This is a genomic window from Candidatus Hydrothermales bacterium, assembly GCA_039630235.1.
GTDB lineage: Bacteria > Hydrothermota > Hydrothermia > Hydrothermales > JAJRUZ01 > JBCNVI01.
The window spans coordinates 60,693-118,363 of sequence record JBCNVI010000006.1; the positions used below are offsets into that span (position 1 = coordinate 60,693).

General features: G+C 33.3%; 50 protein-coding genes and 1 tRNA gene (2 of these 51 cut by a window edge). 10 read left to right on the plus strand and 41 right to left on the minus strand.

What is annotated here, in order from left to right; translation table 11 throughout:
* From ABDH49_06650 to dapF, 7 genes are all read right to left on the minus strand, one after another.
* A protein-coding gene (locus tag ABDH49_06650) for a UvrD-helicase domain-containing protein (GenBank protein MEN3046642.1) crosses the window boundary here: on the minus strand, window positions 1–2,183 show its 5' portion. Its footprint begins 391 nt before the window's first position; the window shows 2,183 of its 2,574 coding nt (coding positions 1–2,183); the start codon lies at window positions 2,181–2,183; the stop codon falls past the left edge of the window.
* 1 nt (window position 2,184) lies between these two features.
* Window positions 2,185–3,462 carry a Mur ligase family protein gene (locus ABDH49_06655; protein MEN3046643.1) on the minus strand — a complete coding sequence of 426 codons (1,278 nt, stop codon included), beginning with the start codon at window positions 3,460–3,462 and terminating at the stop codon, window positions 2,185–2,187.
* A 2-nt stretch (window positions 3,463–3,464) separates the two neighbouring features.
* Window positions 3,465–4,187, minus strand: a complete 723-nt coding sequence (locus ABDH49_06660) for an undecaprenyl-diphosphate phosphatase (GenBank protein ID MEN3046644.1) — start codon at window positions 4,185–4,187, stop codon at window positions 3,465–3,467.
* A 3-nt stretch (window positions 4,188–4,190) separates the two neighbouring features.
* On the minus strand, window positions 4,191–4,829 hold the full coding sequence (locus tag ABDH49_06665) for a chemotaxis protein CheW (GenBank protein ID MEN3046645.1): 639 nt from the start codon (window positions 4,827–4,829) through the stop codon (window positions 4,191–4,193).
* Window positions 4,826–5,353 (minus strand): ATP-dependent protease subunit HslV, encoded by a 528-nt coding sequence (hslV, locus tag ABDH49_06670; GenBank protein MEN3046646.1) that lies wholly within the window; start codon window positions 5,351–5,353, stop codon window positions 4,826–4,828. Before hslV ends, ABDH49_06665 begins: the two co-directional genes overlap by 4 nt.
* An 83-nt stretch (window positions 5,354–5,436) precedes the next feature.
* Complete coding sequence (locus ABDH49_06675; GenBank protein MEN3046647.1) at window positions 5,437–6,594, minus strand: Glu/Leu/Phe/Val dehydrogenase dimerization domain-containing protein; 1,158 nt, start codon at window positions 6,592–6,594, stop codon at window positions 5,437–5,439.
* Window positions 6,578–7,366, minus strand: a complete 789-nt coding sequence (gene dapF, locus ABDH49_06680; protein ID MEN3046648.1) for a diaminopimelate epimerase — start codon at window positions 7,364–7,366, stop codon at window positions 6,578–6,580. Before dapF ends, ABDH49_06675 begins: the two co-directional genes overlap by 17 nt.
* Before the next feature lie 62 nt (window positions 7,367–7,428).
* On the opposite strand from dapF, the gene ABDH49_06685 reads away from it, so the two are divergent.
* Both ABDH49_06685 and ABDH49_06690 read left to right on the plus strand, forming a co-directional pair.
* Window positions 7,429–8,724: a citrate (Si)-synthase, eukaryotic gene (locus tag ABDH49_06685; GenBank protein ID MEN3046649.1), complete on the plus strand. Its 1,296-nt coding sequence runs from the start codon at window positions 7,429–7,431 to the stop codon at window positions 8,722–8,724.
* An 11-nt stretch (window positions 8,725–8,735) separates the two neighbouring features.
* A tRNA-Arg gene (locus tag ABDH49_06690) sits at window positions 8,736–8,810 on the plus strand.
* A 4-nt stretch (window positions 8,811–8,814) separates the two neighbouring features.
* On the opposite strand, the gene rpe is transcribed toward ABDH49_06690, so the two are convergent.
* The 7 genes from rpe to ABDH49_06725 form a co-directional block, all read right to left on the minus strand.
* The gene (gene rpe / locus ABDH49_06695; GenBank protein ID MEN3046650.1) at window positions 8,815–9,474 is read right to left on the minus strand and encodes a ribulose-phosphate 3-epimerase; all 660 of its coding nucleotides are present in this window, start codon (window positions 9,472–9,474) and stop codon (window positions 8,815–8,817) included.
* Window positions 9,467–10,435: a D-alanine--D-alanine ligase gene (locus tag ABDH49_06700; GenBank protein ID MEN3046651.1), complete on the minus strand. Its 969-nt coding sequence runs from the start codon at window positions 10,433–10,435 to the stop codon at window positions 9,467–9,469. Before ABDH49_06700 ends, rpe begins: the two co-directional genes overlap by 8 nt.
* Window positions 10,436–10,486: 51 nt before the next feature.
* Window positions 10,487–13,039: a S8 family serine peptidase gene (locus ABDH49_06705; GenBank protein MEN3046652.1), complete on the minus strand. Its 2,553-nt coding sequence runs from the start codon at window positions 13,037–13,039 to the stop codon at window positions 10,487–10,489.
* Between the two features lie 100 nt (window positions 13,040–13,139).
* Window positions 13,140–18,158 (minus strand): S8 family serine peptidase, encoded by a 5,019-nt coding sequence (locus ABDH49_06710; protein MEN3046653.1) that lies wholly within the window; start codon window positions 18,156–18,158, stop codon window positions 13,140–13,142.
* Window positions 18,155–18,730, minus strand: coding sequence for a hypothetical protein (locus ABDH49_06715; protein MEN3046654.1), 576 nt, complete (start codon window positions 18,728–18,730; stop codon window positions 18,155–18,157). Before ABDH49_06715 ends, ABDH49_06710 begins: the two co-directional genes overlap by 4 nt.
* A gap of 77 nt (window positions 18,731–18,807) precedes the next feature.
* A complete protein-coding gene (locus tag ABDH49_06720) occupies window positions 18,808–21,426 on the minus strand; it encodes a hypothetical protein (protein ID MEN3046655.1) in 2,619 nt (872 codons plus the stop codon).
* Window positions 21,427–21,436: 10 nt separating this feature from the next.
* Complete coding sequence (locus tag ABDH49_06725) at window positions 21,437–23,968, minus strand: S8 family peptidase (protein ID MEN3046656.1); 2,532 nt, start codon at window positions 23,966–23,968, stop codon at window positions 21,437–21,439.
* A 145-nt stretch (window positions 23,969–24,113) separates the two neighbouring features.
* Here ABDH49_06725 and ABDH49_06730 point away from each other — a divergent pair, with 145 nt between their 5' ends.
* The gene (locus ABDH49_06730; protein ID MEN3046657.1) at window positions 24,114–25,385 is read left to right on the plus strand and encodes a pitrilysin family protein; all 1,272 of its coding nucleotides are present in this window, start codon (window positions 24,114–24,116) and stop codon (window positions 25,383–25,385) included.
* Between the two features lies 1 nt (window position 25,386).
* Complete coding sequence (locus tag ABDH49_06735) at window positions 25,387–26,628, plus strand: pitrilysin family protein (protein MEN3046658.1); 1,242 nt, start codon at window positions 25,387–25,389, stop codon at window positions 26,626–26,628.
* A 110-nt stretch (window positions 26,629–26,738) separates the two neighbouring features.
* On the opposite strand, the gene ABDH49_06740 is transcribed toward ABDH49_06735, so the two are convergent.
* Together ABDH49_06740 and ABDH49_06745 are read right to left on the minus strand one after the other, a co-directional pair.
* Window positions 26,739–27,131 carry a VOC family protein gene (locus tag ABDH49_06740; protein MEN3046659.1) on the minus strand — a complete coding sequence of 131 codons (393 nt, stop codon included), beginning with the start codon at window positions 27,129–27,131 and terminating at the stop codon, window positions 26,739–26,741.
* Window positions 27,132–27,133: 2 nt separating this feature from the next.
* Window positions 27,134–27,604, minus strand: coding sequence for a hypothetical protein (locus tag ABDH49_06745; protein MEN3046660.1), 471 nt, complete (start codon window positions 27,602–27,604; stop codon window positions 27,134–27,136).
* A gap of 59 nt (window positions 27,605–27,663) precedes the next feature.
* On the opposite strand from ABDH49_06745, the gene ABDH49_06750 reads away from it, so the two are divergent.
* The 3 genes from ABDH49_06750 to ABDH49_06760 all read left to right on the plus strand — a co-directional run bounded on the left by ABDH49_06750 (window position 27,664) and on the right by ABDH49_06760 (window position 31,019).
* Window positions 27,664–28,908, plus strand: a complete 1,245-nt coding sequence (locus ABDH49_06750) for a cysteine desulfurase (GenBank protein MEN3046661.1) — start codon at window positions 27,664–27,666, stop codon at window positions 28,906–28,908.
* Window positions 28,905–29,435, plus strand: coding sequence for a hypothetical protein (locus ABDH49_06755; GenBank protein MEN3046662.1), 531 nt, complete (start codon window positions 28,905–28,907; stop codon window positions 29,433–29,435). Before ABDH49_06750 ends, ABDH49_06755 begins: the two co-directional genes overlap by 4 nt.
* 81 nt (window positions 29,436–29,516) lie before the next feature.
* On the plus strand, window positions 29,517–31,019 hold the full coding sequence (locus ABDH49_06760) for an FAD-binding oxidoreductase (protein MEN3046663.1): 1,503 nt from the start codon (window positions 29,517–29,519) through the stop codon (window positions 31,017–31,019).
* 68 nt (window positions 31,020–31,087) lie between these two features.
* Here ABDH49_06760 and ABDH49_06765 read toward each other — a convergent pair whose 3' ends face one another.
* The 8 genes from ABDH49_06765 to ABDH49_06800 all read right to left on the minus strand — a co-directional run bounded on the left by ABDH49_06765 (window position 31,088) and on the right by ABDH49_06800 (window position 39,437).
* Entirely contained in the window at window positions 31,088–31,417 is a 330-nt protein-coding gene (locus ABDH49_06765) for a T9SS type A sorting domain-containing protein (protein MEN3046664.1), read from the minus strand.
* A gap of 351 nt (window positions 31,418–31,768) precedes the next feature.
* Window positions 31,769–34,747 carry a hypothetical protein gene (locus tag ABDH49_06770; protein ID MEN3046665.1) on the minus strand — a complete coding sequence of 993 codons (2,979 nt, stop codon included), beginning with the start codon at window positions 34,745–34,747 and terminating at the stop codon, window positions 31,769–31,771.
* Window positions 34,744–35,379 carry a hypothetical protein gene (locus ABDH49_06775; GenBank protein ID MEN3046666.1) on the minus strand — a complete coding sequence of 212 codons (636 nt, stop codon included), beginning with the start codon at window positions 35,377–35,379 and terminating at the stop codon, window positions 34,744–34,746. Before ABDH49_06775 ends, ABDH49_06770 begins: the two co-directional genes overlap by 4 nt.
* Window positions 35,379–36,557, minus strand: coding sequence for an NFACT RNA binding domain-containing protein (locus ABDH49_06780; protein ID MEN3046667.1), 1,179 nt, complete (start codon window positions 36,555–36,557; stop codon window positions 35,379–35,381). Before ABDH49_06780 ends, ABDH49_06775 begins: the two co-directional genes overlap by 1 nt.
* 83 nt (window positions 36,558–36,640) lie before the next feature.
* Window positions 36,641–37,036, minus strand: coding sequence for a nucleoside-diphosphate kinase (ndk, locus tag ABDH49_06785; GenBank protein ID MEN3046668.1), 396 nt, complete (start codon window positions 37,034–37,036; stop codon window positions 36,641–36,643).
* A 26-nt stretch (window positions 37,037–37,062) separates the two neighbouring features.
* A complete protein-coding gene (locus ABDH49_06790) occupies window positions 37,063–37,755 on the minus strand; it encodes an endonuclease V (protein MEN3046669.1) in 693 nt (230 codons plus the stop codon).
* On the minus strand, window positions 37,712–38,557 hold the full coding sequence (locus ABDH49_06795) for a 3-hydroxybutyryl-CoA dehydrogenase (protein ID MEN3046670.1): 846 nt from the start codon (window positions 38,555–38,557) through the stop codon (window positions 37,712–37,714). Before ABDH49_06795 ends, ABDH49_06790 begins: the two co-directional genes overlap by 44 nt.
* A 43-nt stretch (window positions 38,558–38,600) precedes the next feature.
* On the minus strand, window positions 38,601–39,437 hold the full coding sequence (locus ABDH49_06800; GenBank protein ID MEN3046671.1) for a peptidylprolyl isomerase: 837 nt from the start codon (window positions 39,435–39,437) through the stop codon (window positions 38,601–38,603).
* A gap of 59 nt (window positions 39,438–39,496) precedes the next feature.
* On the opposite strand from ABDH49_06800, the gene hisS reads away from it, so the two are divergent.
* The gene (hisS, locus tag ABDH49_06805; GenBank protein ID MEN3046672.1) at window positions 39,497–40,723 is read left to right on the plus strand and encodes a histidine--tRNA ligase; all 1,227 of its coding nucleotides are present in this window, start codon (window positions 39,497–39,499) and stop codon (window positions 40,721–40,723) included.
* 8 nt (window positions 40,724–40,731) lie between these two features.
* Here the strand turns inward: hisS and ABDH49_06810 are convergent, their stop codons facing one another.
* From ABDH49_06810 to ABDH49_06830, 5 genes are read right to left on the minus strand one after another with little or no spacing between them, the layout of a single operon-like run.
* Window positions 40,732–41,688: an OmpH family outer membrane protein gene (locus tag ABDH49_06810; protein ID MEN3046673.1), complete on the minus strand. Its 957-nt coding sequence runs from the start codon at window positions 41,686–41,688 to the stop codon at window positions 40,732–40,734.
* Window positions 41,682–43,982, minus strand: a complete 2,301-nt coding sequence (bamA, locus tag ABDH49_06815; protein ID MEN3046674.1) for an outer membrane protein assembly factor BamA — start codon at window positions 43,980–43,982, stop codon at window positions 41,682–41,684. The genes ABDH49_06810 and bamA overlap by 7 nt, the downstream gene beginning before the upstream one ends.
* A gap of 11 nt (window positions 43,983–43,993) precedes the next feature.
* On the minus strand, window positions 43,994–46,462 hold the full coding sequence (locus ABDH49_06820) for an ATP-dependent Clp protease ATP-binding subunit (GenBank protein MEN3046675.1): 2,469 nt from the start codon (window positions 46,460–46,462) through the stop codon (window positions 43,994–43,996).
* 13 nt (window positions 46,463–46,475) lie between these two features.
* Complete coding sequence (locus tag ABDH49_06825; protein MEN3046676.1) at window positions 46,476–46,856, minus strand: hypothetical protein; 381 nt, start codon at window positions 46,854–46,856, stop codon at window positions 46,476–46,478.
* 1 nt (window position 46,857) lies between these two features.
* Complete coding sequence (locus ABDH49_06830) at window positions 46,858–47,580, minus strand: tetratricopeptide repeat protein (GenBank protein ID MEN3046677.1); 723 nt, start codon at window positions 47,578–47,580, stop codon at window positions 46,858–46,860.
* A gap of 22 nt (window positions 47,581–47,602) precedes the next feature.
* Between ABDH49_06830 and acnA the strand changes: the two genes are divergently transcribed.
* Both acnA and ndhC read left to right on the plus strand, forming a co-directional pair.
* Complete coding sequence (gene acnA / locus ABDH49_06835; GenBank protein ID MEN3046678.1) at window positions 47,603–50,278, plus strand: aconitate hydratase AcnA; 2,676 nt, start codon at window positions 47,603–47,605, stop codon at window positions 50,276–50,278.
* A gap of 1 nt (window position 50,279) precedes the next feature.
* Window positions 50,280–50,642: an NADH-quinone oxidoreductase subunit A gene (ndhC, locus tag ABDH49_06840; GenBank protein MEN3046679.1), complete on the plus strand. Its 363-nt coding sequence runs from the start codon at window positions 50,280–50,282 to the stop codon at window positions 50,640–50,642.
* On the opposite strand, the gene ABDH49_06845 is transcribed toward ndhC, so the two are convergent.
* The 12 genes from ABDH49_06845 to ABDH49_06900 form a co-directional block, all read right to left on the minus strand.
* Window positions 50,617–51,681, minus strand: a complete 1,065-nt coding sequence (locus ABDH49_06845; protein ID MEN3046680.1) for an Mrp/NBP35 family ATP-binding protein — start codon at window positions 51,679–51,681, stop codon at window positions 50,617–50,619. The two genes, ndhC and ABDH49_06845, sit on opposite strands and share 26 nt — an antisense overlap.
* 103 nt (window positions 51,682–51,784) lie before the next feature.
* On the minus strand, window positions 51,785–52,108 hold the full coding sequence (locus ABDH49_06850; protein MEN3046681.1) for a hypothetical protein: 324 nt from the start codon (window positions 52,106–52,108) through the stop codon (window positions 51,785–51,787).
* A gap of 39 nt (window positions 52,109–52,147) precedes the next feature.
* Window positions 52,148–52,567 carry a hypothetical protein gene (locus ABDH49_06855; protein MEN3046682.1) on the minus strand — a complete coding sequence of 140 codons (420 nt, stop codon included), beginning with the start codon at window positions 52,565–52,567 and terminating at the stop codon, window positions 52,148–52,150.
* A 143-nt stretch (window positions 52,568–52,710) separates the two neighbouring features.
* Window positions 52,711–53,727: a DUF499 domain-containing protein gene (locus ABDH49_06860; GenBank protein ID MEN3046683.1), complete on the minus strand. Its 1,017-nt coding sequence runs from the start codon at window positions 53,725–53,727 to the stop codon at window positions 52,711–52,713.
* Window positions 53,709–54,527 (minus strand): hypothetical protein, encoded by an 819-nt coding sequence (locus tag ABDH49_06865; protein MEN3046684.1) that lies wholly within the window; start codon window positions 54,525–54,527, stop codon window positions 53,709–53,711. Before ABDH49_06865 ends, ABDH49_06860 begins: the two co-directional genes overlap by 19 nt.
* Window positions 54,528–54,530: 3 nt before the next feature.
* Window positions 54,531–54,836 (minus strand): hypothetical protein, encoded by a 306-nt coding sequence (locus tag ABDH49_06870; GenBank protein MEN3046685.1) that lies wholly within the window; start codon window positions 54,834–54,836, stop codon window positions 54,531–54,533.
* Window positions 54,802–55,290 (minus strand): hypothetical protein, encoded by a 489-nt coding sequence (locus ABDH49_06875; GenBank protein ID MEN3046686.1) that lies wholly within the window; start codon window positions 55,288–55,290, stop codon window positions 54,802–54,804. The genes ABDH49_06870 and ABDH49_06875 overlap by 35 nt, the downstream gene beginning before the upstream one ends.
* A 116-nt stretch (window positions 55,291–55,406) precedes the next feature.
* Complete coding sequence (locus ABDH49_06880; GenBank protein MEN3046687.1) at window positions 55,407–55,781, minus strand: hypothetical protein; 375 nt, start codon at window positions 55,779–55,781, stop codon at window positions 55,407–55,409.
* 130 nt (window positions 55,782–55,911) lie between these two features.
* Window positions 55,912–56,043, minus strand: coding sequence for a hypothetical protein (locus ABDH49_06885; GenBank protein MEN3046688.1), 132 nt, complete (start codon window positions 56,041–56,043; stop codon window positions 55,912–55,914).
* A 44-nt stretch (window positions 56,044–56,087) separates the two neighbouring features.
* Window positions 56,088–56,417, minus strand: a complete 330-nt coding sequence (locus tag ABDH49_06890; protein ID MEN3046689.1) for a DUF1156 domain-containing protein — start codon at window positions 56,415–56,417, stop codon at window positions 56,088–56,090.
* Between the two features lies 1 nt (window position 56,418).
* On the minus strand, window positions 56,419–57,594 hold the full coding sequence (locus ABDH49_06895) for a DUF3883 domain-containing protein (GenBank protein ID MEN3046690.1): 1,176 nt from the start codon (window positions 57,592–57,594) through the stop codon (window positions 56,419–56,421).
* A gap of 9 nt (window positions 57,595–57,603) precedes the next feature.
* Window positions 57,604–57,671, minus strand: partial view of a hypothetical protein gene (locus ABDH49_06900; protein MEN3046691.1) — the end only. Its footprint extends 241 nt past the window's final position; only the last 68 of its 309 coding nucleotides appear in the window; its start codon lies off the right edge, out of view; the stop codon is at window positions 57,604–57,606.

Here is a 57,671-nt window from a genome sequence, read left to right on the forward strand (position 1 = left end):
GGTAAATTTTTAAGAAACTCATAAAAGTTAATTTTTTCAAGAAATTCATCAACTATTTCAAAGGGGGTTTTTGAAAATTTCTCTTTCTGATGAGTTTTCCACAATTTTAAAATATCTTCACTTATTTTCTTATTTCCCAGGAAATATTTTAAAGTCTTTTTAAGAACTTCTCTTTTGCTAAACTGAACAGATTCGAGATAACCTATAAGTGCCCTAACAAGACTCTTAGTATAAAATCTTGATTTACCCTCAACGTTAAAAGGTATATTTTCCTTTTTTAACGTCTCTTGTATATTTTTTAGATAGTAAGAAAATCTTGATAAAACAGCTATCTTTTCCTCTTTAGTACCCTGTGAGAGTAAAATTTTTATTTCTTTAGAAATAAACTTAGCCTCTTCTTTTTCGTCTTCGGCATGAAAAACAAAGATCCTTTCTCCCTTTTTTTCAGCAGGTGTAAAGAAAAACTCTTTCCTATCTTTTATTTTAGATAAAATCTTTAAACCTGCTTCATAAATATGTTCTGGTATTCTAAAGGATTTTGTAAGATAGTATATTTTTGAGTTTTCAAAGTATTTCTCGAAATTGTTTATAAATTCTGTAGAAGCTCCTTTAAAACCGTAAATAGCTTGGTCCGGATCACCTGTAGCAAATAAAGATCCACCTTTTTCTCTTAATTTTCTTAAAAGTGACACCTCACCATAACTTAAATCTTGAAACTCATCAACAAGCAAATACTTAATATTTTCCGAAAATCTTTCCTTTATATCTTCATAGTTATCAAGTATAAGATTTGAATAAAATATCAAGTCATCGTAATCTAACAAGTTATTTTCTCTTAAAATTTCTGAATATCTTTTGTAAACAAGACCACATTTTCTAAGCCAAGCATAATCTGATCTTAAAAGATCCTCAGGTGTAAGTAAATTAATTTTAGAAACTGAAATAGTTTTAATTACTTCTTCAAGTTCAACCTGAGAAAACTCAGTAAAGTTATTTCTAATTATCTGAAAACTTTCACTTCTTGAAATAACTTTAGCTTCTTCCATGTTAAAACCTATTCTTTCTCCCCCAGTATAAATAACCTGTAAACCTAAACTATGTAATGTGGAAACATTTAATGAAATAAAATTTTTCTTTGAAAGAAGAAGCATCAGACGTGATTTTATTTCATTTATCCCCTTGCCCGTGAAAGTCGTAATAATGATTTCTTCTGGCTCAAAATTTTTAACTTCAATAAGATAAGATGCTCTTCTTATTAGACAAGTTGTCTTACCAGTCCCCGCACCACCAACTACAAGTACAAACCTTTCTTCTGTGGTTACAGCATCCCTTTGTTCATCTGTTAAATCTTCTAATATATTTTTTTTCTTATCACCTATCTTTACATCTATCAGTGCCATATAAGAAACTTTCAATCCTTCTTCAAGTGATTCATACATTTCCTTTGCTGTTTTAAATCTCTTTTCAGGATCGGGATCTATTGCCTTTTCTATAACCCTTCTTGTATTTTCACTTACATTTTCTGTGAGTCTTTTAAAATTCCCCTTTTTTATTTTTTCCCTAATTTCTTCAAAGGTTCTACCTTGAAATGGTGGGAATCCTGTAAAGCACTCATACATCATGCAACCCACTGCAAAGATGTCGGTTTTTTCAGAGTAATTTCCCCTCCAACCCTCAGGTGCAAGATAAAGTGGTGTTCCAACAATGTTTCCACTTACTTTTTCTTGGAAGATAAGGGCAAGTCCAAAATCTGAGATTTTAGGTTCATAATCAGATGTTAAGAGAATGTTTTCAGGTTTTAAATCTCTATGCAAAAAGCCCCTTGAATGAGCATAGGAAAGGGCAAGGAGAACTTTTTTAAAAATTTTTAAAACAAGATCCTCATCAACAGGTGCAGATTTTATCAGATTTCTAAGTGAGAATCCCTCTACATACTCCATTGTCATTATGAGATTATTCTCTATTATGTCAACAGAGTAGAATCTAACGATATTTTCATGTAAAAGCTCGGATAAAACTTTAGCCTCTCTTTTTAAAATTTCCCATTCTTCTTTTCTTATTCTTGGAACCTTTATTGCAAAAAGTTTATCAATTAAGGTATCTCTTACAAGGTAAACATCACCGAAAGTTCCACCTCCCAGCCACCTTAAAATTTCATATTTTCCCAGCTTTTTCTGTAACATTTTATTTTATAATAAAGTTAACGAATTTCTTTGCGAGTTCAACAAGATAGAAAGATCCTACTAAAAGTATAAGAGAACTTGAGTTTGAGTTTTCAAGACAAAAGTTAAAAGCTTCATAGGCATCTTCAAAGGTAGCTATTTTACTAAAATTTAGTCCTTTTGCTATTTCGTAGATAACTTTAGGGTTTTCTCTTCTTGGTATATGTGATTGAGTTAAAACTAAATTTTTAGGTTCAAGTCTTTCTAAAATTTTTAACATTTTTGCTATATTTTTATCTTTATTTGATCCAAAAATAAGAAAATCAGGTGTTTTTTTGATAATATTTTTAACATTTCTAACAACAGCAGAGATTGATAGGGGATTATGGGCGCCATCAACGATAAAAAATGGGTTATCGAGAATTTTTTCAAATCTACCAAAGATTTTGAATTCGGTAAACTCGTAATTTTTAATTCCCATAAGGTAAAGGTATAAAAAAGCACAAGCTGCGTTTATAGCCTGGAAATCTCCAATTAACTTAGTAAAAACTTCATGCCACCTGTTGTCAAAATATATTTTAAAAGAGGTTCCATTTAAAGAAGCCTCCTTAATTTTAAATGGTATTTTCAGTGAGAGAAGGTACACTTCACTTTTTACTTTTTTCGCTCTATCAATTAAAACTTCAAGAACCTCTTTTGGTTGGGGAGAAATTATAGTATTTTTACCTTTTATGACAAAACTTTTCTCGTAGGCAATTTTTGAAAGGGTATTTCCCAGAATATGTTCATGATCATAGCTGATTGGTGTAATTATTGAAAAGTCAGTTTGGCAAGAATTTACAGCATCAAGTCTTCCCCCAAGTCCTATCTCTAAAACGTTGAAGTCTGTATTTTTATCTTTAAAATATAAAAAAGCAATAATTGTTAAAGCCTCAAAATAAGTCAAAAAAATTCCCTTTTCAACTTTTTCCTTTATTTTTGAAACATAAAATATAAAATCTTTTTCAGAAATAAGATCATTTCCTATTCTGATTCTTTCTCTTACGTCCATAACATGGGGAGATGTATAAAGGCCAACGTTCTTAAAGCCCTTTTGAATAAAACCAGAGACAATATGATGTGCTGTGCTTCCCTTTCCCTTTGTGCCAGCAATTATACAAGGATTTTTAAGATGAAGCTGAGGATTACCAAATTCATTAAGGTCTTTTAAAAATCTTTCAAAATCAAATTCACCCTTTATGTTTTTTTTCTCATAATTTATGAGAGATTCAAGAAATGAATTTGCTTCTAAAAAGTTCATAATTATTTATTTAGGTTAAAAAAGCAAAATATGGAAAGAAGTATAGTGTAAATACCAAAAAAGGGAAAGTATTTCTTCTTTAGTGAACCTTCAAGGATATAAAGGGCAAGAAGTCCTGATAAAAAGGCAAAAATAAAAGAGAAAATAGAGGGTAAAACTTCTAAGTTTTTTAAGTCATCAATTTCAATTAGGAAAGCGCCGAGTACAAGTGGAAGATACATATAGAAAGAAAACTCAAAGCTTTCCCTTGAACTTACTTTTAACAAAAGACCAGTCGTAATTGTTATTCCTGATCTTGAAATACCAGGTAAAAGTGCAAATATTTGAAAAAAGCCAATTATAAGTGCCTTTTTTATATCCAAAACTTTGTTTCCCTCTTTTAAAAAAGAAAGTAAAAGATAAAAGCCGTTTAGAAAAAAGAAGATAAAAAGAAAATCGGCATCTTCAAAAAAATACTCAATTTTTTCTCTAAAAAAAAGGGCAAAGATACCTGCTGGCAATATCCCAACTATTATTTTAAAAAAATTTTTGTAATAATAGGCTATTAACCTATTTCTAAAGTAAAAAATAACCGAGAAAAAAGTAGCAAGATGTAATAAAGTTTCAATTCCTATTCCTTTTATGTTAAAGCCTAAGATTTCTTGCAGTAAAACCAAATGGCCTGAAGATGAAATGGGTAAAAACTCTGTTAAACCTTGAAATAAACCAAGTATTATCTCTTTCAAACTCTATTTCCTCTTTTCAACTAGTTTAATAATGTCAATTAAAGGTATAAGCTCTTTATCGATCAGAATAATTTTTTTTACAATTTCTTTATCGAGGTTAAAGGGAACTTCAAGAAGTTTTACATCTTTTTTCTTAAAAATACCTCTTACTTGACTTACTCTTATGAAAAAATGCTCTCTTTTTTCTTTTTCAATAAAAAGATAAGAGTAAGGCTCTACTTCCTTATCAATTCCGAGTAATTTTGAAAAAGATAAAACAGGAATCATTAAATTTCTAAAATTAGTCATACCTAAGGCATATTCAGGAAGATCAGCTGATTCAATTATCTCTAAGTCTGTTACAACCTCTGTTGCCTGATAGGTATAAACAGCGTAACTTTCATCACTTACTTTAAAAATTAAGTATTCCTCTGGTTCTTCTAATTCACCCTCAACTTCAACTATATCCGTTGGTTTTAACTCCTCTTTAATCATAGTGATCTCCCTTTCTTCTCTTTTATCAATTTCTCTCTTATCGATCCCCTTAAAATCCAATATTTTTTCCTCTTCTTTAAGTAGTTGTTTTTCTTCTGCTTTCTCTATCTCTTTTTCTTTTATAAAATCGAGAAACTTTTGAAAACTTATTTCATCTTTTTCTTTCATAGTTCAAGTATTGTAAAGTTTTGGTTTGTGTATATACAAATTTCAGCAGCAATTTTAAGGGATTCTTCAACTATTTCCCTTGGGCTTAAGTTTGTGTTTTTTAAAAGGGCTAAGGCAGCAGCCCTAGCATAAGCAGCGCCTGACCCAATGGCAACTATACCATATTCAGGTTCAACTACTTCTCCTCCCCCTGTTATTATAAGTGCTCTTTCTCTATTTAACACAGCAAGAAGGGCTTCAAGTCTTCTTAAGAATTTATCTGTTCTCCATTTTCTTGCCAATTCCACTGAGGCTCTAAGGAGATCACCCTTGTATTCTTTAAGATTTTTTTCAAGATTTTCAAATAGGGTGTAAGCATCTGCAACAGAACCTGCAAAACCAACTAGAACTTCATCGTTATAAATTTTTGTTACTTTTTTTGCACTATGTTTTAATACAGTCTCTCCGAGAGTTACCTGTCCATCAGCCCCTATAACCGCCTTTCCATCCTTTAAAATCCCCAGAACTGTGGTTGACCTTATCATTTATTTATTTTAATCTAGTTGAGAAGGAAAGGCAACTTCAAAACTCCTTTTTTCTATTCATTAAGAATTTAGAGGAAAAGTCTCTATGGACCTCTATAAAAAAGTAGACGTCCAAATTTAAGAAGAGAAACCATATGGGCTGAAAGTTTTAAAGATTTATTTTTCGCCACACTAAAGGCGTAAATATCTGAGAAAATGTTTTTTAAATTGTTTTCATAATATCTAATTTCTTCTTCGAGAAAAAGGAGCGAACTTCTCTTTAAGGCTTCAAGGGAGTTTATATAAATTATGGGTAATCCTACAATTATATCGGGTAGTACTTTTTTATTTTTCGAGAGTATTTCATAGATTTCGTGATTTATCGCTGATGGAGCTACCTCAATAATTACCTTTGCTCTTATCTTTTCAAAATTACTCTGTTTTATAACATCTGAGGGACCACAGAGTATAAGTATATCTGTTTCACCCATTAAAAGCTCTGCGTTTGTAATTTTTTCTCCATCTAATTCTTTGACGGATCCTTTTTCTTTTTTCAATAATAAAAGTTTTTCATATTCAATGTTATTAGAAATTATTGCTCCCTTTGAATCTGATATTCCTATAACTTTTGCATTAATTTCGTTCATTATTTCAAAAAAGAGAAGAGAAATTTTACCTGCACCCTGAATAAAAACTCTTTTATTTTTAAAACTTATATTTTCCATTTCTGAGAATTTGTCAAAAAAAATTTTTAACCCCCTTTTTAAAATTTCTCTTCTTTGAGGAACACCACCCATTTCTGGTATTTTACCAGTAAAATTGTAAAGAAATGCGTCTTCCTCTTCATAACCCTCTTCAGGAAAGAAAAATGTATTATCATCATTTATTAAAGAAACGAACTTTTCCGTAAGAAGTCTTCTTGTTTTATTATTTTTAATGAAGAATTCGTTAGCCTCAATTCCTGCAGAAACTCCAGAAAAAGGAATATTTAAAAGATAACCCTGTAGTGTTGTAAAAAGAGAAAATAATTTTAGTTCATCAAGATTAATATTTTCTTTTATTCTTATAGGTCCAAGAAAAGAGGGCTTTTTGGTTGAGTGAACTACCCTTATACACTTAAATGTATGAACTTTTCCCTCATGATCGTATGGGATATTTCTTATTTCAATAAGTTCAGGCTCTAAAATTAAAGAAATAATTCCCTCTGGAAACCCAATTTCTTTACAAGCCTTAGTTATGAAATTTTTAAATTCTTCTAACATCGAGGGATTTTAGGTTAATTTCCCCTTTAAAGGTTAAATTTACTTTTCCTATTAAAAAGGCTTCATCATTTATAAAAGTGACTTTTAAAGTATCACCGCCTCTTGTAAAGATTTCAAAATTATCTTTTTTATTTTTAAGTCTTAAGTAAAAGGCAGCAGCAACAGCACCTGTGCCACAGGATAGGACTTCATCCTCTACTCCCCTTTCATACGTCCTTATTTTTACCTTATTCTCATCAATTATAGAAATAAAATCCACATTGGTCCCTTCAGGCTCAAAAAGTTTGTGATACCTTAAAAAGGCTCCCCTTTCAATAACGTTAATTTCATCGATATCCTCTTCTTCGCATATAAGATGAGGGACACCCGTATCTATTAACGTGTATTCTTTGTCTGAGATACAAATATTCTTTACCGAGGGAGACACCAAGACTTTAAGTTTAACAAGATTATTTCCCAAATATTCGCCGTAATGTTTTCCATCATCAGCAATAAAATTAAATTTTCTCTTTTTAGTTTTAAGATAATTAAGGTAGATCAGGCACCTTGCTCCATTTGCACAAAATTTTGCCCTTTTTCCATCTGAGTTGAAATAAATCATTTTAAAGTCAAATTCTTTATCTTCTAAAGAAAACAAAACACCATCAGCTCCTATTCCTCTTTTTCTATCACATAAGGCAGAAATAAACTTTGATACTTTTTTTGGATTTACATTGAAAAAAACAATAAAATCGTTACCCGTTCCTTCCATCTTAAAAAAATTCAACTTCATTTGGAAATTATAAGAAAGTTAGATTTATAATTTCATATAATAAACTAAAAGGAGGTGTAAAAATGTTAAAGGAAAGATTAAGAGAAAAAATTGAAAAAAGAGTAAAAGAAGTAAAAGAATTTAGGGAAAAATATGGTAATAGAGTAATTTCTGAGGTAACAGTGGACCAAGCCTATGGTGGAATGAGGGATGTAAAATGCATGGTATGGGAAGGTTCACTTCTTGATCCTAATGAGGGAATAAGATTTAGGGGTTACACAATTCCAGAAGTTAGAGAGAAACTTCCAAAGGCAAAAGGTTTTAATGAACCTTTACCTGAAGGGATATTTTATCTCTTACTGATCGGTGAATTTCCAACTGAAGAGGATATAAAGGAAATACAGGATGAATTTAAAAAGAGGATGGATCTTCCATCTTATGTAGTTGAAATGATGAAAAAAATGCCTTCAGATACACATCCTATGACTTTATTCTCAATGGGAATTCTTGCAATGCAGAGAGAATCCAAGTTCACTAAAGCCTACTGGGAGGGAATTCCTAAGGCTAAATATTGGGAGTATTTTTATGAAGATACTTTAGATCTTTTAGCAAAAGTACCTGTTGTCGCCGCTTATGTTTATAGATATCTTTACAGAGGGGGGAATTTTATAGATCCTAAGCCAGAGCTCGATTGGGCAGCAAATTTGGCTTACATGATGGGTTATGAAAATCCTGAAGTTTATGAGTTAATGAGGCTTTATATGGTTCTTCACTGTGATCATGAGGGAGGAAACGTTTCAGCTCATACAGGGCACCTTGTTTCATCGGCTCTTTCTGATGTTTATTATTCGATTTCAGCAGCCTTAAATGGTCTTGCAGGTCCTTTGCATGGTCTTGCCAACCAAGAAGTTTTGAGATGGATTTTGAATTTAAAGGAAAAGTTTAAGGATCAGCCAATTACAAAGGAAGTTCTTGAAAAGTACTGTTGGGATACTATAAATTCAGGCCAGGTAATTCCAGGATATGGGCATGCGGTTTTAAGAAAGACAGATCCAAGGTATATTGCTTTTAGAGAGTTTGCTTTAAAGTATATGCCTGATGATGAGATCTTTAAGATTGTTTCTATGCTTTATGAGGTTGTTCCTCCTATTTTGCAGCAGCTTCAGAAAGTAAAGGATCCATGGCCAAATGTGGACGCTCATTCAGGTTGTGTTCTTTATCATTATGGAATAACTGAGTTTCCATTTTATACGGTTTTGTTTGGTGTTTCAAGGGCTATCGGTATAACAGTTCAGTTAATATGGGATAGAGCCTTAGGTTTACCTATTGAAAGACCAAAGAGTGTGACTCTTGAGTGGTTGAAGGAGAATGTTAAGTAGTTTAAGTATTTACGCCCGTAGTTCAAGTGGATTAGAACGTCTCCCTCCGGAGGAGAAGGTTGCGGGTTCAAGTCCCGCCGGGCGTAGAATTTACTCTAAATTTTTTAGCTTTTTTATATAACTTTTTATATTTCTATACTTAAAGAAAAAGGAACCGATACAGAGAGTAGTTGCACCTGCCTCTAATACTAAAGGAATAGTTTCTTTATTTAGGCCTCCATCTACTGCTATTTCAAATTTATATTTATTTTTTTCTTTAACTTCTCTGATCATTTTTATTTTATCTAAAACTCCTTCAATAAATTTTTGACCGGAAAATCCGGGATTTACGCTCATAACCAAAACCTCTTCAATATCGTTTAAATAGCTTTCTATTTCTTCGATTTTTGTTTCTGGATTTAGAGCAAGCCCTGCTCTTGTGAAATGATGAATTTCTTCAATTGTTTCTCTTACTTTTTTTGTAGATTCTATATGAAAAGAAATAAGAGCAGGTACAGAATTTTTAAATCTTTTTATATATCTTATTGGTTCAATAATCATAAGGTGAATACTAATCGGCATGTTTGTTAATTTCCTTATCGCTTCCACAATCATAGGACCAAAGGTTATATTATTAACGAAATTTCCATCCATTACATCGACATGGATAAAATCTGAATTTGATTTTTCAATTTTTCTTATTGTCTTTTTGAGATTACTAAAATCACCGGCAATTATTGAAGGACCAATCCTTATTCTATTTTTAATCATATACGGTATTTAAAATAAAGAGAACGAGCTCTTCATAGGTTAAACCATAGGCCTTTGCTTCTGCTGGTAAATCAGAGAGATCAGTCATGCCGGGTAAAGTGTTTACCTCAAGTATATAGGGTTCACCACTTTCAGATACTACACCATCAACTCTTGAAAAACCTCTACATTCAAGAGCAAGGTGTGCTTTTAAAGAAAGATTTTGAACTAACTCTGTAAGCTCAGGCGAAAGCTCTGCTGGTAAAATAAACTCTGTTTCTCCCTTTGTATACTTTGCTGTATAATCGTAAAACTCCCTTCTAAGTGGCCTTAACTCAAGAATCGGTAAAGCAAAGGCCTTTTTCCCCGTCCCGAGTATACCTGTTGTTATTATTTTACCTTTTATGTATTTTTCAAGGAAAAAGTCTTTAAACCTATGTTTATTTTCATAATAATTTCTAATGACCTCGTCCTTGTTTTTGCATATTGATACGCCTAAGCTTGAGCCCTCATCTTTTGGTTTTAGCATCATAGGGTATCCAAATTTTTCTTCTGCTTCTTTTAGTTTTTCTTCAAAGTTTTCGTAGTGATAGATTGTGACAAAGGGTGGTGTTGGAATACCTTCAGATATAAAAATCTTTTTTGCAACTATCTTATTCATCCCTATTGCAGAGCCGAGTACTGAGCTTCCCGTATATGGGATAGAGAGAAGTTCAAGAAATCCTTGAACTGTCCCATCTTCACCCGGTTTCCCATGAAGTATATTAAAAACTACATCAAAGGGTCTTGCTTCTAAGATCTCTTTTACAAAATCTTTTTGTATCTCTAAAAGTTTAACGTTTAAATTAAAGTGCTTAAGGGCATTATACACGTTTCTACCAGATCTTAGGGAAACTTCCCTTTCACCCGATGTTCCACCACAAATAACCAAAATTATCTTATCTTTAAATTTTTCAATTATTTCCTTTTTGTCAAAATTCATTATTTAAGTATAAAAAAAGGGGCAATAAAGTTAAAAATAAATAAAAACGAATTATTTACTCAAAACAACAACTTTTTTCTTAATTTCCTCCTTATCTTTTCTAACCAAAAGAATGTAATTGCCCTGTTTTATTTCATATTTATCTAAAGGAATGAAAAATGAATAGACGCCTCTTTCAATTTCTTTATTTTCAATAATTTTGTGTTCCCTACCAGATAGATCAAAAAGAGAAATATTTATCTTCCCCTTTTCTGGATTAAGTAAAATTAAATTAAGCTCATTACTAATTACATTTCTTTTAACTTTTATATCAAAGTTGAAGCCCCTAAATTTTACTTTAATAGGACCAAAGTATCTTTTTTCTCCTGCTAAGGAAGTTGAGATAAGTTCGTAGCTATATTCTCTATTACTTTTAACATCATTATCTACATATTCAAAGTTTCCATCAACAGATTTGCCAGAATATATAACATTTCCGTCTCTTTTAAGGACAACATTTCCATTTTTATAAATTCCTTTAGCTCTCAAAATGATTCTATCAGTTAGTGGTATTCCAACAAAGTAGCTCTCTTCTTCGCCCATCAAAGCTCCAAGGTCACCTGTTATCACTAAAGCAAAGGGAACGCCCTGTGCGCTTGGGACAGGAATATTTCTACCTATAACGGAAATATAGTAAACTCCAGGAGTAGGGGCTGTTCTATAAAAAAGTTCTACTGTGTTTCTATTGTCATGGGAACCCCCTGTAGTGCTTTGGCCACCAGAGAAAACATTTCCCCTATACAAAACTGAGTTAGGATCCCTTACCTTTAAGTCAATATTATTAACTAATGCAGGGTTAGCATTAACAGCAGCAGGTGCATCAAGCCATACAAGAACTATTTTTAGTGGTATAGAGCTTGATAAAACATTTAAAGCATAAACAAGAGAATCTCCAGTTGCATAAATTGCCTTCTCTGCTATCCTTAAATCCTTTGCATCACCTGAAAAATATAAAACATTTCTCAAATTAACTCTACCCCAACCAAAATCTTGATCATATACATTGGTTGCAAGGAAATTAGTTGAAGAGATTGTCATAGCCTTTAAAAGTGTTGCTGAGGGAGTAAAGGAATTAGCAGGATTTTTTGTTCCAGAAGGATACCAGCCCTCTGTAAAGTACTGTCTTATAAGAGCAATAGCACCAGCAACAGATGGAGTTGCCATAGAAGTTCCTACCATCCCTAAAATATCGCAGTAACTATGCGGAGTAGGATCATTCCAAGCAGAGTGCACATAATCTGTTCCTGTGCCAGCTCCGCCTATTCCGCAAACATCCGGTTTAATTCTGTTATCAAATGCCCATCCCCTACTTGAATATCCAGCAATTTGGCTAATGTTATTGTGCCTTAAAGCCCCAACACTTATACAGTTTTTTGCCACTGATGGTGCTGTAACTGTGTTTGCCTGTGGACCCTCATTTCCAGCTGCAAAAACAATTAAAAAATCTCTATTATTCCACATAAATTGGTCTACCTCTCTTGCAGCAGTTGAATAAGAGTTATTAGGGGTGTTACAGTTAGGGTCCCCACATTCACCCCAAGAATTTGAGTGAATTCTTACCCCAAGATTTCTTGCGGATTGAAAAGGTGTGGTAAGATTTGCACCGTAGTTAAAACTTGTACCGTTAAAAACATCTTGAATAACAAGTCTTGCATCCTTTGCAATTCCATTATAATCTTTGTCAGTTGGGTCCTGAGTATTATCACTTTGATCTACTTTACCTGCAATTGTTCCTCCCACATGGGTTCCATGGTCATATGATCCATTAGGTCTTCCATCGCCAGAACCAAAGTTCTGATAGGCTTGAACTTTTCTATGGTTATTTCCTGGTGGATCACCCTGGGGATCCCAGAAAAAGCAATCGTAATAATCAAGTCCTGTATCCATAAAACCTATTAATTGGTTCTCTCCACGAATCCCCTTTCCCCAGATAAAAGTATCATTTGTAACTCCTGTCTGGAGTGCCCATCTTATTACTTCATTAAGTGGTTTATTCTTTGGTCTTTCCTCAATAAATTGAATCTCAGGAATAAATATTACTTTTTGAACCTCAGAGGGAGTAGCACTTACTATGAGTTTCTTTACAAATTCGTAGGATTTGTCAACAACTTTTATATTAATTTCCCTTACTTTCTTTTCCACCTCATCCACATCAGCGTCTTCAAAAATCAAAAGGTTAAACTCTCTCTCAAAATCGCCCTCAGTAAATTTTAAAATTTTGTATCCGGGGTGAAAAGGTCCTACATACCTTACATCTTCATTTTTTCTTAAATTTTCTAAAAGTTTTTCCCTTCTTTTTTTCTCTAACTTTACTATATAGGAAAAATGGGGAATGTAATCGTATATCAAAATGCCCTCACTGTTTAAAAACTCTATGTTTTCCCTTTTAATAGGTCCTTTGAATTGAATAATGAAGTATTCTGTTTCTGTTTCCTTAATCTTTAAATAACTTGGTAGCGGATCCTCTATCAACGGATCAAAACTATATCTTGAAATGTTTATATGATTTAAATTTTCTTCTCCACTTAAAATTCCTAAAATAAAAAAATATAAAAACTTTTTCATATCATATTTATAAAAAAGAAAAAGGGGATTTGAACCCCCCTCTAGATTTTTAATTTATCTTTCTACCCCTCTAGAGGATCAGCATGCAGGCTCAAAAACTTTATAGGTTAATAAACTTTTTCTTTATGGTTTTCCCCTTATTCTTTGCAACAAGGAAGTATACTCCCTTTTCAACTTTTTTACCATGATCAGTTTCGCCTTTCCATTCAAACTCGTAGACACCCTTATCTAATTTACCTGAGAAGATCTTCTTTACCTTTCTTCCAGCAGAGTTATAAATCACTAACTCCACATCAGATTGCTCAGGAACAGCTATCACAAAGGATAACTTATCTTTAAACAGAGTAGGACTAAACTTTAGTATAGAAAATTCACCTATAGCATAATCCCACCTTGCCCTCACAGGTCCAAAGGTTAAAACTTTATCTCCTACACTGAATTTAACAAGATATTCATATTCAACGTAGGGTTTCACATCTTTATCAATAAAGCTACCCCTGTTTTTATTAAACCTATGGATTACAGAATATTCTTTTACAGATTCAGAACCTCCAGTTATTACTCTCTTTAAGAGCTCACCTTCAGTTATATTATCATCGTAGTTCCAGACAAGTTTTATTCCTTCCTTTACGCTTTCAGCTGTTAGGTTACCTTCAAGTTCAGCAAGGACGGTAAAGCCTGCATAATAAGTACCGTTATAGGCATTTAAGGTGTAAGATTGATTCACTACGTTTTTGTTTATTATGACAAGTGCGTAGGTATCACTGGCAGGGGGGTTATAGTTGAGAACTTCAGCCGCTCCAGGGCCTCCTGCGTCAACGCTTGCAAGTGCCTCAGTCCTTCTTAGATAGTAATCAACTGCGTATGGACCAACTGAACCATAAATGGCAACAGCTACGTCAAGTCCTGTTCCAGGAGTAACGGTGATCTGGTGGTTAACACCTGAAGCAAGCACTATATCATAAATGTGGAAGAGTTCTCTTGCATTCTTATCTATCTTTGAATTGGCAAAGATTTCAGTTCGAGGATTGGGAGTTGAGGTGGTAAAAGTTAAAAGTGCCCTTGATCCTTGGAAGTCAACAATTGCTGAATCAGGGGTATCACCAAAGTTATATATACCTGCATAATAGAAGGTTGAAACCCTTCTTCCATTTATTATTATAAAATCAGTTCTTGATCCATCAACCTCAGAAGCTTCTAAAACGTTTATGTAACCGTCGTAATAAGTAGTTGGACTATCAGCATAAAGTCTTAAATCTACATCTATTGAATCTCCTGCAACGCTGAATCTACTTGCTATGGTTGCTATTCCTTGCCATCTCTTAGGATTTGGAGGGTTCTGTTGCCAGCCACCTGTAACACCTATAGTTTTGAATCTAAAGACGGTCGCATTGTAATAATATTCTGAAAAGTCAGTAACTGACCATGGAACATGTTCAGCTAAGACTGGCTTCTTTGGAGAAATCCTCGGTGCCTTAAAGGAAAACTGCATTCCCCAAAATCTATACCAGACGTTAAATACGTTACCCATTAACTCATACCCATCTTCATCATCCATATCAATGTATAATGTGAGTGTATGTCTACCTCCAGGTACTGGAAACACATTCCTCTTATATTTTACATAGGAAAAAGGAGGTAGTCTTGAAGCGAATTCAAACCTATATCCGTAGAGATTATTACAAAGTAGATAAATATCCATTGAACCCCTTAAGTACTTATTAGGAGGTGGAGGAATATCAACAGAAGATCTATTTAGAAAGCTAAAGGAAATAGAGGTTTGAACATTTGGGTTTATTGCATCGTCTGTGCCTCTAAGTGAGTCAATTACAGTGTCTCTACCCGCTGCCACATGGTTTGGAGTAATGGGCCATGTCCAACCAGGAGGAGCATAATAGGTTACTGTAGGATGCCAATGCCTAATTACACCATACATAAGATAGGGAGTGCCTACTCCAAAATCAATTAAACTAGTGTTACAGTTAACATTACCAATAACTGTTGTGTTATACCTATAAAGAACTGTCCCAAGCAAGGGAGAACCAAAGAAAACTGGCCATATAGCATCAGCTGCACTTCCAGCTGTAAAAATTCCAGCCCAAACCCACCCTGGAACTCTTCTTGCAAATCCATAAGATTTAAAGCCCTCTGCTTGGTTCGCGGGAGAAGTCCACTCTACTATATTCGCACCAGGTAAATTAGGATTAGTGAGACAACGGTGATTTAGATCAAGACGGACATAATCATCACGATCAGGAGAAGTATCTGTGTTATAATAATAAGCATAAAGGGTGTCAAAGACAAAAGTGTCCTCTGGTGTTAATCCAAAATAAAAGTCTGAAAAATGATACTTATTTCTTGATGTTCCATATTGATCGGTATAATAACCACCTCCTGTTCCAAAGGGAATATCCCAGTCTGTAGTTTGAGTTTCATAAACATTAAAGGGAGAAGATACAGTAATATTAAAGTTGTTCGTATAAGTAAAGGGACCACCTGAAGAAGTATAATACTGTCCAACAAGTTTAACAATAAATGAAAAATCTCTTGTCCCTCTAAGAGAATCTTCATCCCAGATCTGGATTACCCAAGGATCAGTGTAGTTATTCCTTGCAGGATTTCCATAAGGAACATAACCAAAAGTAGAAATATTTTTAAGTATCTGAACCCTTGAGCTTGTAAATGCGTCTGCTGCCTTTAAAGTGCAAACAACGTTATAGGCAGAAAGACCAAGATTTTTAAGCGCAATAATAAGTCCAATTCTCTCACCTGGATCTGCCCATCCATCACCATTTCCATAATAGGAATCATCAAGCATTTGAGAACCTTCATAAGTTACAAAAGGAGCATTTAAGGGATCAAAATTAAATCTTGGTCTTATCAAAAAGTCATACCAATAACTATCCCTCCAAGAAGCTGGATTACTTCTTGTATTAGTAGCTTTATTTGATGTAGAAGCACCATCACTATCCTGATAGGGAACACCATTATTAGTTGTTCCATCTTTTCTCACTCCAACCCATATATAACCTGCCTGAATTCCTGGAATATCTGCTATATCAAAATTATACCATTGTTCAGCTGTCCCTACACTTATTATTCTTGTTGCAATTGGAGGATGACCTGGTGCATCATTTTCACTATTATGAGGCCAAACGAATAAGGTGCAGTTGACTGCTACATTAGATCCATTATAAGTATATATAGAACAGGAAATCATTGTTCCTGACCTTGGAAGCTCAAACTTTGATGCAAAATACCTATAATTGGAATAAGCTGGATCATTACCCGGATAATAGGAAGCAGTCCCATTATCATTTCTTACACTTCTTGTAGCTGCTGGCTCATCCCTCTTTGCTGTAGTTAAACTGAAAAAGTCATAGGTTCTATAACCACCATCAGCCATTATTCTACATGTAAAGTAATAAGTTGTATTTTCTACAAGAGCTGCTCCTGTAGATATCCTGAAATTTGTAAAATCGGCAGTTTGACCCCTTTCAAGAGTTCCATAGTTGTTGGAAAAGGCAACTAAAGTTATTTCAGTAGCATCAGCTGAACCATCCCTTGTTTTAAACCTTATTCTCAATGTCACATTTGTTGCTCTTGCTCCCGTATTTCTAACTCTTATACCCAAAATAACTGTCTCATTAGGCTCTATCTCTCTATCATTATCAGGAGTTGTGTTTACTACCCATACAGAATCAATAAAGATATTTGGAGTTGAAGGAACAGGTAAGTTGGAAATATACTTTTCAGCATCAACTCTTCCCCATCCAAAGGTATCTCTTAAAGCTTCATTAGACCTTGGCCCCCAACTTGAACTCCAATAGGAGTTATTAGACATAAATCTATAGATAGCTCTTATCTCAGAGGTATCAACACCTGTCATTCCCCTTATTAATCCAAAGTTATTTGCCTGGAGTAAAAGAGCTATAACACCAGCCACATGTGGACATGCTGCTGATGTACCACTGAATCCCTGATATTCACCGCCTGGTGCTGCTGCTACTGTTGGCTCAGAGGGTGCAATAAAATCGGGCTTGTGCCTATTCCAATCTGGTCTTGGCCACCATCCAGTCCTATTCCAGGGTGGTGAATTAGGCTCAGGTCCTCTTGAAGAATAAGAGATTACATCATCATACGGCCAATAAGTTCCCCCTACCCCAAAAACAAGAGGAAAATCACCCGGAGCTCTAGTAGATGAAGCAGTTGGACCTTCATTACCAACTGAGAAAACAGGTATTATACCAACTAAAAGCCAAGCCCTTATTTCATCCCATAATGTCGTATCATTAGCAGTTGTTGAACCCCAAGAATTTGTTACAAGGTGTGGTCTTAATGAATCAGGAAGACTTACAAACCACTGCATAGCCGATGATAATTGAGCAGCAGTACCACCAAGGCCACGAGCAGCAATCCATTTTGCACCTGGTGCAACTCCTATACCATGAGAACCTAAAGCAAGAGAAAGCGCTCCTGTTCCATGACCATCCGGATCATTAGGAGTTGTAGTGCCACCAACTGGATCATTCCAAGCTGATATACCTCTATAAGACTTTTTCAAAACAGGATGATTTGGGTCAACTCCTGTATCAAGAATTCCTATAACAACACCTTTTCCAGTGTAACCCCTTCTCCATGCTTCATCAGCTCTTACATTATCTATACTTCCTGAAACATACTCCTCTCCTGGGAAAAAATCAGAAAGGGGTTCTGTATCTACTGGTATAGGCTTAAACCTCTCAAAATTCAAATAAACATACCTTATTTGTGGAAAATTCCTTAAAACCTCATAAATTCCATACTTTGGGAGTTTAACAGCAATCTTATTAGCAATCCAAAGCTGAATTAATGAATCTGTATATCCCTTTGATATGAGAAATTCTACTATAGGTCTTTGTGTCTCAGAGGCAATATTTTTCATATAGTCAACTTTTGCATCAGGATCAGGAATAGTTGAAATAAAGTCATAATCGTAGGGACCAAGATAGAAGATACAGTTTATCTTCTCATCATCCTTCATTTTAGACATCTTCTCAAGCAATAGAGGCTCTATCTTTTTGTCAAGTTCGTTTGAAATTAATAAAATAGGGAAAATAAGAAAAATTATCTTCCTCATTCTTTAACTTCCTCCCTTTTAAAGTAGCCTGTTTGCATAATTTCTGCATGCTCTATCTTATCAACTACATCCATTTGATTTAATTCCTTAGCAACTTCCTTATGAATCTCGTAAAATCTTTTATGTAAGTTCCTTTTGAGAAGTTCAACTCTTTTTTCTTTCAAGGGGTTAAAACTATTTGGAGTGTTAGCCACATAGTTTTTAAGCTCTCTTTTTATCTCACTTTTTGCAGCTCTAAATCTTTCCGCAACAGTAATTGAATATCTTGAATCAGTATAAATAGGCACATCTTTTCTTTCAGCAAAACTTTCATAGTATTTCTCTTTTGAAATAGTAAAAAATCTTGGTTCAAGTTCCTTTGATATTAAATTCAAATATCTGTATTTAAAGTTATTTCTGAAATTTAAAAGGTAGCTGTAGTGATATCTTATTTTAGCATATTGAAAGAAACTTATTCTTCCCTTAAAGAGACCCTTTATCTCAAGTCTTCGCAGAGACTCAAGATCAATACCACTTTCTCCCCCTATCGGAGGAGAAAGTATCATAAAGATTAATAGAACAAACTCACTCATCTACCTCTACTCAGAATTTTTTAGGGATTGAACCCAATCCGTTTATAATAGCTTATTTTTAATCAAATTTCAAATTTTTATTCCAAATCTATGAACTTGTATGTTTTTTTATCTATAATAAGGAAGTAGGTTCCCCTATTTCTTTGATTAAGATTAACAAAAATATTCTTGGCAGGTAAAACTCTTATTTCCTTTATCTTTCGGCCGGAAGAATCTAATATAAAAACTATTTTTTCTTTTTCTGCTTCAGATATAAAAAGATAGGGTAAGGGACCTACGAACTTTACACCTTCCCTTTTTTCTCCTTCATAAATTTTTTCTCTTTCTGATAAAGCACCATATGTTTTTGCTATAACCATTATAAGTGGATCTGCTTTGTGCCCAGATATTATATCTATAAGAGGATAGATTGTATCTTCTGAAGCTTTATATATAAAACTCATATTTGATGAGGGAACTATATCCTCAATAAGGAAATAGGGATATCCATATATGTTTCTATAATTTTTTAGACCGATAAAGAAAGTATCATGTAATCTAAATTTTACACTTTGAGGGAAAGTAAATAAATTCCAAGAAAATCTCCTTTGTGGGTTATTTTCAGGATAATCCTTAAATTTTAAAAGGGGAGTAGTATCAGGAAAGTTATTTAAAAGATAGACGTAAATAGTATCGATTGGATTTGCATCGTCAGAATAGGTCATATACATAACTGACCCCATTTCTATAGAATCATAGTTACAAACAAATCCTGTCATTAAAATATCCCCAATTTTTACAGCAGGATCACCATAGAAATCAAAGTAAAGAGTTGGATTTTGAGTTTCTTGAAAGTTATAAAACTTTTTACCCTGAACAATCTCAAAAACCTTTGAAAAAGATTTATTTCCTCTTGCATCAGAAGCTTCAAAAAAGTAATAAACTCTTTCACCTGTTCCAACAAGGGGTAAAGTAAAGTAATATTTATTTAATCTAAAACTATCGTAAGGAATAGAGGATGTATCACTTGGGTTATTTTCAGTGTAATATTTTAGATAAGCACTCTGAATACCATCTTTATCATATATTTCTGCAATTAAACTTATGGGTCTGTTAAAACTAAAAGTATCCGGTTTCTTTCTATGAATTATTAAAGGTTTACCTAAATCCTGCGTATCACATGTAAGTATTAAATTATCTATAAAGATTCCTTCAAAATTTGCGCCAGGATCTGACTTAAATCTAAATCTAATATAAACAGAATCATAGAGGGTATAACCAGAAAGATCAACTTCCACTTTTTCCCAATAGGGATGAAAACCTGTAAAATCTTTTAATGTGTAATAGTGGATTTTATCTTTTGAAATATCAAGAAAACAGTAATCAAAGCCTGATTCTATGTTATAGTAAACATAAAAAGACAATATAGCTGTTTTAAATTGCTTCAAAGAAATTGGATGAATATTTTGAGTTCTAATATCAGCCATATTTGGATAGTTCATATTTGCCATTTCACAAAAAGAACGCAAACCCCTATAGGATCTTTCTGAAGTTACCTCAAAACCCCTTTCCCACTTCGAAAAAGTCCTATTTTGATCTTCAAAATCATCATAAAACAGAACAAAAAGAGTTTTAAAAGTATCTCTAAAGAAATTGTTTAAATTATTTAAATCTGAATAATTTATGTTTAATTCAAAGACATACTTTTTTGGAACAACATAGGTAAAGGAATCAAATACAATTAAGGTCGAATCAAAAGATAAAAGAGGTTGAATCTGTTTTGTATCAGAAAAGAATACACTTTGATTTTGAAAATCTTTTATAGTCAAAGTAATACTTGCTAAAGAAGAACTTATAGTACCCAAATTTTTAATCTTCACCTCATATTTAAAATACTGATTAACACTTTTTATAGGTAAGATTGAATCAAAAATAATCTCATGACCTTCAATAGATGAAATTGCAAGATCTGGAAACTGTGGCCTTTGGTATTTTAAAAGTCCTTCTAAAACTTTCCTTACTATAGAATCTCTTTTTACCTCAGGAACAATATTTTCAAAAGAAACAGAAAGATGAACGAGTCTACCTGTATCTTGACCTAATGGAAACTTTCTAAAAAGCATTATACAGCTATCACTTATCATATAGGGATGGTAATTAACCCTCATTAAAGGTTGAGAAGTTGAAAGAACCATTATATTTTGCCAATAATTTAAACCAGGATTGTTAGAGAAATTATCAAACTGAAAGGTGAAAGAACTAAAATAGGGAGCACCAGAAACACCAAAAGCTAACCTGTTAGCTAAAGCAGCATTTTCATAATTTGAAATACCAAGGAAACCAGGTATAGCGTAAAAGTAAAACATCCAATCTATAAATTCGGGACTTATAAGAAAAAGTTTACCACCAGAGCGAAGGTATTGACACATAACAGCAGAATCTATATCCTTTGGTCGAAAATCAAACTCTACACAGGGAATGTTCCAAATAACAACCTTATAGTTTAAAAGTGTATCAAGAGGGGGACATGTCAAAGTGTCAGGATGATTCCAAACTTTATAAATATAACCAAGCCTTGAAAGAGAGGCCCTTATTATAGCATCATAGGGTGTTCCATCTTGAAGAGTTTTATTTCCATCATGATCAACAAGTAAAATCTCTCCAGACCATAAAGAGATAATAGAAAATAAGAAAATTAAAGTTTTAAAAACCTTCATAGTCTTTCTCCTAATTTAAATTTACTATTTTTATAGTTCTATCTTTTTCTTTTATAAAGTAAAGGCCCTTAATTAGATTTTCTGGTTTTTTCATTCTTCTTCCACTTAAGGTAAAAAGTTCTGCTCTTAAATTGTTTTGATTTTTTAATATAATTGAAATTTTCTCTTTTTCTTTAAACCTTACAAGGGGTTCTTTTTCTTCTACGGAGACATTAAAGTATCTGAAAAGGCCATGGATAACTTGGTAAAGTTTTGTTAGTGTTGCTGCACCCTCATATGGTACTGATTCAAGAGGAAAGGCAAAGAAAACAGTGTTAAGGGTTCTTACAGCTGCACCCTTTAATGCACCGGTTGGTCCGTACCTTATACATATTGTTCCACCTAATGTATCATTAAGAATTTCATCAGGGGAGATTGTATTTCGAGCACTTGCCGAACTTGAGAGGAAGAAAAACCAACCATGGGCCAAGGGATCACCTGTAACACCCCTTGCCTTATCCTGACCACCACCAAAGGGAACATTAAACCTATCAATGCCTAAATAATTTCTAAAGAAAAACGTATCAAGAGGAGAATCTAAATTTTCAGCCGCAAATTGAGATGTTAAAGCAAGTTTTCCCCCTAAAGTTAAATAGTTCATAAATGAATTAATTTCACTCTCTTGCAAACAGCTAGTCATGTTACCAGTTGCCCATATAACAAGTTGGGGCATACTAGGAGTAAATGTGGGAACACCCCTGAGATGATGTTTCCAAATGTCATACTTTACATTTAGGTAATCAAGGGCAATTTCATAGTAATAGTAAAAATTATTTAGAGAATCTGTGTAATAAACGAGAACATCAGGAACACCTATGAAAAATTTTAGCTTCGAATCACGGTAAAGCGAAGTGGGATAGCCATCTATTTTAAACCTTAAAGTATCTTTATCATTTACGTTGTTCAAAAGAATTTTAAAAGTATCTGATTTTACAAGTATAGTATTTCCAACGTTTAGAGTGTTTCTATAAAAAACGGTACTATCAATAACTGTAAAGTTGGTTGAACCCTTTAGGGTTATTTTAAAAGAGTCTGCCTTTTGGGGCCCCACGTTTTTAACAAAAGGAAAAATACCCACTATTTCTCCACCTTCAAAGAAGTTATCTCCGTCACCCTGTACCTCAATCATTTTAAAATCAATAACCTTTAAACCTGAATAAAAGGGATAAATTAAAGACATATGAGCATTAACCCTACCAGAACCAAGTAAACCAGCATAACCAGGATTTAAACTGTCAATTTTATCTGCTCCTCCTTCAAGATACCTCTCCACTTCTATAGGTGAAATAGAAGGGAAATAGGATTTTATGAGGGCACAAACACCTGCTGCATTCGGTGAAGCCATACTTGTGCCATCCCAAGAGTCATAATCATTATTTAAAACTGTACTCCATATTGAAACACCAGGTGCAGTAACATCCACAGAATCACCATAATTTGAAAAAGTGGCCCTTACATCGTTTGGCATTGAAGCTGCAACTGCTATAACACCCTTTAAAGTAGCAGGATACATTGGAAAACTATTTAAGTTAACATTTTCATTACCGGCTGCAGCAAGAACCACAGCTCCCCTTGACCTTGCATAATCAATTGCTGCTTGCATCATCCTTATTCTTCCTGATTCCCAGAAATAACCACCCCAAGAGTTATTTAAAACAGAAAAACCCATATTGGCTCCGTAATAGTGGGCTTCAACAGTAGCATAAAAATTAATGTATGAAGTATCTTGCCAAACAAGCTGACAGTTTAAACCAGCAGCCCTTATGTTAAAACCTATTCCAGATATACCTATTCCATTGTTTGTAACAGCAGCCATAGTACCTGTAACATGGGTTCCATGATCTGAACCAAAAGAGGGCTCAGGTGAAGGATTCCATATACCATAAGAAAAATTAAAACCAATTATATCATCAACATAACCGTTACCATCATCATCAATACCATTTAAATCAAAGGGATAATCAAAAAGACCATTAGAATTTATATCTTCACCAGGATTAACCCACAGATTACCTCTTAAATCTACATGCTCCCACCATAAACCTGTATCAATAGCTCCAACAACAACACTTGGACTACCTTGAGTAATATCCCATGCCTGTGGAACCTTCATCTTGGTTAAATTCCACATCTGTGGAAAATAGGGGTCATTTGGTATAAACATTAGGGGATAGGCCTCATTGTTAAAAACATACCTTACGTAAGGCAAAAGGGAAAGCTGCTCCTTTAACATTTCTGCTTTATTTTCATCTTTAACTCTCAAAAGAAATATTAGATCAAGATCAAACTTTTTAGCCTCATCAGAAATCTTTCCTTTTGTAAGTCTATCAATTTCATAGACATCATATTTTTCAAATAGAAAATCAAGCTCAGGTATAGATAAGGTATTTTTCCCTTTTTCAAAATGAATTAATTCCCTTAAATCATCTTTAAGCCAAAGAATTATCTCATTTTTTATAACCTTACCTTGACTTAAAGCTAAGATTATGATTAATTGTAACATAATCTAGAACCTATTAATATTTGAGGACTTGAACCTTTTTATAATCTTAAAACAAAAAAAAATCTTGGTCAATTAGAACAAGGCAATTAATTTTTTTTAAAATTTATTTTGCCAGGTTCAAACCCATAAAAAATTATAAAATAAAATGCCTTTTATAATTTACCTGTTTGGATTTTTAAATATTGAGCATGTTGAACTAAAGAACAAGTTAAACCTTTACATGATAGAAAATAAGTTATCCCCTATAGTCACAATTGTTCTTTCTTTCAAAGCTGGAGGTGAATACCAAACTCCTGAAGATGCTGGGCTTTTTCATCTTGTAGAACACATGTTTTTTAAAGGGAATAAAAAATATAAAACTCAAGAAGAATTCATGAAAAAAGTAAGAGAACTCGGAATTTCCTATAATGGTGCAACTTCTCATAATTACGTTGTTTACTTTTATACCTTACCTAAAGAAAAACTAAAAGAGGGACTTGAATTTGCATACCATGCAATAACAGGAATCCTCTTTGAGGAGAAAGAACTAGAAAAGGAAAAAACAGTAGTTCTTGACGAGTATAACAGAGACTACTCAGATCCCTTAATGAATTTTTATACAGATCTTTCAAGATTATTTTTTGAAGAAGAGTTTTATAGGGATGACCTCTTAGGACCTAGACACAACATTTTAAAAGCTAAAAGAGAAACTATGATTAGGCAATATGAAAAATTCTATGGACCTGAAAATTGTAACTTGATCATATCTGGAGATATTGACTTTAAAGAAACTGAAAAACTTGCGAGAAAAATATTTGAAAAGTGGAAAAAGAGAACTACTTATCAAAAGCCATCAAAATTACCTGAACTTAAATCAAAAAAAATTTTAAGAATAAAATCAAAAGATGTAAAAAGTGCAAAGATAACACTTCTTTTTAGGGGACCCTCAACCCTTTATGAAAGAAAAGATACTTACATTGCTGATCTTGTAGGAAAAATGTTTTCACTTTCCTATTCTCCATTTCAGCTGGAATTTGTAAATTCAGGAATAGCAGGAGGTGCAACTTTTGCGTACTATACAAAAAAGGCTTCAGGAGAAATCTTTATTAACCTTGATTTAGAAAAATCTAAAATTGAGGAAGCTTTAAAAAAACTAAACTATTTTTTGGAATCTATAGATGATGAAAAATGGTTTCCTAATGAAATAATTGAGGACGCAAAAATTTCTATTGAAAATGATTTTTACATGCAGACTGAAAATTCTCAGAGGTTTGCCCTTGAGTTTTCCTTTTGGATAACTGCGGCTGACTTTGAATACTTTAAAAACTACGTCGATGAAATAAAAAAATTAACTAAAGAAGATATAAAAGAATTTTTAAGAAATTATATAAAAAACAAAAACTATGTAATGGGAATACTTGAACCAGAGGAGGAATAAAATGAAAAAAATAGTTCTTATTACGATACTTTTATCTACAAGAGTTTTTTCTGAAATTTTGCTTCTTGAAAACAATATACCTTTAATCTATAAAAAAATTGAGGGAATAGAAGTTATAAGTTGTGGTGTGCTCTTTAGAGGAGGTGTGGCAAAGTATACTGAGGGAATGGACGGAATTGAAAATTTCTCTCTTAATGCTTTACTTGAGGGAACTAAATCTAATCCATATCCACAGCTTCACAAAGTTATGACAAAATACGGAATACAAAGTAAAGTAATAACTGAGCATGATTTTTCCGTATTAATTTTAAAGTCCCCATCTAAAAACTATAAGAAAGTTATAGAAATTTTATTTGAAATTTTTTCTGAACCAGAGCTTAAGCCAGATAGAGTAAACTCAGTAAAAACTAACATACTTTTGAAATTAAAAAGAAAAGAAGAAGATCCTGATCAGAAACTCTTTAGACTCCTAAATAACGTCTTTTATAAAAACCATCCCTATATAATAGAACACGATGGGAAAGTAGAAACAGTAAGCAAATTTAAAATAGAAGACATAAAAGAATTTCTTAAAAAGAATTTCAAGTCGGGAAATATTATTTTAGGTTTCATAGGTCCAATTGAAAAAGATGAGGTTTATAAACTGCTTAATGAAAAATTTGGTAAAATTGAAAAATCTGAGGATTTAAAGATTGAAATAAAAGAATTTTTACCAAAAGATACTTTCTTTCACATTGTAGAAAAAGATTTTAAGACAACCTATATAGCAAGTAAGTTTCCTCTTCCTGAGGTCACACACAGCGACTATCCTATTTTACTTGCTCTCTCAGAAATCCTTTCTACTAGATTAGAAGAGAAAATCAGAACAAAAGAGGGATTATCTTACTCTGTTTTTGCCGGACTTTCCTTAAAGAAGAAAAACTATGGATACTTCTATGTTTCATCATCCTTACCAGACTCTGCATTTAAATTCATCTTAAAAGAAATTGAAAACCTGAAAAAAATAAGTGTAAAAAGAGAGGAAATTATAGAAACTTTTAATATCTATAAAACTTTGAAATACTTACAGAATTCATCCACAGATCTAGCCCTTTTAAATATGCTAAAGTCTTACATACTTACGGAGAAAGAGAACTTTTTGGATGATATTTTGCACGAATTGACCAGGGTAAAACCAGAGGAAATTAAAAGATGCGCAAATACTTACCTTAAAAACTTTACTATAATAAGACTGGGACCTTAGGCTATTTGGCTTCCCTGCGGAATAGCTCTTTATTCCTCCTTTGGACTTGGCTTAAGTAATCACAGCACCAACCCATGAGAACCTGCGGAGTAAACTCTTTATCTCTCCCTTTAACCCTCTTTTTCTACTATTTCTATTAAGACTCTTCCTGTATCTCGAGGGTCAAGGAAAAAGACTTTTTTGCTTTTGATTCCCCTTCTTATATCACCTACTATATTAAAGCCCTTTTCTTTAAAATAATTCATTTTTTCCTCTGCATCTTCAACTTCAAGTGCTATGTGATGTATCCCATCCCCCCTTTTTTCAAGAAATTTTGAAACAGTCTCTTCTCCCTCCAAGGGGGAAATAACTTCAAACATTAAATTATCTAAATGAAAAATTGCTATCTTTAATTTTCTTTCTTCAAAATGATGAATCTCAGGTTCAACTTCAAATATCTTTTTAAAAACTTTAATAGCACTATCAAAATCCTTTACAGCTACAGATATGTGGTTAACCCTCATTTTTAAAATTCAAGTTCGAAATCTTTATCAATTTTTCCTGTAAAGTACCATCTTCCCTTTCCTTTAAATAAATCAGGAACATCATAAGAAGACTCAAAATACATAGAGGCACCCCTTTTATCCAGAAACTTTACTCCCCCTTTAAACCTATACCCAAGTGAACTACTTGAAAATGCAGAACTTCTATAGTGATTATAGCAGAGTCCAGAACCGATATAGGGGGTAAAATATTTCTTAGGATACACAAGATTTAATGTTAAGGGAAAGGCAAAGTCACTTTGATTTTCCTTTATTACATACTCACCGTTTCCCTCAATGGTTAAAAAGCGATAAGGAGTATAGGAGGTTGTTATACCTATAACAGGATAGGCCTTACCATTTTCATAAAGTAGTGATGTATTAACTCCAAACTTAAATTTTGATTTTGAAAAAAGTAATCCATAAATTAAAAGAAAACAAAAAAATTTTTTCATAAGACTGGATTATAATATAATATAACTTCTTGGTTCAAATCCCTTTTCTATTTTTTATTATGAGAACTGTAGAACTTACCTTTAATGTCGAGAAGATAAGAGAGGATTTCCCCTGTTTAAAAAGAAAAATAAGGGGTAAAAATCTTATATATTTTGACAATGCTGCCACTACCCAAAAGCCAAAAAGGGTAATAGATGCAATTGTTGAGTTTTATAGTAGTTACAATGCAAATGTTCATAGGGGAGTCCATACTTTAAGTTATGAGGCATCAACAAAATACGAAGAAGCTCATAAAAAGGCTGCCTCTTTTATTGGTGCAAGTTCTATGGAGGAGATAATATTTACAAGAAACGCAACTGAAGCATTAAACCTTGTCGCTTACTCCTATGGACTTAGAGAACTTAAAGAGGGGGACGAAGTTATAACGACCATTATGGAACATCACTCAAACATAGTTCCCTGGCAAATGTTAAGAAGATTCAATAAAGTAAAGCTTCACTATGTAAACGTTTTAGATGATGGCACCTTAGATTTGGATCATCTTAGAAAACTTGTAAACAAAAAAACAAAAATAGTTACTTTTACGCTTGCATCAAATTTTCTTGGAACCTGTAATCCTGCCTCAGAGATTGTGAAGATTGCGAGGGAAAGAAGTGATGCAATAATAGTTTGCGATGGAGCTCAGGCAGTTCCGCATATGAAAGTTAATGTAAAGGAAATAGATTGTGATTTTTTAGCAGTAAGTGGACACAAGATGTTAGGACCAACAGGAATAGGATTTTTGTATGGAAAGAAAAAGTTACTATCTAAAATGGAACCTTTTCTCTATGGGGGTGATATGATATTTGAGGTAACTACTGAGGGAGCAACGTGGAACAATCTTCCATGGAAGTATGAGGCAGGAACTCCAAATATTGCAGGTGGGATAGGCCTTTTGGCTGCTATTTCATATCTTGAGGAAATAGGTATGGAAAATATTGAAAGTCATGAAAGAAATCTAAAGGAGTATGCTTTGAAAAAAATGAGGGAGACTGAGGACATTGAAATTTATGGACACAAAACAGAGGACGCTTTAGGTATTATCTCCTTTAACTTAAAGGGGATTCATCCTCATGATGTTGCTGGAATTTGTGATGAAGAGGGAATTGCTATAAGAAGTGGACATCATTGCACACAACCTTTAATGAGATTTTTTAAAATTGAAAATTCAGCAAGAGTAAGTTTTTACCTTTACAATACAAAGGAGGAAATTGATAAATTTATTGATGTTCTTAGGGAAATCAAAAAATACTTTAAAAAATGAAATGTCCTGTATGTAAGATAGAGCTCACTAAAAAAAAATTTAAAAATTTAAATGGAAACTATAAAAGAGTTTATCAATGTTTTCAATGTGGGGGGCTTCTATTTGAAAACTTATTAGGTTTAGAGACTGATAAAGAAGATTGTGAGAACCTAGAAGAGGTGTATAGGCCGCTTTTAAACGCAACATTTCCGATACAGTTAAGAAGAATTTATAAATGTCCCCGGTGTAATAAAAGGTTTAGTAAGTATCTAAATTCAAAGTATAGGGATTTATTTATACTTTTGTGTAAAAATTGTAACACTATGTTTTTTAACCGTGGAAAGTTTTATAAACCTATAAGTAAAAATGAAAGAAGAGCAAAACTTAAAGATAAGGATTTTTCTAAGGATTTAATCAAAAAAATATCTGAGCGGGGAGGCGCAAACTCACTTTCAGTTGCAATGGAAGTGCTAATTTCTAACAATAATAAAACAAAAAACAAAGAGGAACTGTATGATTTATTTCTAAACGATTTTTTTCTCTTATGAATCCTTTTCTGAAACTTCCTGAAAACTATCTTGTAAGTATTTTTCTTACAATTTTACCTTTTTTAAGGGTTAACTCAGGGTATGACGGAAAAGTTGTTTAAAGAACTAAAGACAAAGTTTCCTGATGAATTCTTTATTGAGGAGGATGTGCGTTTAGCGTATTCTTTCGATAGTTCCTTTTTTTACTCTATTCCTAAGGCAGTACTTATTCCAAAAGAAAAAAATAAACTTATAGATGTTGTTAGTTTTCTTCTTGAGCAAAAGATTCCGATTACTCCTCGTGGAAGAGCTACAGGAAGAAGTGGTGGCTCTGTTCCTCATCCTGAAAGTGTCGTAGTAAGTATTGAAAGAATTAGAGAAAAAATAGAGTTCTATGAGGAGGATGAAATGCTCTTTTGTGATCCAGGCTATACAATAGATGAAATTAACAATTTTCTAGGGAAATATGGGTATTTTTATCCGCCTGATCCTGCTTCAAGTGATGTAGCGTCGATAGCAGGAACGGTTGCTACAAATGCAGGTGGTCCAAGAGCTTTAAAGTATGGGGTAACCATAAACTATGTAAAGGGTCTTACAGTTTTACTTCCAGATACAACTCTCTTAAAAACAAATGGATTTTTAAGGAAAAATAAGCTCTTTTATTCAATAAATGAAATATTTGTTGGCTCAGAGGGAACTTTGGGACTTTTGATCGATTTCTACTTAAAGGTAAGAAAGCTGCCTCCTTACAGAAAAAATATACTGATTGAGTCAGAGAAAAAAGAGAGGGTTTTAAAGGTGTCTAGGGAGATAATAAAACGAGAAGATGTGAGTCTCTGTGAGATACTTGAATTTTATGATAAGATGCTCCTTTGGGTTGAGGTTGAGGGTGAAAAATCGGAAGTTCAGAGAGTGATAGAGGATATCAAAGGTAAATTAGATATAGAGGTTATAGTTCCTGAAAGTGAGGAAAAAGAGAGAGAAATTATTTCTTTAAGAAGAAGATATTCAAGTATAATGTGGACTTTAAAAGGAAAGAAAAAATCTATAGATGTAACTGTTCCCATTTCAAAGTTAGATGCTCTTTTTTCTTTTTATAGAGAAATAGAAAAGAAGGATGGGCTAAAGATAATTCCCTATGGGCATTATGGTGATGGTAATATTCATACAAGTATTATATTTAGTAAGGGGGAAGAGGGGTTGGCAGAAAAGGTAAAAGAGGAAATTTGTGATTTTGTGCTTTCAGTTGGTGGGACTGTAACTGGAGAGCATGGTTTTGGTATAAAGTATATAGATTATGCAAAGAGATTTAAAGAGTATAGTGTAATGGAGAAGATCAAAAGGTCTTTAGATCCCTATAATCTATTTAATCCTTTAAAGATTGAAGGTAATTTTAAGCCAAGTAAATATGACCCAGGAGAAAAGGATAGGCTTTGTGTTCTTTGTGGTGTTTGTAATCTGTATTCGGAAAATTACAAAAAATTTTTAAGAGAGGATAAGTCTACAAGAGGTGAAATTTTTATCGGTAAAATAAAGGGTAATTTAAAGCTAAGTGAGGAAAATTTGAATTCTCTTAAGGAGTGTCCGGTTGGTTTTGCAATTTAACTCTTTTTAGCCTATCCTTTTAGCGGTCTGGAGTAATTTTCAATTTTCTTTCTTTAAAAAACTTAAATTTATTTTATCAATTTTACTTTCAAGGTCTTTTTAACTTCGCCTGCCTCAAACCTTATAAAGTAAATACCTGAAAAGTCCAGATCATCGTTAGAAAACAAAAAGCTATAATAACCCTTTTGCTGAATACCACTATAAATCGGCCTTATAAGCCTACCTCCTAAATCATAAACCCCTAACTTCACATTTACATCAAAGGGTAAAAAATACTTAATCCAAAAGTTGCCAAGTGAAGAAAAGTAATAAATGTGAAACTTTTCTACCTCAGCTATATTATTAGGTCCATTAGACCCTTTATCATCAGATTCTATCAGTGGAGAAGCGTACTTAATCGTAACATAATCATAATCTGTAAATACCTAAAAGCCTCTTCCTGATCATTACTTTCTTCATTTTTCTCCTCATATTAAACTTTTACTATATCTAATTTTACCTTACTTTACAAAACTTCCTCAACTTATCTCATAATATTAAAAAACTCACTTGCCACTATTACACTAAATCCCATCTTATAAACAATACCTACTTTCACCCTTAATAACCCTATCCTAAAACCTAACACCAACATCATACTTTAAAAAACCTTTCCGATCACTTTCATTTTTAACTTAACCACTTTAAATATCCTTTCACTCCAAGCAAAACATTAAAAATCATATTTTTGCCTAAAAATAAAACATGAGTTAAAATAGAAGTTTTGTTTCAAGAAAAATGTTGTAAAAAAAATGTGAGAAAGAACCTCTCCTGAATTCTCCCTTAAGAATAAAAAGCGTGTTTGCCCTTATACTCTTTTCAACCCTCAAACTATTTATATACCTCCATTTGTCCTTTTCAAAATTTGAGGAAAAACTCCTATCATAAGATCTTTTCAAAATAAGAGAAAAATCATTATAAATTTTTGTATTAAAGAGAAAATCAGAAGAAAAATTAAGGGAAAATTCCATATAAGGCAAAGCTACCTTCTCGACAATGGGCCTTAAATAATAAAAGTTTGACAAACCTAATGTTAAACCCAACTTTAAATTCCTATTACTGTTAACAAAAAGGGGAGAAATATATAAAAAAGGCGTTCTCTTTTTATAAACAATATTCAGCTCTTCAAAACTTTCATTTTTAAAACCAAAAGACAGTTCAAGGATTTTTTTATCATAATTTTTCTTTAAACCGAATAATAAATCAAAAAGACCATTAATAAAGTAGCCATCAAAAAGCTTATTTTTCTCTTTTAGAAAAATTAGATTTAAAGAGGGATTTAAGGGCATATAAAAATTTAAATTATTTGTGAAATAAATATGTTCTTTTGACTCAAAACCTCTTTCCGATTTAAATGAAAAACTGAGATTATAAAAGAATCTTTCAAAATTAAGGGTACCTGAAAGGTCGTTTTCATTTCTTAAAAGACCAAGATCAACGGGAACCTCCCTCACTCTTTTTATATAAGAACCATCAGGATCAGGATAATAGGTGTTATTCAATGAGTCATAACTATAAGAACCCCTCCCCTCAGGAACTTTTATATATTCTATAACCCTTCTCACACCATTTTTCCTTATCAAACTCGAAAGAATCGATAAAGAAACCTCACTTTTTGGATTTATATTTGATTCGAAAAAATAATTAAAATCTCTTCTTTTATTCAAAGAGTCCCTAAAATTAATAAAACTTGAATTGAATCTAAAATTTAATTTAGGAAAATTAAAACTGAACCTAAAATTATTCTTAAGCTCCCTTACACTTTTTAACCTGAAAGAGATAATTTCGTAAATAAAACTGTGGCTTTTTAAATTTACTTTAAAACCACCTCCTTCTTTTACTATCTTTGTTTTAACTGTATCTATTTCGAAGAAATATGAGTAAAAGGGAGAGACTGTCTGTGGTTTTTCAACATAAAGGGTGAGTCTTCTTAAATTCTTCTTTCCGTAATCTAAAAGTTCAAAATCACTTGTCTGCGTGAATTTGTAGGATAAAGAATAACCTAAAGAATTTTTATTAATTAGAAAGCCATCTCCTCTTAAAACGGAATAACCATAATAAAATTTTACATCTTCCCTTAACTTAAAGTAAGGCTTTATTCTTAAATCATAAAAGTCTCCCTTTATAGATTTACCCCAAAAATGAGAAAAATTTTCATCATAAATCCTAAAAAAAGAACGAAAATTGTTTCTATTTAGAAAGTCTAAATTAAAGCCAAATTTGTTATTTTCAAAATTTAGGTTAAAATCATTAAAGTATCCTATCCAAAGTTTTTTTGTAAAGAGATTCGGGGAAAAAAACGAAAATCCTGAAAGATAACTAGCTTTAATATGATCCCTTTTTGTATTTAGACTCAAAATTAAATTCTGATTCCTCTGAGGTAAAATAGCCCACCTTCCCAATTTATATGAACCCCTATCTTTACCTACAAATAAAAAATAATTCTTTCCGTCAACATAATCATAATCACCTTTATAGGGACCAACAAAAACAAAACTGGGATTTATATTACCCTTTTTCTCTCCTACATAAAAAAGCGTATCATTCCTTAAGATATAATTTCCCTTACCAGAATCAACATAGTTTATCCCACTTAACAAAATCCAAGATGTATCTAAAAGATTCTTTAAATAATTTTTATCACTCTCTGTTAAAGAAAATCTTGGCATTGAAGGTATGTCACTTTCATTTAAATATACAAAGTTTATATCAAACCTACTTAAACTTCTTTTATACTCCGAAAATAGAAAATAACTACTATAGCCTTCTTTTAAGACTTCAAAATCAACTCTCAATTTTGAATTTAAAGAGTAACTGACATTTTGAGTTAATGTTATTGTTCCATTTGTATAGTCAACAATATAATCGAACTCTCTCCCCCTTTTTAGGGGAATCCCGTCGAGAAAAACTCTTTCAGAGCCAGGAACAATTTTTTCTTTTAAAGGGTCAACTATTAAAAAAGTATTAGATTTTACATCCTTAAGTTCTACATAAAAAGTCCTAAATACACCCTTTGGATAACCTAACACTGAATTAACTTCATTTTTCTCATCCATAAAGCTAAATTCAAGACCAATAAGTTCTTTTTTAAATTTTTCATAAAAGCTTGGTTTTAAAGTAAATTCTCCTATCCTTGCCTTTATATTTGACCCTTCGAGATTTATACTTGCCTCTTCAAGTTCACTTAAGGTTCTTGTGAAACTTTCACCTTCAGGATAGGACTCATCAGTAATTTTACCCCTTATAAAGTAATCCTCTGTTAATTTACCTTCAATTTCAAAACTTAACTTTTGATCAACTTTAAAACCTCTGTCAGAATATAAAAAAGAAACTGTTTTTTCACCTTTTATTTCAACATCCTCAGATATTTCACTTTTTTTAACAAATTTTTCATCCTCATCTTCACTTACTTCTGAAATAATCTTTATTTCTAATACAGTTGTATCTTTTCTATAAAAAAAGGATCTGTATTCTAAAAAAAGGGTGTCGTTTAGGCTTATAGGTAAAAGGGGGAAAAGGGTGTCGCCTTTAATACTATAAGAAACTGTATCATTTTTTTTGTAAAGCACTATAGAGTTCAAAATAGGAGAAACAAGAACAGCAAAGGGTTTTTCAAACGTTATTATTTCTCTTTTAATCTCATAGTAATTATTCGTTCCAAGAATAAAAAGAAGAACAAAAAGACTCATCTTAGACTCCAAGCGTTATCTTTATAAACTATTTCTTTATTTAAAGTTTTAAAGAGAAGTTCATAGTTGCCCTTATATTCTTTTTTTATATCTTTAACTAGCGAAAAAAGTGTATCTCCGGAGTATACATAGAATTCATCTTTTAGTTTAAAATAATTTTTGTAAGTTTTTTTGAATTCTCTAAAAAGATTAAGTTTTTTATAAACCCTGATCTTTTCTTTAAAAACAAAGATAAAGAAAGTGTCTTCAATTACAAAGAAATCTAAGACTTTTTCATTTATATTAAAAAAATAAGAGAAGGAGTCAAGGGGTGAAAACTTAATTTTTAAGACTTTAGGAATGCCACCCTTAGATATATAAAAGTAAAAATTATTTCTCTCGGTAATATCAAAAAAAGTAGCATGGTTAAGTGAGTTTAAACTGAATTCACTTTTTTGAATACCTTTATAGGGATTTACTTTAATTAATTTATTTTTGTGCACTAAAAAATATACAAAAAATCCATCAGTTTTTACATCCTTAAAGTTTAGATATTCCTCAAGCTTGAGCGTTTCTGGAGGGAAAACTCTTAAATAAAAATTCTTTAAATTAAAAAAGATAAAGAGACTTTCTGAAATTATGAGGAATTTCATTATAAAAAGATAACGTTTTCTTTTAAGACTCTAACAGCGCCTTTTTTATTTTTTACTGGTTTAACGTATTTTCTAAGGGTATAAAGAACTAAGGCCTTTTCATTTTCCTTTAACTTGCTATGTTTTTTTGTAATTTCTGCAGCAAACCTGATATCTTCTTCTTTTACCTCTTGATTTTTCTCTCTTTTTAATATAACGTGAGCTGAAGGTAAATCTTTAAGATGAAAGAAATAATCCCATGGTTTTGCTATCTTAAAAGTAAGCTCATACGCCTTATCACTACTTTTTGAAACTAAAACTTTAAAACCAGAAGGAGAAGTAAAAACCTTATAGGGTAAACTTTTTTCCTCTTTGATTTTATCTAATATTTTTTCTATCTTTTCTCTTCTTTTTAATTTTTTGTACCTATTAAAATATCTTTCGGCTGCTTTTTGTGGTGTTTCATTATACTTTATCTCCACTTCGATCTCACCCTTTTCAGGATGTTTCAAAAGAATCACTCCATTTTTATCTTTTATTTCATTCAAATTTATAAGTATTGCCTCTGCCTTAATTTTATAAATTTCAGGATTCAATCCCTCTTTTTTTACATTCTCAACCTTTTTATTAACCTTTTCCTTCTTTGAATCCTTTTTCTCTTCTTGCTTTTTCTCTAAGGTCTCATATATATGCAAAAGTGCTTTGTATAGTTTATCAAAACGCTTAGAGTTTTGAGTTTCTTTTAGAGTTAACTTAAGGTTTTCATCAACAAAAAAGGGGCCACTAAAATCTTCTTTTGTGATTTTATCTTTAAATTCCTCATCAAAAGGTTCTTTAAAAAAATCGGGCTTTTGAGAAAAAGAAAGGTCAAATTCTTTTCTTTTTCTAAAAGAGTAGATGACTTTGTTATCTTTTAAAATCAAAAGGTCTCTTGCTCTTCTTGTAAAATCAATAACTAACTTCCTCTCTTCTATCTCTCCTAGAGGATTTTTTTTTATAAAATTTATGAAAAAAACTCTCTCACCTTCTACAATTTCAGAATCTCTGTATAAAAAATCTTTTAAATAGGGGAACTCCTTTTCTTTTTCCAAATTATTAACTTGTACATCCACTGGTAAAAAGTAATATATTTCCGGATGAAGCAGAACCACGAGGGCCATCTTGTTTTCAAAAATTACATATATTTTTTTACCTTTCAAAAAAATGTTTTTTACTCTCTTAAACCTAAAAATTTCATCTATTTCTTTTTTCAGTAATTTAAAGAAAATTTGGGAAAAGTGCATTAAAAAAAGTGTTTTACTTCGAATTCAAAACTTTCCTTTGAGTCTGAAGCATGAACAGAATTTCTTGTAACATCAATTCCCAAAATGTACCTTATTGTTCCTGGTCTTGCCTCTTTGGGATTAGTAGCCCCTACAAGATCCCTAAGCCTTTCTATTGCCCTTTCCCCCTCTAAAATAACTGCTACAACTTTTTTCTCCGTCATATAATCAATTAGATTTTTAAAAAAGGGCTTATCTTTATGAACTCTATAAAAACTCTCAGCCTTTTCCCTTGTCATCTTTTCAAATTTTATATCCAAAATTTTAAAACCATTTTCCTCACACATTGACAGTATCTTTCCTATAAGATTTCTCTCAACTGCATCTGGTTTTATAACAAGTAAGGTTTTTTCCATAATAAAAAATTATAAAATAAAAGTTTTTAAAAGTCTTTTTTAGTTAGGGCATCGGCTCTTTTCATTAAGATATGTGTACCATTTTTTATAAATTTTAAAGTAATAAAAAGGGTATCTTCTGGGGTTATAAGGTTTCCTGGGGAGATCCATAAAAATTTTTTACCCCTTGAGATTCTTAGACAATACCCGGAAATCTTGCCATCTAAATATATTGGTGTATACTCCATTTCTTTTTCTGGTTCTCTTTCAAGAAATCCTTCAAGTTTTTTCTTAGCTATCCCAATTGTAACAGCATTAAAAAGGACACCAAAATGGGTGGCAATACCACAACGGGCAGGATGAAGTATTCCCTGTCCATCAATAAAAAGAATATGGGGCTTTAAGGGAGCTCTTTTGTAAAGCAAACTTAAAACTGGAATCTCTCTAAAAGATAAAAAGGTGGGAATGTAGGGAAAATTAACCTCCTTTTCTATAATATCTTCGTATATAATTTTTTTTAGCTCATCATCGTAAATAACATAAGCCCCTCTTGCTCTTTTTCTCCTATATCCTACATCGAGGGCACCGTAAATTCTTACTTTATCTAAATTTACTTTTTCTAACTTTACTTTCTGTGATAGTTTTAACTGATACTCCCTTAGTTTTAAAAGATTTATTTTTCCATTAAAGAAATTTTTAACTCTGATATTCGTAGAAGCCCTTTTTGGTTTTTCTTCCAAGGAAGCCGGCTTCAACCATTTTTCTTAAAAGGGGACAGGGTCTATATTTTGGATCGCCTAAGTCCCTGTATAAAACCTCAAGAATATTTAAACAAACGTCAAGACCTATAAGATCAGCAAGCTCAAGTGGTCCCATAGGATGATTCATACCCAGTTTCATAACCTTATCGATTTCTTCTTTTCCAGCAACACCCTCCATTAGTGCATAAATTGCCTCATTTATCATCGGCATCAAAATTCTATTCGAAACAAATCCGGGATAATCGTTTACTATAACAGGCTCTTTACCAAGTTTTTTAGCAAGTTCATAAATGAAATTTACTGTTTCCTCACTTGTTTTTAACCCCTTTACAATTTCAACAAGCCTCATCACAGGAACAGGATTGAAAAAGTGCATTCCTATAAATTTCTCCTCTCTATTGGTAAAAGAAGAAAGATAGGTTATTGATATAGAAGAGGTGTTTGAAGCAAAGATTGCCTCTTTTTTTACTATTTTATCAAGTTTTTGGAATAAATCCTTTTTCACATCTACATTTTCAAAGACAGCTTCAATTATAAGATCGCAATCGTGAAGGTCATCTAAGGAAACAGTTTTTTTAATTCTTTTGAGAGCTTCATTTTTAGCATTTTCATCAATTATTCCCTTTTTAATCTGTCTATCCATATTTGTCTTTATTGTTTCAATTGCCTTATCGAGAATTTCCATAGAAAGGTCTTCCAGGATAACATCGTAGCCACTCAGTGAAAAAACATGGGCTATACCATTACCCATTGTTCCTGCCCCACAGACTCCTACTTTCATTTTTTAATATCCCTACATATTAAGTTAACTTCGGGAATTGAACCTACTTTTTCCCTACTTTTGTGTAAATTTCAACTGGAAAAATTTTCTTCAGCTCTTCTCTTATAGAATCTTTTGCCTTCATTACCTTTGTAAGATGTAGATACTGACCAATTTCATTGAGTATATCTCTTTTTACCAGTTTAGTTGGAGATGAGCTTAATATTTTAACAACAGCAAAGCCAGGTGGATTTTGGACAGATATTACCTCTGAGACATATCCAATTGGAAGATTCAAAAGAGCCTTCGCAATTTCTCTTGGAAAGGTAGGAAGCATTTCAAGATGAAGGTATCCACTGTTTATACTTGTAACATCTCCTATAGCATTGTATTTTGTTATTATCTCTTCAACTAACTTAGGAGAGAATGGGGTTTTCCTTAAAATCTCTCTTATATCCTGAGCATCTTTTAAGGTGTTGACAAAAAAGTAAACGAACTCTATTTCTTTTAAAAAGTCATTTTCGTGAGCTTTATAAAAGGAGTCGATAACACTTTGTGTAACCATTATGTTTTGAGTTTTTCTTCTAAAGTACTCATCAGAGAGAACTAATCTCCTTGCCCAAGTAAGTCTCTCTTTAATAACATCTTCTTTATCTATACCTTCTCTTTCTGCGGCAAGTGAAAAAATAACAAGATCAATCACATACTGCAGAAACTCTCTTCTTTGCTCTTCTCCCATAAGTTGATACGCAAACTGTGGTAAACCTCTCTCAAGATCTTCCTGGGTAATATATACATTTCCAACTTTTGCAATTGGTGTTCCTACTGCTTTTTTTTCTTCTGCCCTTTTACAATTTAAAAGAGATAAAAAAATAAATATGATTAAAAAAATTCTAATCACCGATTTCTCCTTTTAACTGTGGAAAGGAGTTGAACCCCTAATATAAAATTTTAATTGAAATGAAAAAAAATTATCAAAGAATAAGAGGCACAAAGGATATCTATGGGGAGGATTTTGAAAAATTCAATTTTATCTATGAGAAATCAAAAAAAATATTTAAAACCTACGGTTATAACTTTATTATTACACCGACCTTTGAGGTAAAGGAACTTTTCGAAAAATCAACTGGTGAAACTACTGATATTGTCCAAAAGGAAATGTATGTTTTTGAAGATTTAAAAGGAAGAAAACTTGCTTTAAGGCCAGAGGGGACACCATCTGTACTAAGAGCAATTATAGAGGACAACATAAGTATACCATGTAAATTTTCGTATTTTCTTAATATGTTTAGATATGAAAAACCACAAAAGGGCAGATACAGAGAGTTTTATCAGCTTGGGGCAGAAGCCCTCGGTTTTAAAGAACCTTACATTGACTTGGAAATATTACTTCTTGCCGATAATATCTTAAGGGAAATAAACGTAAAAGACTACACTTTTGAAATAAATTCTGTTGGTTGTATGGAAGATAGAAAAAAATATTCGGATTATTTAAGAGAAAGCCTTAAGGATAATTTAACTTTGCTGTGCGAAAACTGTAGGGCAAGATATGAGAGAAATCCCCTAAGAATTTTGGATTGTAAGGTCGATAGAGAAAAAATAGGTTTTATTAAGCCTTTAAGAGATTTTTTGTGTGAGAGCTGTTTAAAACACCATGAAGTCCTTTTAAATTTGCTTGATAAAGAAAATTTTAAATATAGGGAAAATCCTTTTATTGTGAGGGGGCTTGACTACTATACAAAAACAGCCTTTGAGATAATATCTAATAGGCTTGGTGCCCAGGATGCTCTTGGTGGTGGAGGAAGGTACGATTACCTTATGAAAATGTTAGGTGGACCTGATAGTCCTGGAATTGGATTTGCTTTTGGAGTTGAGAGGCTCTTGATCGCTATGGAAAATTTTGAAAAAAAAGAAGATACATTAGTTTATGTAATATATGTTTCGGAGAAAGAAAGGGAAGAGGCGATAAGATGGGTTATGAAATTAAGAGAAAAGGGAATTTACTCAGATATGGAGTGGGATACAAAGAGTTTAAAAAGTCAACTTAGAAAGGCTAATCAAAAAAAGGCAAAATGGGCCATAATTATAGGTGAAGAAGAAGTTAAGAAAAATCTTTTAAAAATTAAAAATATGGAAACTGGTGAGGAAATTCTTTCTTCCGATCCCCTTGAGGTAATTAAAGTATAAAAATAAACTTATCTTTTCTCGGCAAAGTAATTTATAACACTTTGGGCTGTACTATAGGCAGCTTCTTTTACTTTTTCTTCAGTTTCTTCAAACGTAAGCACGTTTTCAAAAATTTTTTCTCCTTTTATGTCATAAAGGTAAAATAGTGCCTCTAAGGTAGTTCCTCCCTTTCTTTTTAACTCACCGTATAGGGCATACTCAACACCAATTTGAGTGATTACAAAATTGATTTGAGATAAAGGTAATGTATTTTTATCATAACCTATCGATTTAATAGCACTTTCAGAGACCTCAAATCCAGTAACCTCAAACTTTGGTGACTTTCTTACTGCTTTTTCAAGTTCACTCATAAATACCTGATAGTGTATTGAACCAAAAAGTTCACTTGAAAGTTTAAACGGGAAAATTGCAATTCTTATCTTCCTTGTTATTATAGCTGGTTCTCTTTCTCTGCCCTTATATTCCCTGTTTAGTCTCTCGATAACTCTATCAGTAAGGTCAATTGCCTCTTTTGTATAGAGAATATCGTCTTTTGAGGAATCGAATACAATATCTACTCCCTCCTCTTCTGCCACTTCTTTAATCACTTTTCTTATTTTTTCTGTTATAGGTTTTATTAGCTCCTCTGTTTTTTGTTCAACTCTTCCTCCCTTGCCCCATATCTCCTTAATGAAATTCTGATAATCCCTCCTTAAATTCTCAATCTCTGCTTCTCTTTTTAATCTTGCCTCCTCTGATAGGGCTGGTTTTTCTCTTTCATAAAGTTTTACAAGAGAATCTATCTTTGATTTTTTCTTTTTTAACTCCTCTTCCCACTCTCTCTCTAATCTTTCAATATCAAGCTTTATCTCTCTCATACCTTCATAGCTTTGAGTTACTCTCTTTAGATCTAAAATTCCGATCTTAGTTGAACTGAGGAGGGAAAGACTATAAATATGGAGTAGGAAAAAAAGTCTTTTTACCACAGAGGGAATCCAAGAACAAAGTGAGGTATAAATCCTTTTTCGAGTTTATCAAAGCCGTAAGCTAGGTCAACTCCAACAACACCAAGCATTGGAATCTCCATCCTTACTCCTATGCCTGCGCCCCTTTTTAACCTAACGGCCTTCCCCTCTAAAACCCTCTTAAACTCCTTCTCCATATTATAGGGTTTCAAAAAGGCATTCCCTGCGTCAAAAAATAAACTAAAATAAATTTGATCGTTAACTACAAAACGTAGCTCAAAGTTAAATGCAAAAGCTGCTGTCCCCCCAATTACAACACCTTGTGATTTATAACCTATAGATCTTTCATCATAACCCCTTATTACAAAATCGGTTAACTGCACCCCCCCTGGTCTGAAGTACTCATAAACAGGTATAGGTCTTGCCTTGCTATAGGGATAGATGAAACCCAACTTTATATTAAAGGTGGGAACAATTCTTTCTTTTAAAAAGGACTTATAATAGGAATAACTTATTACGTGTCTATGAAAATGTTCATCACCCAAAAAGATTCCACCTGAAAGTGTAAGTCTATACTCTGATCTTAGACCCTTTCTTGTGTTAAACTTTCTATCTCTAGAATCATAGTAAATTGCGTTTATTGTTTTTGATACTATTTTTGGCCATTTTTCTTTTCTTAAATCAAAAATCTCAATAGGATTATATCCTGCTGAAAAGTCAAATACTCTGTTTCTATCTAATTCATATCTTGTGCTTGTCCATATGTACTCATTCACATCATAGGGTCTTGCAAAAGATAAAGAAAAGCCTGTTCTTTGCACCGAATACTCTCCAGGAAAAACATCAATGTAATGATGAACATCAAAGCCAAAAAGATAGTGTCTCTGAAATAGCCAAGGTTCTGTAAAGTCAAACCTTATGTTTTGTCTATAAACGCCAAGTTCTAAAGAAAGTGAAACCTGTTGACCTCTACCAAAGAGATTATTTTCAGAAACAGATAGGATTAGAGAGCCCTTTTGAACAACTGAGTAGGATCCTCCGGCTTGGAGAGTGCCTGTGGGCTTGTCTTTAACTTTAAAAATCAGGTCTACTCTTTCTGAATCTTCAAGAATTTCAAAAGAAAAATCAACTTTTTCAAAATAGTTTAAAAAATATAAATCCCTTAAACTTTTTATTACCTTTTGTCTATTAAATTTATCACCAGGGAATATATCAAGTTCTCTTCTTATAACGTATTCTCTTGTTCTTTCATTTCCAACAATGTTTATCTTGTTTACATAGCAGGGGTTGCCCTCTTTTATGTGAAAGATAACTGAGATAGTGTCTACTTTTAGCTCAGAGCTTTCTTTTCTAATCTCAGATTTTCTCTTTTCTTCAGGTATAACCTTAACAAGCAAAAAGCCCGAGTCTGCATAGAGTCCTTGGATTTCTTGAATACTTTCAATAAATTTTTTAAGGGAGAAAACTTTGCCCTTTTTTAACTTTAATTTTTTTGATAAAGTGGTTTCGTCAAAGAACTTATTTCCCTCAAAGCTATAGTCACCAAAGTAAAACTTTTTGCCCTCAGTTAGGTAAATTTTAATGTAAAGCCAATCTCCCTCAGGATTAATTTTAAAAGAGTCTACTTTTATATCAATAAATCCGTTATTTTTATAAAATTCCTCAATTTTTGATAAGTCTTCTTCGAAATATTCTTCTTTATAGATAGCTTTTCTATACCAATTTTTTTCTCTGTTTCTTAAAAGGATTTCAATTTTTTTGTCGGGGAAATTTTCGTTACCTACAATATCGATTTCTTTAATTTTTGCCTTTTTGCCTTCGTGTATTTTAAATAAAACATCTACAAAGCCTTCTTTTTTAGTTTTAATAAGTTCAGTTTCGACTTTTGTTCCGGAAAAGCCTTTTTCCCTATAAAGAGAAATTATTTTGTTTTCAGCCTCTTTGATATCGCTGCCTGAAAGGGGCGAACCCCTTATAAGATTAATTTTTTCGATAATTTCCTTATCTTTAATTTTCCTTGTACCTTCAATTTTTATACCCTCAACCCTTGGAAGTTCCTCAAGTTTTATTAAAGCTATAACTTCATTTTCTTTTTCCGCTTTAAAAAGTTCAATTGAGATATTTTTAAAATTCCTGGTGCTATAAAGTCTTTTTAAGGCATCTCTTATATCGGCCTCCTTTATATACTCTCCCTTTTTTAGCCCAGAGGTGTTAATTATAAAATCTGTGGAAACATTTATATTACCTTCAACTTTTATGTCTTTTAATAGATATCCCTCTTGTAGTGTCAAAATAATTAAAATGAGTTTTAGCATAGAGAGCAGGGTTATTTACCTATATGGGCTCCCTCGAGTTTTCTAAAAATAATCTGTTCATTTAGTACATCTACCTCAACCTCATCTCCTTCCTCAAAGGAACCCTTTAAAATCTCTTCAGAGAGGGGATCTTCGATATAACTTCTTATAACTTTTCTTAAGGGTCTTGCGCCAAAGTCAGGATCAAATCCCTTTTGTGCGATAAATTCTATAGCTAATTTTGTAAAGATAACCTTAATTTTTCTATCTAAATACACTCTATCTGATAGTTCTTTAAGAAGAATTTCAGAGATCTTTATAGCTTCTTCTTTTGTTAAGGGTTTAAAGACGATTATTTCGTCAATTCTATTTAAGAATTCGGGAGGTAAAAATTCTTTTACTTGTTCAAGTAAAAAGTTTTTCATTGATTCAAAGTCAAATCCTATTTCTTCGCCCTTGTGGAAACCAAGAGCACGGTGGGATTTTAAATACTTAGTTCCTATGTTACTTGTTAAAATTACAACGGTATTTTTAAAATTTACCTTTCTACCAAAACTATCGGTTAGGACACCGTCTTCAAGGATTTGAAGTAAAATATTAAAGACATCGGGATGAGCCTTTTCGAACTCGTCAAATAAAACAACTGAATAGGGTTTTCTCCTCACTCTTTCAGTGAGCTGGCCGCCTTCTTCGTAACCCACATAGCCAGGAGGAGCACCTATAAGTTTTGAAACATTGAACTTTTCCATATATTCGGACATATCTATTCTTATAAGGGCGTTTTCATCACCAAAGAGAAATTCAGCTAAAACTTTGGCAAGATGGGTTTTTCCAACACCTGTTGGACCAAGGAAGATAAAGGAGCCTATGGGTCTTCTTGGATCCTTAATACCGGCTCTTGATCTTCTTATAGCTCTTGAAATAAGTTGAATAGCTAAATCCTGTCCTACTACTTTCTTTTTGAGTTCCTCTTCCATTCTTAGAAGTCTTACTTGCTCTTCCTCTTCAATTCTTGTTAAGGGAATTCCTGTCCATCTGGAGACAACGTAGGCAATATCTTCCTCAGTTACTTTTGGTCTTTCTTTCTTTGATCTTAATTCTTCTTTTCTAGATTCAATAAGTTGAGTTAACCTCTGAATTTCGTCTCTTATTCTTGCTGCTTTTTCGTACATCTGTTCCATAACGGCTTTGGTTTTTTCTTCTTTTAGTTTTTCAATTTCCTTTTTGTATTTTTCGATTATCTCATCATGAAATCCGTGCATCAGTTTAACTCTTGCACCTGCCTCATCTATTACGTCTATTGCTTTATCAGGTAAAAATCTATCTGAAATGTATCTATCAGCATATCTTGCAGCAGCTACAATAGCTTCATCTGTATACGTTACACCGTGGTAGCTCTCGTACTTTTCCTTTAATCCCTTTAGAATTTCAATTGTCTCCTCAACCGTAGGTGGTTCTACAATAATTGGTTGGAATCTCCTTTCAAGGGCGCCATCTTTTTCTATGTACTTTCTATACTCTTCCATTGTAGTAGCTCCAATACACTGTATTTCACCCCTTGCTAAAGCTGGCTTTAAGATATTTGATGCGTCTATAGCACCTTCAGCTGCACCCGCACCTACAAGAGTGTGAAGCTCGTCAATAAATAGTATTATGTTTTTACTTGTAATTACTTCGCTTAGTATGGCTTTAAGTCTTTCCTCAAATTGCCCTCTATATTTTGTTCCTGCCACAATAGCGGCAAGATCAAGTGCAAGAATTCTTTTATCTTTTAAAGATTCTGGAACTTCTCCCCTTACTATACGCTGAGCAAGACCTTCAACTATAGCTGTTTTACCTACACCGGGTTCTCCTATTAAAACAGGATTATTTTTCTTTCTTCTTGAGAGTATCTGTATGACTCTTTCGATTTCTGCTTCTCTATCTATAACTGGATCAAGCTTATTTTGTCTTGCAAGTTGTGTAAGATCTGTAGCGAATTGTTCTATGAGTTTCACCTTTTTGATTCCAGTTGCTGGGGATATCTTGGGCTCCTGTGGGTGTTCTTCCATTGATGAAAGTACTCTTAGGGTTTCTTCTACGATAGTTTCAAAATCCAATCCAAATTGAGAAAGTACCTTAAAGGCTAATCCTCTTCTTTCTCTCATTAGGCCCATAAGCAAATGCTCAGATCCTATCAGCTCATGTCCTAATTTTCTTGCTTCCTCTGCTGCGTACTGTATTGCTCTTTTTAAAATTGGACTCATAGGTAAGTCTCCGGTAGGTGAGGTATAACTACCTGGTGGGCGAGTTGCTTCTATTTTTTCCCTTAGAAGTTCAAGATCTATTCCCAAATTTATCAAGACGGTAGCTGCTACTGAGTCAGTCATTCTAGTTAAGGCAAGTAAAAGGTGTTCAGTTCCTACCTCTGAGTGAGCTAATCTAATTGCCTCGTCCTTTGCAATCTGAAATGCTTTTCTTGCTCTATTTGATAGTCTTTCAAAATAGGGTTCTCCAAACAAAATTTTCCTCCTTTTATATGTTTAGTTTTTTAGCAAATTCTCCCACAAAGGGAATTTCGAGCATTTTCCCAGTGAGCGCACCATAAAGTCCAAGCACCACTAAAAGCCCCACCCCAAGAATATAAAAGGCGAAAAAAAAGTTTATAAATATGTAACGTATTATTGGAATAGAACCAACTAATAAATGAAACGAAAAAAATAAAATAAGACCAATAAATTCAATGATAAAAATTAAAAAGCCTTGCTTGGCGTGGAAATGAACAAACTCACCAGCTTTTGAATCCAAAAGAGGTACAAAATTTAAAAATGGAATATAAGAGAAAGCTGCGTAGATGTGCCTTACCTCCTCGGACTTTTTATTTTTTAATTCCTTAATTTTCAACTCTTCAGCCATATTACAATTCTAAAACACCTTTAAGAAAACTTTCAAATTTTAAAAAATCGTCTCTGAATTGGATTGTAGCTATGTCCTTAAATTTTTGGAGGTAATTATATGCGTCTTTATAATGACCCTTTTCGATTAAAGATTTAATTAATCTATATGCAAAAAGGCTTTTAAAGGTCTTATAAGGAACTTTATCGATAGCCTTTAAAAATCTCTTTTTCCCACTTTCAATATTTCCCATGATAAAATCTATAGTACCTAAAGCTTCAAGGCTTGAGGCCTCAAGTAGAAAATCATTAGGCTTTTTTGAAAGGTAACTTTCGTACCTCGCTTTTGCTGTTACGTAGTCTCCCTGAAGAAACGCAAAGTTTGCAAGATAATAAAGGGCCTTTTTACCCTCAGGTGAATCAGGAAATTTAATAGAAAGATCTTGGAAAACGTTTATAGCTTCTTGAGTTCTCTGGGCTTGCATAAGAGAAATCGCCTGAAACCACATCTGTCTCGCTACTGGATAATCATGACTCTGACCTGAGCGTAAAACAAATATAAGTAGAACTAATGCCAAAATTAGTAAAAAGCCTCCTATAAACTCCTTAGGCCTCTCCCTTAACTTTTTATACGCGTTATTAACAAACTCTATAAAAGGGTCAGTTTTTAACTCCCTTTTTGTAATTTTCTTTTTCTTTCTCAATTTCATGTTTTTAATTATAACTCTCCATTTTAAATTATTCAAGATTTATTTTAAAATATAAAGGATGAAAGGATTAAAAAAAGTTTTAAAAGAGTTAAGAGTAAACTCAAAGAGCTATCAAATATATTCGCTCAGGGAGGCATCAAAAATATTTTCCATTGACATTCAGAAACTACCAATCACTCTGAGAATACTTCTTGAGAACATATTAAGAAATTTTGATGAGGAAACAGGTGAAAGTATCTTAGAGTTTTTTAGGGATTTTCCAAAGAGAAAAGAAAAAATTGAGATTCCCTTTTATCCTTCAAGGGTGATACTTCAAGATTTTACTGGTGTTCCACTGATTGTGGATCTTGCAACTATGAGGAATGTGGTACAAAAATTTTCTGCTGATCCTGAGAAGGTAAACCCAAAAATTCCCTGTCACCTTATAATTGATCACTCGGTCCAAGTTGACTATTTCGGTACAAAGTTATCCTTTAATTTGAACATAAAAAAAGAGTTTGAAAGAAATAAGGAAAGATATGTTCTTTTAAAGTGGGCTCAGAATTCATTTGAAAATTTAAAAATAGTTCCGCCGGGAAAGGGGATAATTCACCAGATAAATCTTGAGTACCTCTCAGAGGTTGTTAATGTGAAAAAGGAAGGAGGCGAAGAGGTTTTAGTGCCCGACAGTGTGATAGGCACAGATTCTCATACCACAATGATAAATGGAATAGGAGTGTTTGGTTTTGGGGTCGGTGGAATAGAGGCAGAGGCTGTTATGTTAGGTGAACCAGTTTATATGGTATTTCCGGAAGTTGTTGGAGTTAAGCTAAAGGGGAAACTGCCGACGGGCACCTCAGCTACCGATCTTGTCCTTTATATCACTGAAAAACTGAGACAAAAAAACGTTGTGGATAAATTTGTTGAATATTTCGGTGAGGGACTAAGGAAACTCTCAGTTCCTGACAGAGCAACAATTTCAAATATGAGCCCTGAATATGGCTCCACAGTTGCATTCTTTCCTATAGATGAAAAAACTCTTGAATATCTCTATGAAACTGCAAGAGATGAGGAGATCATAAAGAGGGTAGAAATTTATTCAAAGGAACAACTTCTTTTTAACACTTATGAAAATGAACCAGAGTATAGTGAAATTATTGAGATAGATCTTAGTGAAGTATATCCCTCAATAGCTGGGCCCAGAAGACCCCAGGACAGAATAACACTTAATATTTTAAAGGGTAAAATTGGCGAAAGTTTTGAGAAGGACTATAAAGTGAGGCATCCCGATGAGTCAAGAGTATCTAAGGTAAAATTAAACGAGGGAGAATATGAATTAACTGATGGATCTATAGTTATAGCGGCTATAACAAGTTGTACAAATACAAGTAATCCTTATCTTTTATTTTCTTCAGGAATTTTAGCCAAGAAGGCCTTTGAAAGGGGTTTAAGGGTAAAGCCTTATGTAAAGACATCCTTTGCTCCTGGTTCTGCTGTTGTTAAGGAATATCTCGAAGAGTCAAATTTACTCACCTATTTAGAGGCACTTGGGTTTTTTGTTGTGGGTTATGGATGTACCACTTGTATTGGAAATTCAGGACCACTTCCCCCAGCTATTGAGAATTTGATAAAGAATAAAAATCTTATTGTAGCCTCTGTTCTATCAGGAAACAGAAATTTTGAGGCAAGGATTCATCCTCTTGTTAGAATGAACTTTTTAATGAGTCCTCCTCTTGTTGTTGCTTTTGCTATTAAAGGTCACATTCTCTTTAATCCCTATGAAGAGCCTATAGGCTTTGATCCAAACGGAAATCCAGTTTTTCTTAAAGAAATATGGCCTTCTGATGATGAAGTAAATTATTACATGAAAAAGTACATGTCGCGTAAGCATTACGAAAAAGTTTATTCTGAAATTTATAAGGGAGATGAAAATTGGGAGAATTTGGAGGTAAAGGGGGGGAAGATTTTTGAATTTGATGAAAAGTCTACCTATATAAGGAAGGCTCCCTTTTTTGAAAGCTTTAGGGGCGAGCCAATGGGAATTAGTGATATAAAGGGAGCAAGAGTACTTCTGTTGCTTGGGGACTCAATAACTACGGATCATATTTCTCCGGCAGGTGAAATTCCCGAGGATTCTCCAGCAGGTAAATACCTTATTTCATTAGGGGTAAAGCCAGAGGATTTTAATAATTACGGTGCAAGAAGAGGTAATCATGAGGTTATGGTAAGGGGAACCTTTTCTAATGTGAGATTAAAGAATAAATTAGTGCCTTCAAGGGAAGGGGGATGGACTGTGAAGTTCCCTGAGGGGGAAATTTTATCAGTTTATGATGCGTCTATGAGGTATATTAGGGAGGGTGTGCCCTTAATAGTAATAGCGGGAAAAGAGTACGGAAGCGGTTCTTCAAGAGACTGGGCTGCAAAGGGTCCAAAGCTTCTTTCGGTTAAGGCAGTAATTGCTGAAAGTTTTGAAAGGATTCATAGGCAAAATCTTATTCAAATGGGGGTTATACCGATACAGTTTGAACCAGGGGATAGTGCCGCAAAGTATGGACTTTCTGGTGATGAAGTGTATTATATTGAGGGTTTGGAAGAGGATTTAAGGCCGAACAAGAGGTTAAAGATAAGGGCAGTAAAAGAGGGAAAGGAAATTACTTTCTATGGAATTTTAAGAGCTGATACTAAAAGGGAAATTGAGTATTTAAGATATGGTGGTATACTCCCCTTTGTTTTAAGTAACTTTTTGAAGGAGTGATATGGATAGTTATTTAGCCTTTTTAATTTTTCTCTGTTTTGTTTTTTTGGTATTTGCCTTTGTTCAGTTTTTATCCTCTACTATAAAGAATAAGATCTTTGGTTATAGGTATTCTCCTATAAAGCTTGAGCCTTATGAGAGTGGGATGGCTTATAGGGATACGGCTTACAAGAAGTACGGTATAAGAGTTTTTCCCTTTTTGCTTCTTTTTCTACTATTTGATATAGAGGCTGTTATTTTACTTCCCTTTGTTATAGAGGCTAAAAAGTTTGGTCTTTTCGCTGCCCTTGAGCTCGTTTTATTTGTATTTATACTTTTTATGGGTTATTTATTTGTTCTTAAAAATCGTGGGCTTGATTTTTAAAGGTTAGAACGCTTATTTTTGAGGCTACCTCTTGGGCAAGTTTAAGGAAGGCGTTTTTGGCAAGTGAATCTGGGGCTATTTCAAAGTAGGGTTCTCCCTTTTCGGAGCACTCGGTAATTAAGGGGTCGAAGGGAATTTTTATATAGTCTTTTAGTCCAAACTCATTAGAAAGTACTTCTCCTCCGTTGCCGCTAAAAAGGTGTGAGTTTTTTTTGCAGTGGGGGCATAGAAAGTCGCTCATATTTTCTACGATAGCCAAGATAGGGACATTCATTCTTCTTAGAAACATTCCAGCTCTTCTTACGTCGGAGACAGAGACTTCTTGTGGTGTTGTAACAAGGACAGCTCCTGAAAGTTCTACAAGTTGTGTTATAGATATAAGGGGGTCGCCTGTGCCTGGAGGTAGGTCAATAACAAGGTAGTCGAGCTTGCCCCATTCTAAGTCAAAAAGCAGTTGTCTATAGGCGCCATGAACTATGGGACCTCTCCATATTATGGCTTGGTTTTGGGAGGTTAAAAATCCGAGGGATATAATTGGTATTCCGTAGTAAAGGGGTGGGATAATTTTTTCTTCTTTATTTACAAGAGGGGGTGTTTTTGTTTTTCCCATTATTGAGAGGGTTGGTCCGTAGACGTCGCCATCAAGGAGTCCTGTTTTACAGCCCATTTTTTTGAGGGCAAGTGCAAGGTTTATGGCAACAGTAGATTTTCCGACTCCTCCTTTTCCGCTGACTATAGCTACTATGTGTTTTACTCCACTGATTTTTCTTTCTGTTTCGATCTGTTTTTCTTTTATTTTAGCGTCAAGGTTTACTATTACTCTTTCAACCCATGGAAGTTTTTTAACGGCTTCTTCAGCTTCTTTTTTCAGTTTATCTTTAAGTGGGCAGGCAGGTGTTGTTAGGATAAGTTTAAAGGAGACGACGCTATCACAAATTTTTATATCGCTTATCATATTTAAAGAGACTATGTCTTTACCAAGTTCAGGGTCATAGACGGTTTTTAAAGCTTCAATAATTTGTTTAATTTTCTCCTCCATTTTTGCCTCCTTAAATTTTGAAATTTTAAATATTATTATAAAGCATTTTCTTTTCAATTTGACTAAAAAGTTTTTAATCTCTGAAATTTTATAGGTAAGCTGTTTACTCCTCTTTTTCTATTATAGCTCCAGTTTCTTCAATTGGCTCTTCAAAGGCATTTCTGAGCCAAATAGAATCCACCCCTTCTTTCAATTCCACTATAACCTTTAACTTAATTACATCAGATTTTTCAAAAATATTCTCAAATGCTCTAAAACATTTATAAAGTTGTCCACGATTTAATACTATAGTGTAAGAAATTTTTGTTGTTTTTCCCTTATCTATATCTATATCTTTTAAGGGTGGTGGTGTTACTTTAGGAGGCCGAGGGGTTAGAGATACTTCAGCACCTTCCTCTTTCGGAGTAATAATTTTTTTAGGATCCACTATATAACCCGACTCTACATCAATCTCATCTGTATCAATTTATTTTTTAAAAGTCACATGTTCAATGGAAACGACAACTTCGTTCTCAACTCTCTGAACTTTATCTTTCATTGTTAAACCAAAAAGACCATCCTTAACACCCTCTGCAATGGCTTTCTTTATCACATTATCATCAATAACACAAGGAAATTCAGGAGAGGAAAAGAAAGTATCTACTATCGTTTTCACATCTGCTCCCTGTTCTTTTATAAATTCAAGTAATTTTTTTGGGCTTAAGCTGTTAAAAACTCTTGGTAGGGGTACGCGCAAAAGTAACTCTATAAGTCTTTCATGAATATTTGTCGCCTCCAGAACTCTCTCAACTGCTCTAACCTTATCAAGCACAAAGTTTCCATTTTCAATCTTTAAAGGCCAAACGTTAGTATAGAGATTTCTAAGAGCAAAATCCCGAGAGCCCATTTCGGCCTTTTCTCTTTCCTTTAGTTGCTCAACTTGCTCCTCTGTTAGATTAAGTGTCTTCTTTTTACCTTTAACTCTTTCTATAGCTATTAAATATCTTATGCTTTTACAAAGCGGTTCTATTTGATCTTTTTCTGGAATAGCTAAGGCAATTCCATTTCTGTTACGCCTGGAGGTAAAGTTCCTTCTCCCTTATCTTCTATTTTTGGCAAGCCTCCAGATGAAAACATAAGTATTGCAGTTGCAATCTTTGTAGCAGGAGATCTTATGTTAGCAGAAGTTCTATCAATTTTTCTTACTGTTGCATTTGGACCAATAAAGTCTGCTTCCAAAACTGCCTGATACGGTTCTCCCTGTCCTACTTCACTTAGAAATACTCTCCTTACATGAAGATCATCTATCGGTATATCTGTGGCAGAAACTAAATAATCATGAACGTTTCGTCTTTTTAACTCTCTTAAAACTGCGGCAAGAAATCTTAGGATACCTCTTGTTCTCTGAAAAGTTGGTATAGAGGCCCATCTTTCTCTCATCAGGTCAATAAGTGCAGGATGAAAAGGATAAGCCATTAAGAATCTTTCTCTATATTTTATGATTCTATCTTCTAATTCGCGTCTTTCATCAGGTGAGGCAATATAGGAAAGGATATTTTTCCTAAGGCTATCTACGTAAATATCAGCAGTTTTGTGAATTTCATCCTCTAGTGGTGGATCGGCAAGGAGTCTTTTTCTCAATACTGCAAATATCTCGTCACCTGTTATTGGTTCTCTTTTTGCATCTACATGAGAGGTAAGATGGTCAAGTGTTTCTAAAATTTCAATATTACCGAAAAATTCTCTTGCAGCTGTTTGTAAAGAATATATAATACAGGCGTACTTAGAGCCTGAAACCTCTGTAGTAATTGTTTGCATAAAATCTAAGGCCTGTCTATAAAGTGTGGACTCTCCAATTTTAATACCCATTGATCTTTCCAAATAACGTGAGACCTCATCAAGAATTATTAAAACAGGCTTTTCTCCGAGCATTCTTTTTATTAAATCACCACCTAGTGCAACCCTTTTTTGATCGTGCTCCTTTATTAACTCATATTCACCCAACTGCCAGGCAATATAACCCCAGATTGTATGGACTATAACACCGTTTATTTCTTTTCTATCCAATTTGCTAATAATCTTGAAGCCATATTTTTTTCGCTAGGTGTGGTTGAAATAAGTTTTTCGCTTCCAACAAGATGTGTTCCAGCAAGTGCCTGGGCTGTGAGTTTCAGCATCTCAAGGTTTGGTTTTGCCTTGGTCAAATATTCAGGTATCTTATAAGCCTCGTTTTCTAATAACCAAAGAATCCTATGTAAAATATCGATAATAAATTTATTCTCCAGTCCTAATTTTTCATCCATACCTCTTTCTGAATAGTCTCTTAGTCTGTATTTATTCTTTTTCTTTTCTAAGAGGGAGTTTCTACCTGATGAAAGTCCTAAGGGTCCGTCAAGTTCAACGCCTTGTGGGTAGGCAAAGACAATAGCTTCTCCAGCAGGGACTTCTGTTTTACCATAGATATATCTCCAGAGAACATAGAATCTTGTAACAGGGTCTACGTCTGATACTCCTTTTTTTGATATACCGAATAGTTTTTCGAGAATAGTTTCAAGTACGAGGCCTTCTACGATATTTAGATATTTTTCTGATGTCAGTTCTTCTCCGTTTGCGAATTCTACCTTTTCAAACTGTGTGAATGCCTTTAGTCCAGCTCCGACACAGGCAATAACTAAATCTGCACCTGTTATACCTTCGGAAAAAAGTGTATTTACTCTTTCTTTTACAATTTCTACAAGTAATGGATAAACGTCATTTTCATAGGAACCTATCTTTCCTCTTTCTCTCTTACGAGCGACAAGGAAAATATTAGAAACAAAAGATGATGATCCATATGCATTTTTTCTTGCTTCTCGCTCCAATGCCAAGGGTCATGCTTCTTGGATCATGTAGCCTGTTTTTCTTAATGCAGAGATAAGCGTTGACCATCCAGCGGTTGTTTTGTGTGCATAGATCAGTACCATAGGAACATTTGGTTTTAAAACTCTCCATGCTTCCATCAGGGCTTTTTCCATCATCTCTTCATAAAATCTTTTCGCCCTTTTCTTGTCTCCATGTCTTTTAGCATCAACAATGATTTCCTTTTTCTTAGGAGTAAGCTTTCCTGAGAAATGTTCTGGATATAGATGTCCTATAGATCGCTTAAGCCAAACATAAAAAATCAGAGAGAGCGGCATACGATATGTTGTCATAATATGGTGGATCTGTGATGATAGCATCAAAGAACTCATCTGGATAAGGTAATTCTGTGGCAGATGTACGAACTATATCTATTTTTCTTAGTGAACTACTGTTATTATTGAGATTCCTTAGGATATTAAGAGTCTGCTTTAAAGTATACTTCCAAGTTCCTACATTTGACCAAAAAGGATTAACCTCAGCAAAATCCCAACGCATTGGAATTGCTTGACCTTCAATAAAGACAGAAAGCATACCCTCTTTATACCATAGAGATGAAGTACAATTATAGTGAGCCATTTGACTTAAAATCAATGCAAGAAATGAAACATATATTTGTGATTTCTCCTTTTCGACTTCGTTGATTTCTCTATGGGAATTTCTTACCCACTTCGTAAAAGTCAAAAGTGCAAGAAGTTGACGAGGAGTAAACATATCAACATAAGTCGGCATTCCATACATGGGAAGTTGATCTGCAGACTTGTCAACTAAGGGTTCATTAGGTATGGTTAAACCTGTTTCTTCACAAAGTTTATTAATCCTTTTCCAAATTTCTTCTTCATCAGGTATTAAATCTTTGGAACCTCATCTGCAGATAAATAAATTTTTCCAGTTCTTCCCTCTTCTGTGCATACAACCGCCATAAGTTGCTTTCCTATTCTTTTCGCCTGTCCTTCTTGCTTTACATAGTCTGAAGTTATAGTTGTGCCACAAAAAATACAAGTGGCATCTCCCTTCCTTGAAAACCTTCCAGGATCAAAACCAAACTCTCTAATAGCCTCTTTCTCTGTTTTGACAAAGCTTGAAAAAACAGTAAATTTTGGCCTCTTACTTTCTAGATCGGGAGTAACTTTCAGAGCAATATATCTTCCCAATTTTTTACATAACCACGTTTGCCTTACAAGGGGAACAACTGCACCACAGGCAGGATTCTTACATCTCACAGTCCTTGTCCAAAGATAGGCAACAGGAGTCAAAGTCTTTTTACTTTTAGGATCTATAACGGGTTTATATAGATCTCCAATTTCCTCCTTTGCTTTTTCAATAACCCATTTCCCCCACTTTTCAACTTCTTCAACGAGTCTCTCTCCATATTTTTAAAGTAGCAAGCAGAATAACATAGGCTACAAGGTTTAGTTCTACAGCATAAGTTTCACAACCGAGCCCTAATGTCTCTAAGGGAATCGAACCACCACCAGCAAACATATCAAGAATTCTGGGTTTTGGCGCTTTTCCCTCTTCTATATCCTTTACTGTGATTTTTTACCGGGTTCTTTTGAGAGCCTCTCTGCATGTGCCTCATATATGTGCCTTATCGCTTCTTTTACAGTATGAGGATCTGCCCGATATTTACAAAGTCTCTGAATAAAAGCTGACTTTGGTCCCCTACCATTTTTTTCTTTTGGTGCAGGAACTAATGAAGAATAAACAGCAGCACGGCAAGCAACAAGGTGTCTTCTTGCCCACCATAAATGAAGCCTAGATATATGCCCCTGCTTTATATTTTTTTCTCTTGCAGCCTCTTTACTAATCTCCTTTATTGGCAAATAATCCTCAATTAACCTCTTGTCATTATTCATGCTATACCTCCAATTTAAATTTCTGAATTTCTTTCCCATCAATCTCATAGTGACTTATTGATTTTATTTCTTTAGCTGCATATTCCAAATTATGAGCTGGGTCAGGTATTGTAACAATTTCGTAGTCAGGACTTGTAGGATTCCATACAACGTATAGCCAGTAAGTTTCCTTTAGCTGTTTTGCCTTTAGCCACTCGTTTATAGTAAAGCGAATATTTTCTCCCTTTTTTCTTGCCTTTACTTCAATTCTTCTTACTTCACGATATCCTGTTTCAGGATCAACAGGTCCTAAACTTCTTATATCAAACCCTAATTTTTGACTTGAGACATCCTCGGGCTCCCAACCCCTGCCTTTTTCATATTCCATAACTATTTTCATTGCAGCTTGTTCACTTTTAAGCTTTTCCTCTTCTTTTTCTACGAAGTCCGAAATCTGCGAAATATCAGGCGGCAAAACAAAAAAGGAAGCTATATGAATTATTGGACCAAACCGGAGAGTAGTCATTTCCTTTACATTCTCAAGTTTTTCTTTTTTTATTCTATGTAAATCCTCTATTTCTTCCTCCATTTTTTTAATCTCCTCTTCACTTTTCCCCTCAGCCTTTGCCTCCATTATTCTACGTTCAAAGGCAAATACTCTTTCATCGTAAGATTTCTCAAGATAATCTCTGATAATATCTGCGTTCCTCTTTCTCTCCCTTAAAATTTCTTTTCTTTTTTCATATAAATGATTAGTCATCAAATAATCTTTGACTTTGTTAAGATCAAATGTAAGTTTTTGATCGAAATTTTCTTTATAGGGGACAAAGTCATGAATAATATCAGGCGGTATCATCGAAAATTCACCGCTTTTGCTCTCTCTTACCGCACACAATTCCTTATAGACTATACTATCTTTACTATCAACGATTGCAAACTCTAAGAAATGAATCCAATAAAACTCCGAAGTATTTAAATCAACTACTACAGCATATTTTCCCTTAGCATAAATTGGATGACCAGGGCTTACAAGAACAGCATCAACATGTTGATCCTTATCGAGATCTTCTTTATGAAAAGTTATTTTTGGATACTTATCTAAAGGTTTCCCAAATCGTCTAACTGATTCAAGAGAGTCTGAGCGAAAATCTGCTGGAACATAAGGAATCCTTAATAATCCATCTGCTCTCTTTTTCAACTTTTAGTCCTAATAGCTCAGCTGCTTTTTTGAAGTACCTTTCAACATATTCAGGCATGAGTCTTTTTCCTCTGCTT

Bases quoted from the DNA above. Each gene is read 5' to 3' on its own strand.
- ABDH49_06775 (MEN3046666.1), bottom strand. From the start codon at position 35,379: ATGAAATTCCTCATAATTTCAGAAAGTCTCTTTATCTTTTTTAATTTA.
- ABDH49_06675 (MEN3046647.1), bottom strand. From the start codon at position 6,594: ATGTTAGAAGAATTTAAAAATTTCATAACTAAGGCTTGTAAAGAAATT.
- ABDH49_06730 (MEN3046657.1), top strand. From the start codon at position 24,114: ATGCCTTTTATAATTTACCTGTTTGGATTTTTAAATATTGAGCATGTT.
- ABDH49_06825 (MEN3046676.1), bottom strand. From the start codon at position 46,856: ATGGCTGAAGAGTTGAAAATTAAGGAATTAAAAAATAAAAAGTCCGAG.
- ABDH49_06740 (MEN3046659.1), bottom strand. From the start codon at position 27,131: ATGAGGGTTAACCACATATCTGTAGCTGTAAAGGATTTTGATAGTGCT.
- ABDH49_06875 (MEN3046686.1), bottom strand. From the start codon at position 55,290: ATGCCGACTTATGTTGATATGTTTACTCCTCGTCAACTTCTTGCACTT.
- ABDH49_06845 (MEN3046680.1), bottom strand. From the start codon at position 51,681: ATGGAGGAGAAAATTAAACAAATTATTGAAGCTTTAAAAACCGTCTAT.
- ABDH49_06745 (MEN3046660.1), bottom strand. From the start codon at position 27,604: ATGAAAAAATTTTTTTGTTTTCTTTTAATTTATGGATTACTTTTTTCA.
- ABDH49_06710 (MEN3046653.1), bottom strand. From the start codon at position 18,158: ATGAGGAAGATAATTTTTCTTATTTTCCCTATTTTATTAATTTCAAAC.
- hslV (MEN3046646.1), bottom strand. From the start codon at position 5,353: ATGATAAGGTCAACCACAGTTCTGGGGATTTTAAAGGATGGAAAGGCG.
- ABDH49_06870 (MEN3046685.1), bottom strand. From the start codon at position 54,836: ATGCCGCTCTCTCTGATTTTTTATGTTTGGCTTAAGCGATCTATAGGA.
- ABDH49_06770 (MEN3046665.1), bottom strand. From the start codon at position 34,747: ATGAGTCTTTTTGTTCTTCTTTTTATTCTTGGAACGAATAATTACTAT.
- ABDH49_06795 (MEN3046670.1), bottom strand. From the start codon at position 38,557: ATGAAAGTAGGAGTCTGTGGGGCAGGAACAATGGGTAATGGTATAGCC.
- ABDH49_06890 (MEN3046689.1), bottom strand. From the start codon at position 56,417: ATGAATAATGACAAGAGGTTAATTGAGGATTATTTGCCAATAAAGGAG.
- ABDH49_06685 (MEN3046649.1), top strand. From the start codon at position 7,429: ATGTTAAAGGAAAGATTAAGAGAAAAAATTGAAAAAAGAGTAAAAGAA.
- ABDH49_06855 (MEN3046682.1), bottom strand. From the start codon at position 52,567: ATGGGCTCTCGGGATTTTGCTCTTAGAAATCTCTATACTAACGTTTGG.
- ABDH49_06750 (MEN3046661.1), top strand. From the start codon at position 27,664: ATGAGAACTGTAGAACTTACCTTTAATGTCGAGAAGATAAGAGAGGAT.
- ndk (MEN3046668.1), bottom strand. From the start codon at position 37,036: ATGGAAAAAACCTTACTTGTTATAAAACCAGATGCAGTTGAGAGAAAT.
- dapF (MEN3046648.1), bottom strand. From the start codon at position 7,366: ATGAAGTTGAATTTTTTTAAGATGGAAGGAACGGGTAACGATTTTATT.
- ABDH49_06655 (MEN3046643.1), bottom strand. From the start codon at position 3,462: ATGAACTTTTTAGAAGCAAATTCATTTCTTGAATCTCTCATAAATTAT.
- ABDH49_06700 (MEN3046651.1), bottom strand. From the start codon at position 10,435: ATGAATTTTGACAAAAAGGAAATAATTGAAAAATTTAAAGATAAGATA.
- hisS (MEN3046672.1), top strand. From the start codon at position 39,497: ATGAAAAAAAATTATCAAAGAATAAGAGGCACAAAGGATATCTATGGG.
- ABDH49_06885 (MEN3046688.1), bottom strand. From the start codon at position 56,043: ATGTTTGCTGGTGGTGGTTCGATTCCCTTAGAGACATTAGGGCTCGGT.
- rpe (MEN3046650.1), bottom strand. From the start codon at position 9,474: ATGATTAAAAATAGAATAAGGATTGGTCCTTCAATAATTGCCGGTGAT.
- ABDH49_06705 (MEN3046652.1), bottom strand. From the start codon at position 13,039: ATGAAAAAGTTTTTATATTTTTTTATTTTAGGAATTTTAAGTGGAGAA.
- acnA (MEN3046678.1), top strand. From the start codon at position 47,603: ATGAAAGGATTAAAAAAAGTTTTAAAAGAGTTAAGAGTAAACTCAAAG.
- ABDH49_06755 (MEN3046662.1), top strand. From the start codon at position 28,905: ATGAAATGTCCTGTATGTAAGATAGAGCTCACTAAAAAAAAATTTAAA.
- ABDH49_06715 (MEN3046654.1), bottom strand. From the start codon at position 18,730: ATGAGTGAGTTTGTTCTATTAATCTTTATGATACTTTCTCCTCCGATA.
- ABDH49_06720 (MEN3046655.1), bottom strand. From the start codon at position 21,426: ATGAAGGTTTTTAAAACTTTAATTTTCTTATTTTCTATTATCTCTTTA.
- ABDH49_06760 (MEN3046663.1), top strand. From the start codon at position 29,517: ATGACGGAAAAGTTGTTTAAAGAACTAAAGACAAAGTTTCCTGATGAA.
- ABDH49_06665 (MEN3046645.1), bottom strand. From the start codon at position 4,829: ATGAAAGAAAAAGATGAAATAAGTTTTCAAAAGTTTCTCGATTTTATA.
- ndhC (MEN3046679.1), top strand. From the start codon at position 50,280: ATGGATAGTTATTTAGCCTTTTTAATTTTTCTCTGTTTTGTTTTTTTG.
- ABDH49_06725 (MEN3046656.1), bottom strand. From the start codon at position 23,968: ATGTTACAATTAATCATAATCTTAGCTTTAAGTCAAGGTAAGGTTATA.
- bamA (MEN3046674.1), bottom strand. From the start codon at position 43,982: ATGCTAAAACTCATTTTAATTATTTTGACACTACAAGAGGGATATCTA.
- ABDH49_06735 (MEN3046658.1), top strand. From the start codon at position 25,387: ATGAAAAAAATAGTTCTTATTACGATACTTTTATCTACAAGAGTTTTT.